Source organism: Pseudoalteromonas sp. SG41-5 (assembly GCF_014164495.1).
GTDB classification, from domain to species: Bacteria; Pseudomonadota; Gammaproteobacteria; order Enterobacterales; family Alteromonadaceae; genus Pseudoalteromonas; species Pseudoalteromonas rhizosphaerae.
Window position 1 is genome coordinate 1 of record NZ_JACJFH010000005.1, and the last position, 57,671, is coordinate 57,671.

The following is a 57,671-nucleotide window of genomic DNA, read 5'->3' on the forward strand; positions in this document are numbered from 1 at the left end:
AGTGCGCCTCCTGCTAATCCCATTTTATCAATTTCAAGCGCTTCGAATAAAGCAATTAAAATAGCGAGCCCTGACACAAAAACTAAACGTCTTTCTTCACTAAGCCCAGGTAAATCGAGCTCAGCGATGGTCTCATAGGCGATCGATTGCTTTTTAATTTTATTGAGTTTATCTAAACTCAGTGTTTCATCGAGTGATTGTGCCACCATAATTTCTTGGATAGCTTGTACAGTACCCGATGCACCTGATGCAATCTCCCAACCCGCCACTTTATAACTTGGCGCTATATCATCAATAACTACTCGTGCGGCTTTAATAGCAGCATTGAAATTAGCGTCATTGAGTTTACAGTCTTTAAAGTAACGTTCTAGGTAGGTAACACAGCCCATGTTTAGGCTTTTATAATGTAGTGCGTCGAATCCCTTACCTATAACTACCTCAGTACTGGCACCGCCAATATCTATTACTAGTTGGCGACCACTACATGAAGATGTATGCGCAACGCCTTTATAAATAGTGCGCGCTTCTAGCTCACCACTAATGACATTAATTTTATGCGCAAGGATTTGCTCGGCTTTGATTTTAAATTCATCAGCATTCGTTGCTAAGCGCAAAGTAGCGGTGGCAACAATAGTAATGTTGTTTTTAGGGATATCTTGAAGACGCTCTGCAAATAGTGCGAGACATTCCCAGCCTCGTTGCATTGCTTCTGTTCTCAGTTAATTATCATCATTTAGCCCTGCGTCTAATCTGACTTTCCGTTTAACTCTGCCTCTTGTATGTATGTTGCTAGCTATTGTCTCAGCGATTTACACTTGAATACATTTAGATCCTAAATCACTTCCTGCATATACATTTATTTGCGGTTTAAGTTGCCCCACCGTTCAAAAACCTCTAGTTACTACTACGACTATAACGACGGTCGCAATTACGACCGTGCTTTTTGGTAACTATTGTTTGGTCTACGTCCGCTGTTGTTACTACGACTACGTGGGCCTGTTGAATAATTACGCTTTCTTTGAATAGTAGGCTTAGTTAAATCATCAAGCAATGCACTTTTATCATAATGTGATAAAGGAATGCTGTGCTCTATGTATTCTTCAATTTCATGAAGATTATATGCGTACTGCTCACATGCAAAACTAATTGCCTTACCTGATGCCCCAGCGCGTGCTGTACGGCCAATACGATGAACATAATCTTCACAATCATCTGGTAAGTCGAAGTTAAATACATGAGTCACGTCAGGGATATGTAAGCCACGAGCAGCAACATCTGTTGCCACAAGGAAGTCTAAATCACCTTTAGAGAATTGCGCTAAAATTGATTGGCGTTTTTTCTGATTTACGTCACCAGTGAGCATTCCCACCCGGTGTCCATCAGACTTTAACCATGCATAAACCGTTTCACAGCTATGTTTAGTATTTGCAAACACAATGGCTTTCTCAGGCCATTCTTCTTCAATCAAAGTTAATAACAGCTTAACTTTATCTTCTTGAGAAGGATGAAATAACTCTTCAACAATGCGCTTGCCAGTTTTCACATCAGGTTCAATTTGTACATGCTCTGGGTTTGTCATGTGCTCAAACGCCAGTTCTTGTACGCGATACGATAACGTTGCTGAAAATAATAAATTAAGGCGTTGTGATGTATCCGGCATACGGCGGAACATATAGCGAATGTCTTTTATGAAACCCAAATCAAACATACGATCGGCTTCATCAAGTACCACTACTTCGATTTCATTGAGGGTGTAACACCCTTGTTTATATAAATCGATTAAGCGCCCTGTGGTGCCAATTAAAATATCAACGCCTTTTTCTAATTGTGCACGTTGTTTTTCGTAATCTTCGCCACCATATACTAAACCTAAGTTAAGATTACAGTGTGGCGCTAAAATTTTTGCATCTTTGTGGATCTGAATCGCAAGCTCCCGAGTAGGGGCCATGATCAGGGCTCTTGGATGTTTACTAGGTGCTTTGCTAGATTGTAATAACCGATGGCACGTGGCAGTTAAAAACGCCAACGTTTTGCCTGTACCTGTTTGTGCTTGACCCGCAATGTCGCGGCCATCACAAATAAAAGGTAGGCATTTAGCTTGTATGGGTGTGCAATATTCAAACCCACTTTCGGTTAACCCGGCAACCACTTCCGGTGCAATAGCAAAGTCTGAAAACTTTTTATCGGTCAAATGTGTCTTAGTCATAGCGTTTAAGCATAACGTTTAAACTTGCAATAAGAAACAAGAGTGTTTAAATACGCATTAAATAATTCGCCTAACTTATCGGAGAGCGCAATGAGCGAGAAAATTATTCAATTAACTGACGATGGCTTTGAAGCTGACGTTTTACAATCAGACAAGCCTGTATTAGTTGATTTTTGGGCAGAATGGTGTGGACCGTGTAAAATGATCGCGCCAATTCTTAATGAAGTGGCAGAAGAGTTTGATGGCCGTGTTGTAATCGGTAAATTAAACATCGACCAAAATGCGGGCACACCACCTAAATTTGGTATTCGTGGTATCCCTACGTTACTTCTTTTCAAAGAAGGCCAAGTTGCGGCAACTAAAGTGGGTGCACTTTCTAAAACTCAACTTGTTGAGTTTTTAGAAAACAACATCTAAAAATATGCCTAAAAAAAGGGCAACTGCCCTTTTTTTTAATTTTTTTTGTATAAAGACTGGACGCCTAGCGAATGACCTGCTAGTTTATAAAGCCAACTAATCCTTAGTTTACCAACAAACCTCTCTCACTAATCAATATCGATTATATGAGCATGATAACTGTAATAAAGAACCCACCAATATGCATTTACGCGAATTAAAAGACAAGTCGATCAAAGAACTTGTAGACTTAGCTGAGTCCATGGGGCTCGAAAACGTAGCCCGCTTAAGAAAGCAAGATATTATCTTTGCTATCCTTAAAGCCCACGCCAAAAGTGGAGAGAACATTTTTGGCGGTGGTGTATTAGAAATCTTACAGGATGGTTTTGGTTTCTTAAGATCATCAGAAGCCTCTTACCTTGCTGGTCCTGATGACATTTATATATCACCTAGCCAAATTCGTCGTTTTAGTATGCGTACTGGTGATTCTATAATGGGTCTCATACGTCCACCTAAAGACGGTGAACGTTACTTTGCATTACTAAAAGTAAACGAAGTAAATTTTGATAAACCTGAAAACTCTCGCACGAAAATTCTTTTTGAAAATCTTACCCCGCTACATGCAAACGAACGTTTACGTATGGAACGCGGTAATGGTAGCACCGAAGATATCACTGCTCGAGTACTTGATTTAGCCTCACCAATTGGCCGTGGTCAACGTGGTTTATTAGTAGCACCGCCTAAAGCGGGTAAAACAATGCTACTACAAAATATTGCGCAATCGATTACCCATAACCACCCAGATGCGACATTGATGGTACTACTTATCGATGAGCGTCCAGAAGAAGTTACTGAGATGCAACGCCTAGTAAAAGGTGAAGTTATTGCATCAACGTTTGATGAACCAGCAAGCCGTCACGTACAAGTTGCTGAAATGGTAATTGAAAAAGCAAAACGTTTAGTTGAGCACAAAAAAGATGTAATCATCTTACTGGATTCAATCACACGTTTAGCACGTGCTTATAACACGGTAATTCCTTCATCAGGTAAAGTACTTACTGGTGGTGTTGATGCTAACGCCCTGCATAAACCAAAGCGTTTCTTTGGTGCTGCGCGTAACGTTGAAGAAGGCGGTAGTTTAACTATTATCGCAACTGCGCTTATCGATACCGGCTCTAAGATGGATGAAGTTATCTACGAAGAGTTTAAAGGTACTGGTAATATGGAATTACACTTAAATCGTAAGATTGCTGAAAAACGTGTATTCCCTGCAATCGACTTTAACCGCTCAGGTACCCGTCGCGAAGAGCTACTGACTAAACCTGATGAACTACAAAAAATGTGGATTTTACGCAAAATAGTTCATGAAATGTCTGAAATTGATGCCATGGAGTTTTTAATTGATAAACTCTCTATGAGCAAAACGAATGATGAATTTTTTGATTCGATGAAGCGTCAATAATTCTCTTTACTAGATTCTAAAATGCCTGTTAATACAGGCATTTTTTTTGCCTACCCCTAAATCTCACTCCTATTATAAATTTGTTTTATTAATCTCTTTGCTCTGTTTCCTATAGACGAAAATCATCAGACTGCGCAGTATTGAGTAAATATTAAAACTGCGATTATTTAAATCCAGCACACAGTAATGCCACTCGATAAAACGCTCAACTCGCTTTATTGGTTAGTAGTAACTTATAGCCTTAAAGTAACGACCCATTAAGCGTATATATCGCTCTTTTAAGTCAGCTGTTGTGATAACTGCTTAATCAAATCATCTACTAATTCTTTTACGTCTGCATCACTGCTGGGGTTATGTTTTTGTGATAAGAGTGATTTATCTAAGCACATCGCTGTATTAGCTACATCAGTTAATGAAAATATCTGTGCGGCACCAAGGATACGATGGCTATCTTGCTGTAATGCAATATAGTCCTTTGCTGCAAGGTGCTGTGTAAGTGATGCTATTTCATCATCAAAACTGGCAATAAAACTCGTCACTAAATCGCTAATATCAGGATTAGCTAAAGGTAGCGGTAGCGTGCTGGTGCTATTTAAATGCGCTGCGAGTGCCTGATAAAACGCTTCTTTTTCTATTGGCTTACTTAAATAGCCAGTAAATCCCATCGCTAAGTAATTATCTATTTCATGACTCATTGCATTAGCTGTTAACGCAAAAATAGGTTTATTAAAACCACACTTATTTAACAGTTCAAATGCACTAAGGCCATCCATTACCGGCATTTGTATATCTAATAAAACAACATCTGGAAATTCACTGAGGCACTGTTCAACTGCTTGCTCACCATTACTTACTGAGATCACTTCAAGGCCAATCGACTTTAAAAAGCGCGTTATTAGTCTACGATTGTCGGGATGATCTTCTGCTAATAATACTCGCCCAACTAGACCTTTAGTTGCAGCTGGTTTTGAGTTGTCGGTAGCAAGAAGGGTTGGCGCATACTCTTTACATGGCACATTAAAAATAAACTCACTGCCATTACCATGCTCACTTTCAACACTAATATAACCCCCCATCATAATTGCTAATTGCTGGGAAAGACTCAAACCAAGTCCTGAACCACCGAACCTGCGAGTGATGGTATTATCGCCTTGTTGAAAACATTCAAAAATGTTTTTTATTTGCTCTGTATTCATACCAATCCCCGTATCAATCACTTTAAAGCATACGCCTTGTTCGGTGTGATTAATATCCAGAGTAACACTGCCATGCTCGGTAAATTTGATCGCATTAGTCAGTAGGTTTATTAGTATTTGCTTGACGCGGATCATATCTAACTTAGTCCAATAACTCGAGCCTAAGTGATTTTCTAATAGCAGCGTTAAGCCTTTGCTTTTAGCCTGCATACTTGACATAGCATAAACATCATTTACAAGCTCCACGAGGTCAAACTCGCTAACATGTAAATCTAAACGGTTTGCTTCTATCTTACTAATATCGAGCACATCATTAATCAAATCTTTTAAATGATCGCTATGTTTTTTAATAACTAACAATTCTGTTTGTAATTGCTGGGGCTGATATAAACCATGCAATAAGTCGTCTGTTTGCCCTAAAATAGCGGTAAGTGGTGTGCGTATTTCATGGCTGATATTAGCCAAAAACTGGCTCTTAACTTGATTCGCGGCACGTAGCTCTTGTGCCACATATTGTAATTCTTGAGTACGTTGCTCAACTTTTTGCTCTAATTGGGTTTTGGCCTTTTTTTCGATTGCACGGCGATATAATACAACTGCACAGATCAATACCAACATCAGCACAATAGACAGTAAAATAGTTAACTGTGAGCGTTTTTCAATCTTTAATTCTTGTAGGCTACGCTCTTGTTTAAGCTGTTTAATTTCTTGGTTTAACTGGTTCGACTGAAACTGAGACTGAAATACATTTAACGCTTTCATAACCTCTTCACTGGTTATGCTACGTTGATAATCGACAAACTGTTGGTGCAGATGAATAGCCCGCTTATAGTCACCGGCACCAGCACTTAACAACGCCTCGATACCTAAGCCGTCTTTAATGCGCAATTCATCTTTATATTCTTTGGCTAGTGATATTGATTGTTGTAAATTTTGCTCCGCAATATCAATATCCCCCATCACTAATTGCACTTTAGCTAAAACATGTAAAGAAGCTAACCGTAAGGATTGATTATCTATCTGCAGGGCGTATTTTTGAGCTGCTTGTGCGTGATACAAAGCTGCATCCAACTCATCTATTTTTAAATTTATGTTAGCTAAGTTGGTATGCTGTACGGATAATTGATAGGCGTCATTAACACTTTGATAATAGCGTAAAGCGAGCTGGTAATAGTGCAACGCTAATTGATTTTGACCCGACTCAGTATAAGCAACCCCCATGTTGCCATAGGCACGAGCAATCCCCTCTTCATCACCCAATTGCTGAAATACATCGAGCACTTCACGATAAATTTCAAGTGCCGAATCATAGCTAGATAAACGAATATAGATGCCCGCAATATTATGAAGAATATCAGCTTTGTCTTGCGCGCTACCATCTATTTCATAAAGTGCTTTTGCCTGCTGGTAATGATCTAAAGCAAGCTCCATGTTGTGCATATTAAAATATGCAAGGCCAATATTACTTAGCAAATTGGCTTGTTTTAATGGACTATTTAAACGTACCGCTAAGTTTAACGCACGGCTGTAATCAATAATGGCTTGTTGTAATAAACCTTGAAAATATTGCACCACGCCCTGCATTTTTATTGCTCGAAAATGTAACTCAGGCAGATTTTCAAATGTACTATGCTGCTCAAGCAACTGATAATAATGCAATGCTTGGGGATAATTACTCAACTCAAACGCATGCTCTGCTAGACTAGAATAAATAGCAACTTGTTGTTGATTTGATAATTGCGTAGACAATAATTGGGTAGCTAACAGCTGCTTTTCAGACCATTCATCCGTAACTTTAAATTGTTCAAAAAGTGCTACTTGTTGTTGAGCATTACCTGATTGAGAAAAAACGCCAAGCACACTAATCGAGCAAATAAATAATAGGCGCTTAAACTGACCCAGCATAATTTTTTCCTTGGAATTTTGTTAGCAGTAGAAGCTATGATAGTTTAGTCAAGATACACCAATAACTAGACTGTAAACAATGCTTAACCCACTGATTGATGAGATTTTCGAGTTAATTTTAACGAAGCACATTTGGAAGGTTCACACTTTAGCATTGGAATTATCTGAGCGTGGTGTAATTAATGACTTAGATACAGATCCATACCGTGATCTGTTTAAGCGTAACTTTTTAATTATGAATGCACTTTATCAACTGCAGCAACAACTGTTGCCAAATCAATATTTATTGGTAGCCAGTTTACATATAGAGCTCACAGATAATCCAGATAAGATAACCATTGCAGCGCATGACTCATTACAAGCGTACTATCTAGATTGGCAAAATTACGATGCCTCGATAACAGAAGTTAAATCACTGTTAGATAACTTTTGGCGTACTTTTCGTGCATCACCAACAATAAATACGCTTGATCAACAACAACGCCAGACATTATTAAAGCACTGGGAATTACCTGACGATTTTTCTATGCAGGCATTGCAAAAGCGCTGGCGGCAGTTGGCAACACAATATCATCCCGATAAACAACATGGTAATGCAGAGCAGTTTAAACAGTTAAAAAATGAATATGAGCAGCTTAGGGCAAGCTGCTCAAAAGCATCATAAGCAATAATTAACGAGTTAAACGACGGGCACGAATTTTACGGCCTTTAATATTACCTTCCGTTAATTTTCGTAGCGCGGGCTTTGAGCTATTACGTTCGACAGCCACAAAAGCCACATTATCAAGCACATTAATTTTACCGACTTGACGCCCTGCTACGCCATCTTTACCGGTTAATGCACCTAAAATATCACCTGCGCGTACCTTTTGCTTTTTACCTGAATCGATCATTAGTGTCACCATTTGTGGTTTGTATGGTGGCTTTTCAAGTAGGCTAAACGGCGGTAATTGTTCTGGTAAAAAATCACATTCATAATGGTCACCAATTTGTGCCACTTTGAATTGTTCCGCATCGCCATAAATAGAGCATGCAATGCCTTTTTTACCAGCACGACCAGTACGACCAATACGGTGTACATGGGTTTGTGGGTCATGGGCAAGGTGGTAGTTAATCACCATATCCATATCATCGATGTCTAAACCACGAGCGGCTACATCAGTGGCCACTAAAATCGAGGCGCTTTTATTAGCAAAGTGGATCAAGGTGCGCTCACGATCTCGCTGCTCTAAATCACCATGCAATGACACGGCACTGAAGCCTTCATCAGCTAAATCATCACACACCTGTTGAGTTTCGACCTTGGTATTACAAAACACCACACAGCTTTCTGGCTGAAACTTCAGCAGCAACAATTTTAATGTATTAAAACGTTGTTTGTTATTATCCATTTTATAAAAGTACTGTTTGATCGTACTTTTTTCTTGCTCTTCTTCAACCTTCACCATAACAGGGTTGCTTAATACACGTTTGGCAATCGCTTCTATCGCGCGCGGAAAAGTGGCGCTAAATAATAAAGTTTGACGCTGTTTTGGAATACGCTCAATAATCGCATCCAAAGTGTCTTGAAAGCCCATATCAAGCATTTGATCGGCTTCATCAAGTACCAGAGTGTCTACATCATCTAAACGTAGCGTACCTTTGCGAATATGATCATCTACACGCCCAGGTGTGCCAACAATAATATGTGCACCATGCTCTAGTGAACCAATTTGAGGACCAATCGACACGCCACCACATAGAGTTAATATTTTTATATTGTGAATACCACGCGCTAATTTACGCATTTCCACAGCTACTTGCTCAGCCAACTCACGGGTTGGACAAAGCACTAAAGACTGTATACGAAAACGCTTAACATTAAGCTTGGCCAACACACCTAAACTAAATGCGGCAGTTTTACCTGAGCCAGTTTTAGCTTGTGCAATGATGTCTTTACCTTCAAGCACTGGCGGCAGGCTTTGCGCCTGTACAGCGGTCATTTGGGTGTAACCTAAAGTCGATAAGTTATCGACCAAACCTGATGGTAAAGCGAGTGATGAAAAAGCTGTAGCGGTCAAAGTAATTTCCAGTGCAATAAGTAAACATGAAAAGCCGCTGCAGATGCCCGACTTAGTTATGCTGCATAATAGCAGAATATACAAATTGCTACCATTAAGCTGACCATATTCTCAATAAACATTCACCATAACATCACCACCGATAGGCATTTATCTCATCTACTTTTGTTGCTCAGTATTAAATGCTTTAATAACCCTCACTTGAAAATATAACCAGGTCAATAATGAAAAAAATCATCACCGGATTACTGCTAGCCGGCAGCTTTTTAGCCAATGCCGCCGAGCCTGAATTTACCGCAAAGCAACTTCAGCAAGTCACCGAACTAAGAACTAATGCCAGTAACAGCGAGTTAAGCTATCAATTGCTTGAATCGCTTACTACTGAAATAGGACCTCGCTTACCTGGTACAGAAAATGATAAAAAAGCCGTTGCGTGGGCCCAAGCTAAATTTAAAGAGCTTGGTTTTGATAAAGTATGGCTAGAAGAGGCAACCTTCCCTGAGTGGCGTCGTTTTAGTGAAAGTGGCAAAATTTTAACGCCAAGCGAGCAACCTTTGCACCTAACAGCATTAGGCCACAGCGTTAGCACACCAAAAGATGGCATTACCGCTGAAGTTGTATTATTTGAAACGCTTGATGAACTTATCGCAGCACCAGCAAACAGCTTAAAAGGTAAAATAGCTTATATAAATTACCATATGAACCGCCATATTGATGGCAATGGTTATGGTCCTGCTGTTCGTGCTCGCTCAACAGGTTCAGTTGAGGCTGCAAAAAAAGGCGCGATTGGTTATATGATGCGTTCTGTTAGCACCGCACATCACCGCTTTGCTCATACCGGTGGCAGTCACTATCAAGAAGGTGTTACGAAAATCCCTAATGTGACCATTGCTAATCCTGATGCAGATCAGCTAGCTCGCTTAGTTGCACTAGGTAAAAATGTTACCGTAAATATCAATGTGCAAACTGAAGATCGCGGCCAAGGTACTGGCTATAACGTGATTGGTCAGTTCAATGGCACACAAAACCCTGAACAATACGTACTGATTGGCGGTCATTTAGATTCTTGGGATTTAGGCACTGGCGCACTTGATGATGGTGCAGGCGTTGCGTTAACCATGGCTGCTGCCAAACATATTAGTGAAATAAAACGCCCTAAACGCAGCATTCGTGTAGTGTTATTTGCCGCCGAAGAGCTAGGATTATGGGGCGCTAAAGCTTATTTTAAAAAGCATGCAAATGAACTTGATAAAATTGTTGCCGCCGCTGAATCTGACTTTGGTGCTGATGTAGTGTATGGCTTTGAATCGAATGTATCTGCAGCCTCGTTGCCAGTAGTGCGTGCAATAGCCAAGCAACTTGCGCCGTTAAATGTTGAATACATAGGTAAAAATAGCGCTAATGGTGGGCCTGATTTAATTCCATTTAAAAATGCCACCAGCGCGCCAATTTTTGAGCTGCACCAAGACGGTACTGATTACTTTGACTACCATCACACTGCTGATGATACGCTTGATAAGATCGATCCGGCTAAACTTAAGCAAAATACCGCAGCATATGCTGTATTTGCGTTAATGGCAGCTGATGCTAAAACTACAATTAAAGCAAAGCCTGTAGCAAGCAAATAAGCTAACCAAACATACTTTCTTACAGTTTTCTGCTTTGCATCTAACCTTCCTTGTTTTAATTTAACGTAAAACAAGGAAGGGAAAAAAGGTCATATGCTACTATTCAATACCAGCGATTCATTGTCGTTTTTCAGCCAAATAAAAACCTGCCCACACTGTCATCATGATGACTATCGACTACAAAACCACAGCCGCTTTTTGCGTTTTTCAATTGTCCCTATGCTGCCATTAGCATGGCATTATCAATACCAGTGTAGCCATTGCCAGCACAATGTACAGCTTTCAATTATGCAACTGCCATGGTTAGAAAAGCTTTCTTTGATCAAATATTTTATAGGCTCGATATTACTTATCTGGTTATCTATTTACTTTTATACACAACATCTTGATGAGCTAAAAGCCAAACAAGCAATACTCAGCCAGCCACAAGCATTCGATACTTACTTGGTACATGCTGATAAGTTTTCTAACGAACCATTGCGCCCTGAAAACCTAAAAGTAGCCCAAGTACTCGAGTTTGATGACCAAAATATCACCTTTCAAATCAGCAATTATCGCTATAAACGCGACAGCGGCATTACTATGGCTATGCGTACCAGCTTATTGGTACAAAAAGATTATTTTTCATCAAAAACAATTACTTTACCGCGCAGCGAAGTACAGCGTTTATATGATGAAGGTGCTATTTATGATGTACTGCGCCCTTACGCATATAGCTTATATGGTGGTTTTGTGATGTTCCCACCACGCCCTAAACCGCTATATGAAGGGGTGAAGCTTAATAAAAATAATCAGCAAGGCATCATCTATTACAAAGATGGGTTATTTCCTGAAGCGTTCGAAAGCTTTTTACTCGCCAGCAAAGAAGGCTCACAATGGGGTCAGCTTAATACTGCGCAAATGTATCGTGATGGTGAAGGGGTAGAAAAAGATATCAGCCAAGCTATTTATTGGTATCAACAAGCTGCAGGGCAAAATAACCACAAAGCCAAATTACAACTCAAAGAGCTGTGCCTTGAGTATTCCTGTTAATATAGCCAAACTACCTACAACAAGTGGATATAAATATGGCAAGCTTTTAGCTTGCCATTTAACACGTAAATACGACTGTTACATTGTTAAGTGTTAGTCTAAAAAGGTCAGCACTTGTTGATAATAACGAGTGCGATGTTCTTGCTTATAAAAACCATGCCCTTCATCTTCAAGCAGTTCATATATATAAGGATGTTTAGCTTTTTTAAGAGCCGCAATCAGTGATTCGGCCTGTTCAATCGGTGCACGCTGATCTTCACCACCATGCACTATCAGCACTGGAGCCTTTAACTTATCAATATTATAGCTAGGTGAAAAAGCCTTTAGTTGCGCTTCATCTGTACCCAATACATTCTGTAAATAACGTTGGCCACTATCGCGCTCTGCAACATCCCCTTCTTTAAACATTAAGGGCAAATCATAAACGCCAACAACGCCAATCGCACACTTAAACATATCAGGTTCTAAAATCGCACTTTGTAACGCTGAGTATCCACCAAAGCTCGCGCCCATAATGCAGATATTGTTTTTATTAACTGTACCCTGCTCAACTAAATACTTCACACCATCTATAATATCAAATTGAATTTCAGCTCCCCATTTTCGATGCCCAGCATGCTCAAAGTTACGGCCAAAACCACCTGAACCTCTAAAATTAACTTTTAGTACGGCCATACCACGGCTTGCAAGCAACTGTGCATCAAGGTCGAATCCCCACCAATCGCGCGGGCCATGTGGACCACCATGTGGCATAACCACTAAAGGTAAGTTTTTTTCTATGGTATTATTCGGTACTGTTAAGTAGCCATAAATAGTTAAACCATCTCGACTGGTATAACTTACAGGCTTGGTCTGCGCCATTTGTTCTGCATCAATCCAACGACGGGATGCAAACAAAAATCGTAAGTTATTACTTTTGGCATCGAATAAATAATATTGTCCAGGGTTACGATCATTAGAGGCATAAATAATATTAGTGTCGCCATCTTCAGTACTGCTAACGAGTTGCACTTGTTCACCAGGTAAAGCGGAGATTAATGATTTTAAACGCATGCTTTTATCTGATTGCCCATCGACAAAAGCATAAGTTGGATAACCTAGTTCGGTTTCAATCGCAAATAGCTCTTTTGATGCTTCATCGACCCATATTTGCTTTGGTGAGACTTTCTCTTCTTTATGAATTAAATCAACTGCTCTGGTTTTTAGATTCAATTTATATAAGCCTTGAGCTTCACCACTTATTGATGCTGTGATATAGACAGCATCACCACTACTATCAAAAGCGTGCAACTCCACATCACTGTAAGTCAAATCACCTAAATCAAGTGCTTGCCAATCTCCACCTGACTTTTCACGGGTATGTATTGTAGACTTAATATAATCATCACTGGAAACAGCCACTCTGACATTTCCTTCATGGTCGGTCAAAAAGTTGGCCATACGTGACGGGGAGCGCGTAACTTTACAACGCTTCCCTGAAAAAATATCAACCTCATAAACAACAGTGTGCGGTTCACTACTTGATGTCCACGGGTAAGTCACTATAAGCATTTTATCTTCATCGTGGATTAAAGGCTCCAGCAAATAAGAGGTGCCATAAAGTGGTGTGGCTTTTTTGATATGAGAGCCAGTTTGCATTTCGCCAAGATAGCCAACTAAGTACTTAGCTTTTGAGCCATCAGCATTCACGCCATATAATTCACCATAATATTCAGGGTGATCTTGCCAGCCGTGTAAGTATTCTTTTGCAACTACAACCCGATCATCACTTACCCAATGATAAGCACCAACTTGGGCATTGCTCTCAAAATTAATAGCGTGGTGAATTGTAAATTTTTTAGCATCTAAAATAACCAGCATCTTTTTACCTTCAGGTTGCATAATTACTGCAAGGTAGCTTCCCTTAGGAGAGATTTTAACTTGGCTATATTCACTGCTGCGGCTGAAGTCATCGACTGCTGGAGCTGATTGATTTGCATCACTCATGAAGCTGACAACACACAAAGTAATAACAACAATCAACTGCATCATTTTGCTCATACAACATTCTTTTAAATTTATATTTTTATAATTGCTACAATTGTACCCAATAAGGTTTTAAATAGATATCCATCCAAATACGTAAGTAAAGAACGAAGAGTACTTATTTACTTTGTTAAGGTTACATTATAACATTACCGATATATTATAACAAAACACCGGACTGTTTATGATTTTACCTAACTTTAAAACTTGCTTAATTGCCTCTATGGTTGCTGTACTGTGTGCCTGTAACAGTGAAATTGATGATCTTGTAGATAAAAATGCTGAGCAGAAAGATGACCATGACCACACTGAAATCACTGCAAAAGGGCGATTAGCGATTAGCCATGCTGATATTGCTAACGTATCTGTTTTTAACGCTGACAACAACTCGTTGCTGGAGACCTTTAATACCAGCAACGTAATAAGTGGTCTATATGCCAGTCCTAATTTCCGTTATGCAGTATTGATCCAGCGAGCAGAAAATTATGTTGAGTTCATTGACGGTGGATTATTTACAGAAGATCATGGTGATCACCAACATAGTTATGAACAGCAACCCGAGCTGCATGATTTAATCTTTAACGATAGTAAACCAACCCACTTTGATGTCAGTGAACAGCAAGCTGCACTGTTTTTTGATGGCGATCTTGATGCAGGGATCCCTGCAAGCTTTGTGTTATTAAGTGATGAATCACTTGCTGCTGGGAAAACGTTAGCAGCACATAGCTTTAACAATGCCATGCATGGTACAGCGCAAATTCGCGGTGAATCGGTAATCACAACTTATCGCAGCGAAGATATAACTAGCGTGCTGCCAAATTATGTTGAACAACTGCATATTCATGGTGATCACTTTCATCAAGAACAGCGGTTTGCAGTGGATTGCCCTGCACTACATGGCAGTGCGCAAAATCACCAGCATATCGCTTTTGGCTGTAGCGATGGTGTATTAGTTATAACTGAAAAAGATAATGTGTTTAACGCAGCCAAAGTAGCTAATCTCAACAACTTTGCTGAAGGTACGCGTATTGGCACAATTAAAGCGAGTGAACACAGCGAACTATTTTTAGGTATTGCACAAAGTAAGCTTTTTTACACCATCGACCCAGCATCAGCTGAAATGACACAGCTTGCATGGCAACAAAATACTGAAAATACCGTATTAGCAAGTGCACTGGATAGGATTACCGGCGAGTTTTATGTACTTGAAAGTGATGGTTTCTTGTCAGTGCTACATGCTGAAGATGATTGGCAAGTCAGCGCACGCTTTAAAGTACTCGAAAACCCAGCTGGTAACTATGCACTCGCGGCCTCAGCGGCCGACGATACTTTATATATCAGTGATGCAAACAACCAAACAGTATTAAGTATCGACACCCATGAGCAAACGACTAAAACTATTCTTAACCTTGATTTTATCCCTAATCAAATTACCTGGTTAGGTATAGCTGCTGAATCAAAACATGAACACTAATTAATTCAAGCAAATAACTTTCATAGCATTCCCTTGCTAATTCATTGCCAGCAAATTTACTTTGCTGGCTTTTTTGCTTTCATGCTGACAATTCCATGATGAACTAACACAGCAATCGCACCGGCTAATACACCTAATAAACCATCGAACAGTAAAGGCGCAATAATCTCTCCCAGCGTACCTAAGTTTGCCAGTGCAAACTCAGCAACAGCGGTTTGCCAATGATGCAACACACTAATACCATGCACTAAAATTCCTCCACCCACTAAAAACATCGCTACCGTACCTGCAAATGCTAAAAACGCCATTAAACGTGGTGCTGCGGCTAATAAACCTTTACCTAATAATGCTTTAAAACGGTTTCCTGTTTGCTGTGCTTGGTTAAGCAAATACAAACCAGCATCATCGAGTTTTACAATCCCTGCCACTAACCCATAAACGCCTATGGTCATGATCACCGCAATAACACTTAAGACTAGCGCTTGATTTAGTAAACTTGCACCCGCCACGGTGCCTAGAGTGATAACTATTATTTCTGCCGATAAAATAAAGTCGGTTCGAATAGCCCCTTTTACTTTTTGTTTTTCGTACTCAACTAAATCTAAATTTTCGACAGCATCTACATCATCATTTTTCGTAGCTGGTAATAACTTTTCAACTAACTTTTCTGCACCTTCAAAACACAAAAATAATCCACCAACCATCAATAAAGGTGTAATAAGCCAAGGCAGCCAGACACTTATTAATAACGCTGCAGGAACTAAAATAGCTTTATTTAAAAATGAGCCTTTCGCTACCGCCCACACGACCGGTAGCTCACGATCGGCAGTGACTCCTGTCACTTGTTGCGCGTTTAAAGCTAAATCATCCCCTAAAACACCCGCAGTTTTCTTCGTGGCGACTTTACTCATAGTGGCAATATCATCTAATAAAGTGGTGATATCGTCCAATAATGTCAATAGGTTAGTACCTGCCATCTCATTTCCTTTGCAGTTAAAAAATTTATAATTATCAACATAGCCTAAACGAGTATTTTCACCAAAGGTTAATTTTCGTTTGCTATGCTAGTTGCTCAACACATTTAGCCAAGGTACTTGTTAATGTATAAAACCCTATTAATTGCACTCGGTGTTATTAGCCTCAGTGCATGCACAGAACAATTAAATAGTCAGTCTTTCTCCTGCGATAGCCAGCTAAGCGCCGTTATTACCAGTAATGATGAAGAAAGTGCCACGCTAAATTACAATCAAGTAGATCATTCGCTGACCAAACAAATCAGTGCCTCGGGCGTAAAATATACCAATGAAGATGTGCTGTTTTGGACCAAAGGGAATGAAGCTATGTTGATAATTGATGGCAACAAATATCACTGTAATTTAGAGTAATACAATCGCTCGCCAAACTTATAATTTATAAAAATACTGCTACACTCATAAATAATTAAGTATTTACGGGTTTACTATGCGCGCTATTGCTATTAAAACGAAACTAATTTTTGCCTTTGCCACAATTGGTTTTTTAATGCTCGCCAGCAGTAGTTTTTTTTACTGGTCATTAGGACAAATTAATCACGCCACTTCGGATATAGAAACTTTAGCTGTACCGGTACAACAGCAAAGTCATGCCTTGCGGTTATCGCTGTTATCAATCACCAAATTTAATGCCGTTGCATACAGCCAAACAAGTAAAGCCAGTTTGCAACAGCAGCAACAGAGAACTCATGAAGAACAAGCTTTATTTAAAACCAAGCTAGAAGAATTAAGCTCTCAGCTACACGACCAACCGCAAATGCTGCAATTACTATCGAAAATAACACAACGCTATCAGCAATTTAGTACCACTAGCGCAACAATGTTTAACACCAAACAACAAGGCCTAACAGCAGCAACTCAGGTTACCTCATTAGCAAATGATTACGCTAATAATCTTGCTGACTTAAGTAGTGGCTTACTTGATTTAGAACTAATCGAAGTAACACCGGAGCAAAAATCGTTATTAGCCGCTATTGTTGGTACCGCGACCCGCATTGACGACTTACTATTCACCTTAGGCAATAATGTTAAGAGCATCAACCACATTAGTTCCCTACAAACACTCACAGAACACCAACAAGATACCGCTTTTTTATTAGACAATATCCAATCTAATTTTACATACCTACAACAGCAAGCGAGTGAGTTAAAAAATCAAACAAATTTCAGCAACCTAAAAGACCTTCTCAGCTTAATTAATCAACAGTTGGCAACACTGTACCAACAACAAAGTACTCTTTTGACCAGCAAAGTTGCGACCGAGCAAGCCTTTGCTGCATTCCAGCAACAGTTTCAACTTACCGAGCAGCTCATTATTGAGTTAAATCATTTAGCCGATAAACGCTTTGATACCTTGCAGGCGGATGCTCAGTCGGTGATCACTACAGGTTCGCGACTCGCGATTATTATAAGTTTAGTGCTTATTTCGTTTGCAGCCTTGATCTGCTTTTTAACCACCAAAGCAATGTTAAAACCACTCAATGCTGTAAATAAAGCACTATCACGTATCGCTTCTGGGGATTTATCGAAACGTACAAAGCCCCATAATGATGATGAATTTGGTGTACTTTTAAACAATATCAATCAATTAAGCGATGATCTAAGTACATTACTAAGTGCGATAAGTGATAACGCCCACACCTTAGATCAATCAGCAATTCAAACCAGTGCACAAGGCCAACATATGACCGAAGCAGCACAGCAGCAATTAGATCGTATTGCAGAGGCCGACTCGGTGGCGCATAGCATGCATAGTAATTCCCAAGCGGTCTGTGAACGAGCTGATAACACCTCTAATGAAGTTGCTAACGCTTCGCAGTTTGCCAATGATGTAAATCAGATTGCTGATCGTAACAGCCAGCGTATTGCAGCGTTACTGACTCGGCTTGATCAAGCTGTACAAAGTACTAATGAGCTAACCCAACACACACAATTAATTGGCGCAATCGTGGATACAATTAGCAGTATTGCTGAACAAACTAATTTACTTGCGCTAAACGCTGCTATTGAAGCTGCCCGTGCAGGAGAAAATGGCCGAGGCTTTGCTGTTGTGGCAGATGAAGTTCGCTCTTTAGCTGCACGAACGCAAAACTCGACTAGCGAAATACATACAATGATCCAAACACTGCAACATCAGGCCAATACTGCTCATCATGAAATTAACGATGGGCAACAACAAGCAAAAGAATGTGTAGCAAATAGTAGTGAATTAAACCAAGCGGTGGATAAAATAAAAAGTACTTTAGTGACAATTAACCAAATGAGTATGCAAATTGCTAGTTCATCACATCACCAGCTTGATAACAGCAATGAGATAAAACAGATTATGGCGCAAGTAACGGTGCAAGCACAAACGAATGCCGAACATGCAAAGTCACTCGCCAATCAAAGTGAAGACGTTAACCAACTCGCTCACTCATTAACCAGCGCAGTAGAAAGATTTAAGTTCTAACTCTGAATATAAAACCCATCTGCAGCTATTGTGATAATGATAAATACACGCCACAGAAATAACGTTGCAGTGGCGTGTAGCAACTTATTTATTATTTTGCTCCGCGATAAACTCCCTAATGTATTTATCAAATAGTGCCGCAGGCAGTGGTTTGCTGTATAAAAAACCTTGAATATAATCACAATTTAGAGCGTTTAAAAAAGCCAGCTGTGCAAAGGTTTCAACTCCTTCGGCAACAACTTTGAGCTGTAGGTTACTAGCCATTGAAATTATTGCACTAACCATCGCACAATCTTCAAGATCATCCGGTAAGTCTTTTATAAACTCCCGATCTATTTTTAACTTACTCAGCGGAAAACGCTTTAAATAACTCAACGATGAGTAACCGGTGCCAAAGTCATCAATTGCTAAACCCACGCCGGTTCCGCGTAATGCTTGCAACTGCTGCAAAATATTTGAGCTATTATCAGCAAGTAGCGTTTCTGTAATTTCAAGGGTTAAACACTGAGCTGATAACTGCGTTTCCTGTAGAACACTTTTAACTAACGCTTCAATATCTTGGCGAATAAATTGCACGCTAGACATATTTACCGTAACAAAAAACTGATCACCGAAACAACCACACCACTTAGCAGCTTCGCGGCATGCTTCTCTGAGTACCCACTCACCAATGGGAATGATTAATCCTAACTCTTCACATACAGGAATGAATTGTGCCGGCGAAACATCGCCAAGCTCCGCACTATGCCATCGCAATAATGCTTCACAGCCGACCGTTTTTTTATCGTGGCTAATAATTGGCTGAAAATAAACGGTAAACTCGTTATTACTAAGCGCTTTATGAAGAGCATTTTCGAGCCTACTGCGAGCAGTCGCTTGTTCATGCAAGCCACTGGTAAAGAACTCAAAGCAGTTTCGCCCTTGCGCTTTAGCTTTGTACATAGCGCTATCAGCATTACGTAGTAATATTTTTCGATCGCTGCCATCGTCGGGGAAAATAGTGATCCCCATACTGCCGGATACAAATACATCTTGCTCACCAATTTTAAATGAAGAACTAAGCGCCAGCAGAGCTTTTGTAGCTAGTCGCTCAATATCTGCTAACTTATTGATCCCTGGCAGTAATAGCGCAAACTCATCGCCACCTAAACGGGCAACTACGTCAGAGCTGCGCATACATGCTTTAAGCCTTTTGGCAGCCTCAAGTAATAGTAAATCACCACTATTATGCCCTAAGGTATCGTTAACGCTTTTAAACCGATCTAAATCAATAAAACAAATTGCCAAACGCTTATTATCAGCTGTCGCACGGATCATTTCTTGATCTAGCTTGCTATTATAATGATAGCGATTTGCCAAACCCGTTAAGGTATCAAAATTAGTTTGTAGCCACATTTCCTGTTCATTTTCTTTGCGTAAAGAAATGTCGTTAAATAAGGCAACATAAACTTCAATGTCTTTTTCCTCGTCAAATACTACCGAAATATTGACCCAGCTCGGGTAAATACTACCATCTTTGCGGCGGTTCCATATTTCACCTTCCCAGTGCCCAGCCTCATTTAAACGTCGATATAACACTTTAAAAAACGATGGTTTATGATGGCCCGAATTTAATATTGCAGGTGATTTACCAAGCACATCTTGTTCTTGATAACCGGTGATCTGTGTGAAGGCTTTATTTACAGCTTGAATTTCATTATCACGATTAGAAACTAAAATACCTTCATTAGTTGTTGAAAATACCGTGCTCGCGAGTCGTTGTTGTTGACGTGCTTTTAATTTTAAAGTGATATCACGAATTAAATGTATTTCACCAATTTTGCTATTTTTTTCGTCGATAACTGCGGTTACTCGTGCCTCTCCCCAAAATACCTCTTTAGCTCCGTGAAATTGACACTCACTATCAACCCCAACTACTCCTTTCGAACACTCAGTAAATGAGTAAATATTTTTATCCTTCAGTGGCTCGCCTGCCGTCAACTTTTGCACAGCCGCAGTATTAGCTGTAATGACCCTATGTTCGACATCCGTGTAAACGAGCAGATCATCAATACTATTGAAAATCGCTTTTAGCGTCGCACTGTCTTTTTGCGCCGATTTTTTAGCTCGGCGTAATCGCAAAGCTAACATGGTTAAAGTCGCTAACAGTATTAGTAGTACAGAAATAGATATTAGCGCTAACAGCAATTGATCGGTGCGTTTTTGTTCTATTTCATTAGTTTGAATGGCAACCAATTGTTCAAGATTTTCTTGATAATGCCAAAGCGCTTTTTCAAGGTTACGTTGAGATGAAATATCATGTATGACAGAAAATAAAAAATCTTTATTTTCAATTGTAAATGGGGCTGAATAAACGCTAACGGTACGTGTTTCACCGCTCGCTAATCGGTGTTTGAAAACAAAATAGTTTTGCCCTTTACTCAGAGCAGCTTGGCGTTCCTGTGCAACTTGTTGCTCAGTAAATATATTAATTTGCTGGATACGCATTGTTTGCAATTGCGCAATACTGTAACCATAAAATGCTGCCGCTGCTTTATTAGCAAATTTAATTTCACCCGTTTGCGGTTCTACCACTAACATCACGGCACTGTGCTCATTAAAAAGCGGCACATTGAGCGCGGAATTTAATGATTGCTTAGCACTTACTTGATCTACAAAGGTAATTACACAGCAAAGAAGAACAGCCTTGATAAATGTTTTTACGATAAGCCCACCCATTAATCAAAAACTCATTTCAAACATTTGTCCTAAACTATAGCTTACTCACCTTATAATGTAACAAAAATGATCGCTTAAATGCGCTCTAAAAACACCTCATTAATTCGCTTAACGTCTTTATTTAAGTATAATGCCAACAGTCTTTTAAGCTTTAAAGCGGCCCACAATGAAATACAAAGATCTACGTGATTTTATCGATTTATTAGAAAAAAAAGGTGAACTGAAGCGTATTCACCAAGAAGTTGATCCTTATCTTGAAATGACCGAAATTGCCGACCGCACACTACGTGCTAAGGGACCCGCTTTATTGTTTGAAAACCCTAAAGGTTATGATATCCCCGTACTAGCTAACTTATTTGGTACACCAGAGCGTGTTGCCATGGGAATGGGTAAAGAACACGTTAGCGAACTACGGGAAGTCGGTAAGTTGCTGGCATTTTTAAAAGAGCCAGAGCCACCAAAAGGCATTAGAGAAGCATTTAGCCAAATTCCAGTGTTTAAGCAAGTATTAAATATGCCTGCCAAAGAAGTTAAAAAAGCGCCTTGTCAGCAAGTTATTCTAGAAGGCGATGATGTTGATTTAACTAAGCTGCCAATTCAACACTGCTGGCCTGGTGATGTGGCTCCATTAATCACTTGGGGTTTAACCGTCACCAAAGGACCTTTCAAAAAACGCCAAAACTTAGGTATTTACCGCCAACAATTACTCGGTAAAAATAAAATCATTATGCGCTGGTTATCACACCGTGGCGGTGCTCTCGATTTTCAAGAATGGTGTAAAGAAAACCCAGGCCAACCTTATCCGGTATCGGTAGCATTGGGTGCTGATCCTGCGACAATCCTAGGTGCCGTCACGCCAGTGCCAGATACCTTGAGTGAATACGCCTTTGCCGGCTTGCTACGTGGTAGCAAAACAGAAGTAGTTAAGTCGATCTCCAATGATTTACAAGTTCCTGCCAGTGCTGAAATAGTTCTTGAAGGCTATATAATGCCGGGCGAAATGGCACCTGAAGGCCCTTATGGCGATCACACGGGTTATTACAATGAGGTTGATAACTTCCCTGTTATGACCGTGACCCACATGACACATCGTAAAGATCCTATTTATCACAGCACTTTTACTGGTCGTCCACCAGATGAGCCGGCAATTTTAGGGGTCGCACTCAATGAAGTCTTCGTACCTATTTTACAAAAGCAATTTCCTGAGATAGTCGATTTTTATCTACCGCCAGAAGGCTGTTCATATCGTATGGCGATAGTGACAATGAAAAAACAATATCCAGGTCATGCCAAGCGCGTGATGATGGGGGTATGGTCGTTCTTGCGTCAGTTTATGTACACAAAGTTTGTCATTGTCTGTGATGATGACGTTAACGCACGTGATTGGAATGACGTGATCTGGGCGATTACTACACGTATGGATCCCGCCCGCGACACTACTCTAATTGAAAACACTCCGATTGATTATTTAGACTTTGCATCACCGGTTTCAGGTCTTGGTTCAAAAATGGGTATGGATGCCACTAATAAATGGCCCGGCGAAACCACTCGTGAGTGGGGCGAACCCATTGTGATGGATCAAGCGACTAAAGATCGCGTCGATGAAATCTGGCAAAGCTTAGATATTCTTTAACAGCTCTTTTAGAGGCTATAAACTCACTATGCGGATATGTTATTATTGTTCAAATAAAGTGCGTATCCGCTAATTTAAGGTAAAACATGCAAACATTACACGCTGAAGTTGTCGCTATCAGCCCACTCACTGAATTTGTTCACAAAGTAATTTTAAAACCTGTTGAAAGCGTCACCTTTGAAGCTGGCCAATATTTGCAAGTAGTGCTTGGCGAAAAAGACAAGCGCGCGTTTTCAATTGCCAGCCGCCCTTCACAGTCTGATGAGCTAGAACTCCATATTGGCGCATCTGCAGTTGATTCATATGCAATGCAAACTTTAGAGCATCTTCGCCAAGCCCATGCTGAGAAAACTCAGGTGTTGATTGAAGCCGGCTTAGGCATTTCACAGTTGCGTCTCCAATGCGAACGCCCAATTATTTTACTCGCTGGCGGCACTGGGTTTTCATACGCAAAATCTATAGCTGATCATTTAAGTGAAATCGGTTGTGAGCGTCCGGTATTGTTCTATTGGGGTGTGCGTGAAGAGTCAGCCTTGTATGCGCATACTGAAATGCAAACATGGGCCGATAGCCGTGAAAACTTTACCTTTATACCAGTAGTTGAAAACCCAACAGCTAGCTGGACAGGCCACACAGGCTACGTACATAAAGCGGTGATGAACGATATCGTATCGCTTGCCCCATATGATATTTACATGGCAGGGCGTTTTGACATGATAGGTATTGTCCGCGATGATTTCCTAGCACATGGTGCAATTCGCGAAAACATGTACGCCGATGCATTTGCATTTATAAAATAGTATAACCAGAGTAACCAGAGTAACCAGAGTAACCAGCTTAATTTTTATCCGTAAGCTGGTTACTGACACTCCCTGACAGCCCGCTATGATTTACTTAGCTCTTCTTAAACAAGGAGAACTATGATGACCACAAATTTAATCGAAGTTGTAAATTTCAAACTAAAGACTGATACAAATTTAGCGCAGTTCCATATCGCTAATAATGATTTTCAGCGTTATATTGATAACCAATCAGGCGTACTTTACCGCTCCCTTGCTAAACAAGCCGATACCCAGCAATATAGTAGTATCATTTATTTTGCTACGGTTGCTGATGCCCAAAAACTGCGTGATACATTTTTTGATAATGCTATTTGCCAACAGTACACTTCTCTCATTGCAAAAGAATCGATAAAGCTGGAGCGTTTTGAAGTGCTTAGCCAAACAGCTTGCCAACAAAGCTAACACTGTATTTTTGAAAACAAGGATAACCAATGCACAAATCAGAGCGGCTATTTCAATTAGTAAACATACTTAAGAGTCGCCGCTTTGCGATCACTGCAAACGAACTTGCCAATAAATTACAGGTATCTCAGCGAACAATTTATCGCGATATTCAGCACTTACAGAGCTCGGGCGTGCCCGTTGAAGGTGAGGCAGGCACTGGCTATTTAATTACCGATTACGACCTACCACCGATGATGTTTACTCTTGAGGAGCTACAAGCACTGTTGTTAGGTAGTAAAATGGTCAGCGCTTGGACTGATCCACAGTTAGCGGCGAATGCCCAAGCTGCAATGACTAAAATTAATGCTGTGTTGCCTAACAAGTTAAAGCAACGCGTTGCAGAGCTGCCGTATTTAGTCTCTGCATTTCATCACGATAAAAGCCACCAAACGACCACTTTGATACTTCGTAAAGCCATCACTAATAAAACCTGCATTGAATTTCATTATCTAGATGTTAATCAACGACCAACTCAGCGTATTGTCGACCCTTTAGGACTGGTATATTGGGGCGCAAAGTGGACTCTTATCGCTTATTGTCAGTTGCGCAGTGACTACCGAGAGTTTCGCTTAGATCGTATTCAAAGCATTATTCCACTCGCCAAGGCATTTGATACTAATTCACAAAAAAGCTTAGCGCATTATATGGAGTTAGTGAAAGCCAAATACCAAACTCACTCTGATGGTCTGGCTCATAATTAAATTTAGCTGTGATTGTTGTTACCTATCAGCGCAATCAACATAAACAATTTCACAAACGGCCAATCCTTAACCATACTTTGAATAACTCATTAATTGGGAGAGACCCAAATGTTAAACACCAAAGTAAAAGATTTTATGCAGCGCAAGTTACCGCATATAACCCCTGAAACCGAGATGACCACAGCAATTGCAGAACTACAAAAATTCAAACTACTGGGAGCGCCAGTGTTTGATGATAATAAATGTTTAGTGGGCTTTATTTCTGAGCAAGAACTGCTAAAACCGTTAATGCAAAATAGTTATTTTTGTGACGGTGTGGTTAAGGTTTCACAACTGATGCAAACCGAGGTTGTAACCGTCAACGGCGACACCAACATAATGGAACTTGCAGAGCAAATGAAAACCGGTAAGCCGAAAAACTACCCTGTTGTAGAAGGCACTACGGTCATAGGCATGATAGGCCGTAGTGATATTCTTAAAGCCATGTTTGATAACTACCTAAGCTGCCAACGTGAGCATTAGGCGCATAATTTAATGGCTTGTGCATCGTAACTATCGAGCAGCGACTGCTTGCTTTAGTTGCTGTTTTTCAGCATCACTCAAGTATGCAATATCAAGTGCATTGGCTTGGGCTTTTTCCATATCAGCCTGAGTAAGGCCTGCAGCAGGTCCTGCAACCATGTATTCATGTTCAATTTCGATGCCTTCCACTGCGGGATCATCGGTATTAATACACGCTAAAATACCATGATCTAAGAAGCGCTTCAGTGGATGCACATCTAAACTGGCTACTGTGCTGGTTTGCACGTTACTAGTTAGGCACGATTCAATACCTATGCGTTTATCACGTAGGTAGTCCATTAGCTTGGCATCTTCAATAGCTTTGACACCATGGCCAATACGCTCAGCACCTAGCTCATTGATTGCTTGCCAAATACTGGCAGCTCCCAGAGCTTCACCGGCGTGAATCGTTGCGCTAAGGTAAGCATCACGTACTTGCTTAAAGTGATCGACAAATAACTCGCCCGGAAAGCCAATTTCATCACCAGCTAAGTCCACTGCAACTAAATCATTTTTAAACGCGAGTAAGGCATCTAACTCTTGCTGGCAAACTTTAGTGCCATAAGTACGTGATAATATACCAATCAGGTTAGCTTTAACCGTGCTACTTTGAGTCGCACTTTTAATACCATCAACTACAGCTTCAACCACACCTTGTGGATGTAAGCCTTGGCTTTGTGCCATGTAGTAAGGGCTAAAACGCAGCTCTACATAATCAAGACCTTGTGCTTGCGCATCTTCAATATTTTCGATAGCAATACGCCGACACGCATCGTAATCACCCAATACCGTGACGCCCCAGTCAAGCTTTTGTAAAAAGGCCATTAAGTTAGGCTCAGGATCGATAACTTGCACATGCGGTATTAAGTCTGCAACATTATCAGCAGGCAGCTTAATATTGAACTGACGACCTAAATCAAGAATAGTTTGCGCGCGGACATTACCATCTAAATGGCGATGGATATCTAGCAAAGGGAGTTTTTTATTGATCATAATTAGCACTCAGTTCAGTTAATTTGCGCGGATCATACGCACTTAAATCGGTAATTCAAGTTTAGATCATTTTGTTTGTATTATTGAGGTCATTTGTCAGCCCCGATCGATAAAAGTACTAAAAATTAATCAGTACTCTGTTGTAGGTAATGCCATATGGTTTTAAATAGCTTTTCGGCATCGATTGGTTTTGTTAAATAGCCATCCATACCAGCTGCGAGAGCTTTTTTAACATCATCATCATGAGCATTTGCTGACAGAGCAATAATAGGAAGCTGATGTATAAATAGCTCATCACGAATCACTTTAGTGGCTTGCAAACCATCCATATTAGGCATTTGAATATCCATAAGCACTAAATCATAACGGGTTTCAGAGACCTTCTCAATGGCTTCAAAACCGTCACTGGCAACATCAGCAATACACCCTTTGGTTTTTAATATAGCGGTAGCAACATGTTGGTTTAGCGGATTATCTTCCACCAATAGGATCTTAAATTCAGCAAGCGATAAAGTACTCGTGTCAATCTCAGCAAAGAGAGGCTCTAATTGCTCGGCTTTAGTGAGAGGCGAGATACGTGGTAAGGTAAAAGTGAAAGTTGAACCTTGTCCTTCCTCACTTACTAAACTAATATTTCCTCCCATCAATTCAACCAACTTTTTGCAAATACTTAACCCCAAACCTGTACCGCCGAACTGTCGCGAGGTAGAGCTATCGGCTTGTGCAAATGGTTGAAAAAGTTGCTGTTGAGCTACTTGGCTAATACCAATACCAGTATCACTGACACTAAAGTAAGTGACGTCTTGCTGCTGCCATACTTTGAGTGTGATTGTGCCTGTAGCGGTAAACTTAATCGCATTATTTAATAAATTTAGCAAGACCTGCTTTAAACGTATTGGGTCGCTATCTAGCTGTAGATCTGCGCTGTTATCTAGTTCTAATATTAATTTCAGCGACTTAATGTCAACGTCGAATTGCACCAAATTAACTAATTCATCAATAAGCTGATTTAACTCGATAGGCTCTTGTATTAAATCGAGTTTGCCAGCTTCCATTTTAGAGAAATCGAGTACATCATTTAATACTCGCAGCAACACACTCAGCGCACCATCAGCTTGTTCAATATAATGGCGGGCTTGTTGCCAATCTTGCTGCTGCAACGCTAAATAATGCAGACCTTTAATGCCATTGATCGGAGTACGTACTTCGTGACTCATATTCGCTAAAAACTGGCTTTTGATTTGACTTGCTTCATCTGCTTTTTGTTTTTCTTGACGCAACACTCGTGTTTGTTGAGCAACTTGCTCGCGCACCTGAATATTGGTGCCGGTCACTGAGATTAAAAAAGTGATCAGTAACCAAACAAATAACATCCCTAATATTTGTGCAAACCAGTACATTATCCATGACGTTTGTGTTGTTGGTTCAAATAACTGAACTTGCCAAATTCGCTGCCCGATAACTAACTGGTATTCACTCAGCAGTTCGCTATCAGTGCGAGATGCGCGGTAGATTAGTTGTCGCTGCTGCGCATCAGTCACATCGTAGAAGTGCATACTTATTTGACTGCGATGATTAAACTGCAAAGTATCAGCCAAGCGCGCTAAGTTAATAACGCCAACCACAAAGCCCCTAAAATCACCTTGCATATCTAAGTCACCAAAAACCGGAAAGAAAAATAATACCCCAGTATCATCATTGTTGCTTTGTACAAGCTTCATCGGCTCGCTAATAATCAACTCATTCAATGCTTTTGACATCATCATCACATCACGGATTTGCGCATTTGAGGCTAAATCAAAACCTACTACCCCTTCATTACCCAACATCGGATGTACATACTGTACAGGGTAATAACTGTCCCGTTTCGTCACACTCTGCCATTGTTGCTGGGGTGATTGCTCTTTTATATAAAATTCATTAAAGCCTTCTAGACGAATTTGTTGTTGGTATTGAGCAACCGTTGATAAAGGTACATTTGGCACCCATTCTAGGGCAAGTACTTCATTGCTGTAATTAAGTTGAGTTGTAGTAAAACGCTTAAATTCAGCGTAACTGACTTCATCACTACTGGCAAAAAAAGTAGAAAGCAGAGCTAAATGCGCCGATACCTCATCTAATTTATGATTTATTTCCAACCGCACTTCAGCTACTTTTGCTTCTTGCTTTTGAATATCTTTGTCTTTTTTCACACTTGCCGCAGCATAAAAGCTAATACTTATAACGACATAAATAAGGATTGAAGGTAAAATTACTTGTAAGCGATGGCGCATCTGCTCGTAATTAAAAGCCGCCAATATTAACGGTGTAAAAATTAACACCCCAATACTGTCGCCAATCCACCACGCCACAAAGTTATCAAAAGCGGTATGTACCGGTATTATATTATTGGACACCAATAAGCTAGTGCCTATCGCTGCAGCAATCACACAGCAAGCAGGCCCTGCAATGATCAAGCTTTGTACACTGTGTTTTAAAGAGGATAAGTCTAGCGGAGCTTTAATTATTTTAACGATGCAATAGCAGCCTACCCAGGCCTGCAAAACGGCTGCAAAAGATACAGCTAAAGCTTGTAAGAAAACCTGCCAATGCAGAATATCAGCAACACGATCGAGATGAATCATATTGGTGAGTAAAGCACCGAGCAAAACCCCAACTAAGGCGCGTCGCCCGCACAATAAAAACCCTGCAAGGGCAATGCCTGATGGTGGCCACGAAGCCACAGCATAACCATCAATAGCGAGCAGCGAATTACTGAAAAACCCAGTAATAAAATAAGCAAAAGTTAAACCAAACGTCAGAGTAAATATATTTTGCAATGCTCTGGCGCTCCTATTCAGGCCTCAACTAACTGTAATTACAAATAAAGGTCGAGTGCTTTTTGGGGTTGTGCGCTTTTACTATAACTAAGCTGTGCTTGTACTAAATATTCTTTGCTGTTCTCTGTGTTTAACGCTTTATCGAACACCCGAGCAGCAAGCTCATACTCACCATGAGCATTAGCTAAGCATGCAAGTGCCAGTAACAATGCTTGATTATCCGGCTCTTTTTTTAAAGTATCTTGTAAACTCGCCTGTAACTTTAATGCGTCTCCAGGGGCGGACACTTTTAATATATGTGCAAGCTCAATATGCTGCTCTGGTTTTTTCAGCATTTTAAGTAAACTTAATTCAATCTCATTTAAACGCCCAGCTTTTGCCATCGCAGCTAAGTAACAGCTATGCGCTTTTACTTTTACGTTTTTAGATAGTTGCTGATACTTATCGGTTAATTGCGATTCTGGCTGTGCCATAAAGTAGGTGGTTAATAATATCGACCATTGGCTATCTGTTAACGCTTTTTTACTTAGTAAACGCGGCATAAACTGCTCAAGCGCAGTCCATTTTTGCTGTTGCACAAGTACTTCGGCATACAATTTCAGCTCCAGCGCGGTGGCTTTTTTAGCTTCCGCTAACGCTTTTAATTCACTGCTTACTGTGCTGCAATCACCACTGGCTAACCAGAGTTTAGCCGCTTTTAGTTGGTTTTCTGGTGAAATTTGGTCAAGTAATCCAATCGCTTTGCTTGTGTCATTATTTTGTAAAGCCGCTTTAGCTAATAACGCATAGCGCACATCTTGCCAATTATCAGCCACGCTATTGTTCCCCAATGCCAGTTCTAGCTGTTCGCTATCACCACTGATCAGACTCCATACAGCTTGTTCAATCGCCGCTTGTTTACGCTCCTCACTACGGGCAAAAAAACGATGGCGAGTATTGCTGTATAAAGACAAAATATAACTAATAAGCTTATAAGTTAAATACAAACCCAGCGCGATAACCAAAATGGTCGCGCAAAAAGCAACGATAGACCCTTCAATAGTAGTTTTATTAAACGAAATTAATACATAACCCACTTCACCTATTAACATAGGCGATAAAGCAAGTAATACAGCAACTGCTAAAATAACCAATATTAAGCGGATCATTTTGCCCACTCCTTGATCTGCTCAGTACTTTGCAAAGTGATAGCTGGACTAAAGTTTAACTGCTCTTTGCTCAACTCCTGCAGCGCTTTAAGCGTACTTTTAGTTAGTGCTTCATCATGTTGGAAATAATCTTTTACTAATACTTCGGCTTGACTCAGAGCAGTAAAATAAATACTGGCTTGTTTAGTCAAAAGCGCATCTTGAGCTTGCGATAAATATAAACTTAATCGCTGTTGGATCAAATGACGCTCGTACTCTGTCAATAAAGGTTCAATAGCGATATCTTCACGTTGGCGAATTTTAATAAAGTTATCTTTAAATTGCTGCCACGAATTAGCTAAATTTTGCTGCCAATCACTAACGTTTTCGCTCAATACATGTTGCTCTTTTTGATCTACTTCTTGTGGTAATGCCACCGCATTGAAAACGAGCTTATCTACTTGCCCAAGTACACCGTGCAGCTTTAAATAAATTGCTTCTATTGCAACCGGCTCAACAGTGCTAAGCGCTTGCAAATCTTGATAAATTGCTTGGCGAATAGCGCCAGTTCCTGGATGCTCTGCTAATAACGTATCTAATCGAGTTAATACTGCCGCCGCTCCATTATAATCATGCTCAGCCCACAGTTTAAACTCAGCCATACGCTGCAAACTAGTCACCTCTTGTGGATTAAGACTATATGTTTGTTGCTCTGCACGCTGCAAGGCGGCTGCTAATTGTTTTGCCGTGTTATCTGCATTTTCAGCTAAGCTAGCAGCAACTTTTTGCTCACTATTAAACAGCGCTTGTTGCAAGGTTTGCTGCGCAACTTTCACTGCTTGCAGCTCTTTACCGAGTAATTGGTTGTCAGCTGATAACTGATTAACTAACAGATTTGCTTGCTGTTGTGTATGAAGTTTTTGGTAAAACTGAAAACCAACACCAGAGGCCACAATCAACGAGATAAGTAATGCTAAGCTGCCAGTTTTACTTATTTTTTGTTTGTTTTTTTGGTTCGTTTCTTGTTTCATAGCAAAGTCTTTTTTTGTTGCCGAAGCAGAGTCTGCAACCTTAGCATTCGCCTTGGTTGAACTGCTTGGCGTTGCTTTAGGGTCAGCAAGCTGTGATGTTGGCTTTGTATCTTCACTCATAATGTTACCTTCGCTAATACAAGTAAACATAGCGCTATCGCTTGCACCTGCAGCAATGTGTATATTTGCCGAGTCAATCTGTTGCGCCGCAAGGTATTCACTAATGCGAGCACTGGCAACATAAAACTGGCACTGTCTGATCCACTCTAATTGTTTTGCGCCCAATTCACGAAAAATCGCATCAACTGCCGCATTACTTGTTATGACTATACCTTTAACATCAAGGCTTTGCCAGTGGTCTAGCCAGTCAGTTGCATTACCTTCTACAGGGCCTCGTTGATAAACCACTAAATTATTTAAAAATGCCCCACGTTGCTTTAAGTTTTTTGCAATCGTTGCTCGGCCATCTTTACCTTTAACCAACACTATATTTAGACCATCAACTTGCTGTAATGATTTTAAAGCCAGTAATCCTTCAGAATCATGCAGTTTAGGCACGGCTGCTCGTACGCCGAATGCCTGCCAAATGGCCTCTGCCGTTTGTTCACCTACGGCATAAAATTGCGCTTTAGTATTGATATCGGGTTTAAGTGCCAACAATGCTTTGACAGCATCTTGGGAGATAAAAATAATTTTATCTGCATTCAGTAAAGGGGTCAGTTGAGTATTATCTGGGGTTAAGTAATCAATTTTCAAAACCGGAAATAAAGTCGCCTGATAACCCCCTTGCGACAGTTGCTCTGCAAGGTCGGCGCCTTTTCCATGTGGGCGAGTTATCAGGATCTGTGACATTTATGCGTCTCTATATACTTCAGCTAAAATTTTATCTGCGCCTAAAGCAAGTAACTGTTCAGCCAGTTGCACACCAAGCTGTTCAGCATCAATTGCTTTACCACTGATCTCAGCGCGTAAAATTTCGCTGCCATCAATTGCGCCCACTAAACCACGTAAATGTACTTGCTCGCCATCAACTAAAGCATAAGCGCCAATTGGTACTTGGCAACCACCTTCTAAACGGCGATTCATTGCACGTTCGGCATTAACACGAATACGTGTCTCGTTATGCTCAAGTGGTGCAAGTAACGCTTGGGTAACCTCGTCATCAATACGGCATTCAATACCTACAGCGCCCTGACCATTCGCTGGTAACGATTCTTCTGGTTCAATAAATGCTTTAATACGGTCATGCATCTGTAAACGAATTAAGCCAGCAGCAGCTAAAATAATCGCATCATATTGGCCATCATCAAGCTTAGCTAGGCGAGTATTGACGTTACCGCGTAAATCACGAATTTCTAAATCAGGACGCAGTTCACGAATTTGACACTGACGACGCAAACTCGATGTACCAACAATAGCACCTTGTGGTAGCTGTGCAATGTTGGCAAAGGTATTTGACACAAATGCATCGCGTGGATCTTCACGTTCACAAATTGTATGCAGTGCTAACCCTTCAGGAAAATCAACAGGTACATCTTTCATTGAATGCACAGCGATATCTGCACGGCCATCTAACATGGCCTGCTCAAGCTCTTTAACAAATAGTCCTTTGCCACCGATTTTTGCAAGTGGTGTATCAAGAATAATATCTCCTTGCGTCGACATTGGTACTAGCTCAACAGTAATGCCGGCATGGAAATGCTCTAGCTGTGCCTTTACAAATTCAGCCTGCCACAGTGCTAATGCACTTTTACGCGTAGCGATACGAATAAGTTGAGGTTTTTTTGTCACGTTTTCAGTCATAAAAGGAGTCCAATTAATTTTCTTTGCTGAGCCTAAAGGTGAATAAACACTTACTCAGCTAAAATGCGAAATTCTTTTTGTGCCAATAAATGGCCCTGTTCGTCAACAACATCAACACGCCAGTTGCCAACTTGTTCAGGTAAAATAGTTTTATTAGAGTAAGTGCGATACCGAGGAGACGTTACACCAAGCTCAATACTATCTAGCACTTCATTTTCATAGCGCCAAACATGCTTGACCGTCTGCCCTTGCATATTTTTAAGCTCACTAAAAAATGCCATTGTTTCAGTAAATTCATTTAAACGCACATCCGCTTTAAAAACATTAACGGGTTCACGATCAACCACTTCACGGGTCAATACTGCGCGGCTTACTTTGTCGGTATCAATTTTTGCACCAAGAGCAACGCTGGCAATATGTGCGGATGTAGCAAAACTATCTGGTTGCTCCGCACTAACGTCACTCTCTACTGGCTCATTATTGGTATTTGTAGCAACAATAGTATTAGCTGCAAGTGCTTGGCTTTGTTCGGGCTGATTACTATCAACAATTTGCTGCTCTGGGCTATCAGTTATCATCGCCATTTCTAGCGATTCACTTTTATCATCCACTACACTAGCATCATTACCATCATCAGCATTAATATCAGTGAGCGTCGACGCTTCGCTGATTACCTCAAACTCTGTATTGTCTGCTACCGTTGTTGAAGATGCTAAAGGCGCGTCTTCTTCGCTTGTCTGTGCAACAGACTCGGCGGGGCTATCAAGGGGTTGTTGTTGATCATTTTGCTCAGCATTAACGGAGCTCAACAGGCTATAAGTAAAAATAACTAACGCAAATATCATCAGTAGCGTAACGGTAACAATGCGCTGCCAATGCCATTGATAGGTTACCTCAGGCGCGATAGGTGCAGCCTCTCGACTCATACTTGCAGTGATCACTATTTTTTGTTTCATTTTAGCCTCGGCTACTCAACACTATTTAACTTAAGCGCGCGATCAACCAGTGGCGAATAGCCATTAGTTCTTCCCCGCAGAGCTGATGGCCCATTGGGTAATCTTGCCAACTTACATCCATGTTATGCGTTGTAAGTATGTCAAACGCATGACGACCTGCATCATAAGGTACTACTTGATCTTGGCTACCATGAGCCATAAATACCGACAAATCTGTATGTTTAGCTTCAGCCGTTAACTTATCTGGCACGCACATATAAGTCGAAAGCGCCATTACACCTGCCAGTTTCTGAGTTAAACGCGGTGCTAAATGTAGCGCAATAACGCCACCTTGAGAAAAACCAGCCAATATTATTTTATCTGCAGGAATACCTTTACCAAGCTCTTGCTCAATCAACTGCTCAACCTTCGCCGCTGATTCGCGTACCCCAGTTTCATCAGCACGCTTGTCTAGATCCATAGATTTAATATCATACCAAGAACGCATTGCCATACCACCATTTATGGTGACCGGTTGTACCGGAGCATGCGGGAACACAAACCGCACACCTAATTCATCAGGCAATGCAAGTTGCGATGCGACAGGTAAAAATCCATCGCCTGAATCGCCTAAACCATGTAACCAAATAATCGTTGCTTGATGCTGGCCTTTTGCCGCGTATTCTACAAACTCTAAACTCATAGTGCTGATTGCCATTCTACCGTTTGGCCAGCTTGACGCGTTGTTGCTTCATTCATAAACTGCCAAAATTCTGCGCCCGAGCGATTATCAATCCACTTATCGCCACGCAATTCAAAATGGTGACCATTAAACTTAGTCGCAACCCATACTTGATGCAAAGGAGCTTGCTTATTAATCACAATTTTACTGCGATCAGCAAAAATAATCTCCAAAATACCTTGTGCAGATTCATAGTCTAAGTCAGCTTCACAGTCATCCACTTGTTCTTCAATGGTAAACATAAGAGCTTCGGCTAATTGGTGGTATTCATGATCAGTCATTATTATTTCCTTTTACGGGCATTTAGCCAGATATTCGGTACGAATTGCATGCAGCTAGTGTAACAGGAATAAATTCATCCGCGAATAGCTGCATTTTTTAGATATTCTGTTAATCTGCGATTATAAAGCCAGCAACACGATTAATCTAATGAAAGAGATGCATCTTAAACAATTAAAACGACTTTCCCCACTTGGTGTACTACTCATCACTTTAGCTGGCTGCGGACAAAGCGGGCCACTGTATTTGCCAGAAGATAAAGCCGAGCCAAATAAACCACAACAAGTAACAACTCCAGTTACGCAAACACAGTCATCAACAACTGAATCGAAACAGGACCAATAATGGACTTTTTTGACTATAAAAATAATCAGCTGCATGCTGAAGACATCGCTGTCAAGGAGCTCGCCGCACAATACGGTACGCCTTGTTATATATATTCTCGCAAAACCTTTGAGCGTCATTACCTTGCCTTTGCACAGGCCGCGACCAATCATAAAAACTTAGTTTGCTATGCTGTAAAAGCCAATTCAAACATTGCTGTTTTAAATGTGCTGGCACGTTTGGGCTCAGGTTTTGATATTGTTTCTAAAGGTGAGCTTGCCCGCGTCATTGCGGCCGGAGGCGACGCTAGTAAAGTGGTTTTTTCAGGGGTTGCCAAAACAGCTGACGAAATTGCCTACGCACTCAAGCTCGGGATTAAATGTTTTAATGTTGAGTCTGTCTCAGAGCTAGATCGTATTTCACACGTTGCCAGCGAACTTAATTTAGTCGCGCCAATTTCAATTCGTGTAAACCCTGATATCGATGCGAAAACCCATCCGTATATTTCAACGGGTTTAAAAGAAAATAAATTCGGTATCGATATTCTTACTGCAACAAGTGTTTATCAGTATGCTGCGTCATTGCCTGGCCTAAAAATCACCGGGGTTGATTGTCACATTGGCTCACAGCTGACTGAAATCAAACCATTTCTCGAAGCACTAGACAAAGTACTGGCTCTAATTGACGATTTAAAAGCCAACGGTATTGAACTCAGCCACTTAGATATTGGCGGCGGTTTAGGCGTACCATACAATGGCGAAGCGCCACCGCATCCAAGTGAATATGTGGCACATATCACCGATCGTTTAACTGATTATCAACACTTAGAGCTTATTTTTGAACCGGGCCGTGCGATTGCTGCCAATGCGGGTATTTTGGTTACAAAAGTTGAGTTTATAAAACAAAACCAAGATAAGTTTTTTGCAATCGTTGATGCCGGTATGAACGATATGTTGCGCCCTGCTTTATATCAAGCATGGCAAAAAATTGTGCCGGTAACGCCTCGTAATGACGACACACCCACATACAACTTTGATATTGTCGGTCCGGTGTGTGAAACCGGTGACTTTTTAGGTAAAGATCGCCTGTTAGCCTTACAACAAGGTGATTTACTTGCCCAGCGCAGCGCTGGTGCCTACGGCTTTACCATGAGCTCAAATTATAACTCACGGCCACGTGTGGCAGAGATCATGGTCGATGGCGAGCAGAGTCATTTGATCCGCGCGCGTGAAACTCTGGAAAGTCTATGGCAAGGCGAGAAAATTTTACCATAAACTTTTTGTAACGAGGCTGCTCTGTGGCATGATTAGCGCAGAGCAACCCGAATTAGAGCGCTATGTTAGTTAATTTTTCCAAAATGCACGGCCTAGGCAACGATTTTGTTGTAATTGATAACATTACACAAAACGTTTTCTTGTCACGAGACCAAATAAAAAAACTGGCAGATCGCCATTTCGGCATCGGCTTTGACCAACTATTAATGGTTGAAGCGCCTTATTCTCCCGATCTTGATTTCCATTATCGTATTTTTAATGCTGACGGTAACGAAGTAGAACAATGCGGCAATGGTGCTCGGTGTTTTGCCCGTTTTGTACGGATGAAAGGCCTTACTAATAAACATAAAGTCACCGTATCTACCAAATCAGGTAATTTAACCTTATACATAGAAAAAGATGGCCAAGTCACCGTCAACATGGGTCACCCTAATTTCGAACCGAGCAAAATTCCACTCAAAGCGACTAAGCGTGAACTGACTTATATTATTCGAGCAGAAGAACACACCGTATTTAGTGGTGCAGTATCAATGGGTAACCCACATTGTGTACTTGAAGTTGATGATATAGAGACAGCTGACGTCAGCACTTTAGGCCCGCTACTTGAAAATCATGAACGTTTTCCACAGCGCGTTAACGTGGGGTTTATGCAAGTGATTAATTCTGAGCATATTAAATTGCGAGTTTGGGAACGTGGCGTTAACGAAACGCTCGCCTGCGGTACAGGCGCATGTGCAGCAATGGTAATTGGCCAAATTCAAAGTAAATTATCCACTACAGTACAGGTCGATTTACCGGGCGGTAGTTTGCAAATTCGCTGGCAAGGTGAAGGCCATCCAGTGCGAATGACCGGCCCTGCAGAGCATGTATTTGATGGGCAGGTCGCTTTATGAGTAACTCAAACGACCAAGTAACTAGTGAGCAAGTGAGTGAGTTTTTACAACAAAACCCATTGTTTTTAGCTCAAAATCCAGCACTATTAGCCCAACTTGAGCTGCAGCAAGTACAAGGCGCAACCTCATTGGTGCACATCCAACAGCGTCAATTGCGTGAACACAACACCATGTTGAAAAGCAAAATTGACAGCTTAATTAAGCACGCAAAAGAAAATGAGCTAATTTATAGCTTGTTCAGCGAGTGTCATCGCCAGCTTTGGACTAACTACGACTTTAAAACTTTAGCAATAAACTTACGCAATATTATTTGTACTAATCCGGCGATTAATGAATGCCACTTGCTTAAGTATGATAAAAAGTTTGCGCAACTAATTGAACACCGCTTAGAGCATAATGGCGTTTATCTGGGTCGCGTAAATCAGCAAGAGCGAGATTTACTGTTCAGCCCTGCTACACAATCAACTGCGCTCTATTTAATTGGTAACAGTCAGCACCCTATCGCTATTTTGGCCTTTGGCAGTGATGATGCAAACCACTTCGAACCGGCAAAAGATAGTTTATTTGTACTTGAGTTTGTTCGCTCACTGCAACTTAGACTGTTGGAATTGGAACTAGAGCAGGCATGAGCGAGCAGCAGCCGCCAAATGTTGAGCAATTATGTGACAAACTAAGCGATAAGTGGCGCACGCCAATCCTATTATTTAGTGATTATCTGCGCTTCGAAAGACAATACTCACCACACACTATCAGCCAGTACACCAGCCAACTTAACTTCGCTGCATTGTATTTCAGCAAACTGTGTAATGATTGGTCAAGCGTACAGGGTGAGCATATACGCCGTTACAGCATGCAGCTTAGAAGCAAGCAACTAAGTGGCCGTACGATTAGTTTAAAGCTCAGCTGCATTCGCAGTTTGTATAAGTTTTTAAAGACCAAAGATAACTGTCAACAAAACCATTATCATAATCCGGCAGAAGCAATCAAAGGCCCCAAGTTTGCCAAACCCCTGCCTAAAAACCTTGATGTAGACCAAATGGCACGGTTACTTGATATTCACGATGATGATCCTCTTGCAGTTCGCGATCAGGCGATGATGGAGCTGATGTATTCGTCTGGCTTACGAATTAGTGAGTTAGTTGGTGCCAATATACAAGATATAAATCGCAGTGCGGGGGAAATATTAGTCCGCGGTAAGGGCAACAAAGAACGCCTGTTACCAGTGGGAGGCAAGGCGCTAGAATCATTAAATAAATGGCTTAAACTACGCCCTCAATTTGCTCATCCAGAAGAAATTGCAGTATTTGTCAGTAGCAAAAAGTGCCGTATTTCAGCACGTCACGTTCGGCTTCGCATGCAAGAGTGGGGAATAAAACAAGGTATTAGCAGCCAAGTACACCCACATAAATTACGCCATTCATTTGCATCACATATTTTAGAATCATCGGGTGACTTGCGAGCAGTACAAGAGTTATTGGGTCACAGCAGTTTATCGGCCACCCAAGTGTATACCCATTTAGATTTTCAGCATTTAGCTAAAGTGTATGACAACACGCACCCTCGCGCTAAAAAACGTTCAAATACCGACTAGCCAGGAGCTTATATGATCCGCTTTAATCGTGCCATTTCACCTTTTACCGTATTGAGTTTTGACTTAGACGACACCTTATACAATAACCATCCGATAATTACAGCAGCCGTTCAAGCACAGATAAATTATCTAAATGCATTGCCAAACTGGCAAGCACAAGGTAAAGACTATTGGCAACAATGCCGTGAGCAGGCGCTACTTGATAACCCCGAGTTAGTCGACAATGTTACGCAGTGGCGCAAAAGCACTCTGCGTACAGCACTGGCAAAGCTTGGTTATCAAAACGCAGAGCTCGAACACCATGCTAATAATGCTTATCAAGCATTTGCTGATGCCCGCAGCCAAATTGTAGTGGATGATAAAGTGCTCGATTTACTTTCACAACTGAGTAAACGCTATCGCTTAATTGCTATTACCAATGGTAATGTAGAAATTGAACGTTTTAACTTAAATGGTGTATTTGAACTGGTTTTACAAGCAGGTATTCACGGTAAAGCTAAACCTCATACCACGATGTTTGAACAGGCCGCCGCCGCGCTTGGCGTCCCAACCCAGCACATTTTGCACATTGGTGATAGTTTAGACACCGATGTACAAGGTGCGCATAATGCGGGTTGTCAGTCACTTTGGTTAAATGACCAACCAGCTAAATATGCCTACAAAGGCTTAGCCGATATTGAAATAACTGATATTCAAGCGCTTAAACACTTTTTAAGCCAGCCATAATATTCTAGGAGCGAGCAATGAAAGGGACTGCTGTTACTAAATTTATCACGCTGCTGCTACTGCTATCAGTGGCACTTAATGGCTATTTATTGTGGCCACAACAGCAAGCAACAGCCCCACAAGCAGCCGTTAAATTGTCGCCATCAGTTATCGTTGAAAACAATCAGCAATCACTCTATCAGCAAGCTCTACAGCAATTTAATCAGCGACAGTTTACGGCTGCCTTAGCCAGCTACCAAGCATTAACTACAAGCCAGCCATTACAAGCTGAACAACTTTACTTTTTATGGTTAGATAAACTCGATAACTGGTTAAAAAATAATGAGCTCACAGTTGCTGAGACTTTTTTGCAATTATTTTTAAATAGCTATCCATACGATATAAATATGTTACAGCTTGATGCCGAACGTTTAGTGAAAAACCAGCAGCTACACCAAGCTATTGTTGCGTTATTATCATTGCAATCACTTGCCAATGAAAGCCAGCAAGCAGCCATTAATATGCGTTTAATACAATTGACCATGGCACAAATAAAAACGCTTACAGAGCAGCACGCGTGGCAAAAAACCATTAATCAAACCTTAGTGTGGCTTGATTATGATAACGAAAATCCTAATTACTTATTCGCACTCGCTAATGCGTATTACCATCTCGGTGACCTGCTAAGCGCGCAAGCAACATTAGATCGCTTTCCTTTGGAGCATCCATTACAAGCGAAAGTTGCTGAATTACAAACACGCATAGCACAAGCGCAAAGCGGTATTGATCTGGTGCCATTACGTCCATACGGCGCACACTATTTATTAGATATGCAAATCAACGATGCGCTCAACACCCAACTAATGATAGATACCGGGGCAAGCTTTACCGTATTACCAAATAACGTATTTCAAGCATTACGGCCAATACCCGACTATATTGATAGCTTAAGCATCAATACCGCCAACGGCCAAGTAATCGCAAAACGTTACCAACTTGATTCAATTTTAATTGGCCAGCAATATATTGAAAACTTTGAAGTGTTAGTAATTGATAACCATAGTGGGTATGGATTACTCGGCATGAATTTTTTACAGTTGTTTAAATTTAATATTAATCAACAAACTAATCAGCTAGAGTTAGCTAAATAAGGATGACTATGACACTCAACGATTTTTTAAGCCGTCTGGCTAATGAGCCACACACTATTGCATTTGCCGATACGATGGCAGTGATTGAAGCAAACTATACTTTTACAGCCTGCGCATTCAATAACCACGGCTTAAAAAGTGCCGTTGGTGAAAATAATGGCTCATGTAAAATTTTTGCTTTTGCTAAACTAAACCAACTAAGTAAACAAAATACTCTAGATTGCTTTGGCGCGTTTTATCGTGATGATGTACTTGGCAATCCTAATGAGCACGATCACATGAACATTCGCACATTTATGTTAGCACCAGAAGTAACCCCCTTCTTGGGCATTACTTTTGATGGCGAACCATTAACAGCTAACTAAGTGATTTTTCCATAAAGTAGCGGGTGCCAGAGCGAGGATAATTATCGAGTTGATATTTAACTTCATAACCACGATGTTCATAAAATGGTTTAGCTTGAAAATCTAAAGTATCAAGCTGAACTTGCAGCGCACCTAACTGCTTACCCTTTAATTCGATCGCGCTAAGTAACTTACTAGCTAGGCCTTGACCGCGTGCTTTTTCATCACACCAAAGCCAATTTATTTGTAACCAGTTACCAAATAATTGAGCAGCTACAGCCGCCACCACTTGCTGATTTTCATCAACAAATTTACACCCCAATGGCAGTCTTTGTGCATCAAAGTAAGCTTGATTATAAGCAACTATTTGCTCACGCAATAACTGTTCTAATACCTGTGAATCATCATTTTCAAACTGATACATGGTCGCTTTTTACCAAGTTAAAAGGTCAGTTTAAATGACTAGCAAGTTAATATAAATGATTTTTACCGTAAGGCACCTCAAGCATATTACTGCCCACTTTTTCACTCTGGCCACACATTTCATCGTATGCACTGGTATGACGCAATACCATTTGCGCATAACTAAGGTGGTCGAGTCGTTTTTGAATATGCAATGGACTTAAGCCACGAATAAACTCCCCTTGCTCATCCGTTACATAATACTCAACATTGTTGATCATCACCGACACTTGGTATAAAGCCATTTCCAATGAGTGAACAATAACTTTTTGCAAAGGCTGATGGTTTTTAAGTTCTGATAATTTTATCGCCATGGTGAAACCCTTTTTACAGTGGATTAAGTTATCTGTACGTTGCTTTGATATACTTTGATCAATTTAAACCGAAGCGACTTAATTTATGAGCGAGAAAACTCGTCTAGCTAAATACCTTGCCCATGCTGGCGTTTGTTCTCGTAAACAAGCCTCGCGGCTGATTGATGAAGGTGTGGTGAGCGTAAATAACCGCCCAGCCAATCATATTGATCACGTTGATGATAACGACGATATACGCGTCAATAACACGCGTGTACAAGGTAAAGCAACGCGCGTTTATTATGCCTATCACAAACCGGTAGGAATTGATTGTAAACTCAATCAACATGACCCTAGCAGCTTAATTCACCATCTACCAACAGACACCCGCGTATACCCCATTGGCAGGCTAGATAAAGATTCTCGTGGTCTGTTAATACTGACTAATGATGGTGAGTTTTGTAATCAGCTGATCCATCCTGACTTCCACCAGCCAAAACGTTATTTAGTCACTGTTGATAAACCGCTTAATGATGGCTTTAGCCAAAAAATGGCAAATGGTGTGCCTGTTGATAAACATATCACACTGCCATGCACCGTGGAGAAAGTAGCCGACTGCCAATTTAGTATTATTTTAAAGCAAGGGCTGAATCGCCAAATCCGAAAAATGGCCCATTACTGTGGCTATAAAGTGATTGACCTTTACCGAGAACAAATTGCCGAGCTTAATTTGGCCACCCTAAGCCTGCCAGAAAATACCTATCGTAAAATAAATAAATCTGACATTTTAAAAAACTAATTATTTTTATATAAAATAGTTGCAAAGTTTGATTACAGGTGTAATCTTAAGTTAAAGATTACACCTGTAGGCAATATATATATGATTGAATTATCAAAAGCAGAATTTGAAGTGCTCGATGCACTTTGGCTGAACTACCCTGCTACAGCAAGCCAAATTATCGAGCGTTTAAGCGATGATAAACAATGGCACGAAAAAACCATTAAAACCTTACTCGGTCGATTAGTAAAAAAAGGCGCACTCAGCTTTGAAAAAGATGGCCGCCAGTATATTTACACTCCTTGCATGGAACGCGCTGAATACACGCTAAAAGAAAGTCAAAATTTTATTGAGCGTTTTTTTAGTGGCCGTATCGCGCCGTTAGTCAGCGGTTTTGCTAAATCTGAGCAACTTTCTCAACAAGACATCAACGAACTTAAAAAGGTGATTGATGACTGGGAAAAACAGCAAAAGTAAGGGCTTAATATGTTAGAAAACACCTTTAACTGGCTTCTTGAGCAGCAACTATTAATCAGCTTACTGATACTCAGTTTGCTGGTTTTAGAACGCTATTCACTAAAATGGCTCAATGCTAACTTTGTCTATAAGTTATGGCTAATGTTACCAATCACATTACTGCTAGCAAATATGCCAGAGCATTTTAAGCCGCTGCCAAACAACGTCATTAGCACTATGCTGATCAGCCCCAAGCAAGGTTTTTCAACAACGATTAGTATTAGTTGGGTACTAGTTTATAGCGCTATATTTAGCATACTGGCGTTAACTGCCATCGTGGTACACCTGCGGTTTATCAACCAATTACGATTAACCAATCTTGATGATAAAGTGCTGATTGACGCACATCCCGACATGCAACTATTACAAAGTAGCGCCGTTAGTACACCAATGGTTATAGGGCTATTCAGTAATCAGCTAGTCCTACCAACCGCCTATACACAACACATTGATAGCACTGCGTTAACGCTGATCATTGAACATGAAAAAGTACATATAAAACGCGCCGATAATTTATTTAATGCGCTGGCATTAATGGCCACATTGCTGATTTGGTTTAATCCACTGGCTTGGCTTGGCTACATGAGCTTTAGACGCTTGCAAGAGCTGTCGTGCGACGAAAAAGTACTGACCAATAAAACTACTCAACAACGCATTTTATACAGTAAAGCTCTGATCAACTGTGCAGCAAATAGCCGTGCAGGGTTAATAGCTTACTCACACTATGGAGATAAAAACACGATGTTACAACGTCTCAATCAAATCAAACACATCGGCAATAGCTCAATGATTGCCAAAGGCGCTTTACTTATTTTTGCAGCGGGTATGATCAGCAGCTTTGCTATCGCAAAACAACCTGAAGCAATAAGTAAGGTGCAAGCTATTTCACCCATCATGCGTATTGAGCCTATTTACCCGATACAGGCAGCTGAACAAGGTATCAGCGGTTCAGTAGTATTAAAATACGATATTAGCCCAGCCGGAAAGACACAAAATGTGTCGGTTGTGAATGCCAAACCTGAAAGAGTATTCGATAAAGAGGCAAAAAAAGCGCTAATGCAATGGCAATATAAGCCTTCAAATTCAGGCTTTAAAGATGTATTGGTACAGTTAGACTTTGCAATTGACAGTAATTACAAATCAGAACAACTGATTGAAAAGGTGACTGTTGCGGCTAAGTAAATTTTAACAACCAAAGACCCTAAAGCAAGCGCCTTATTGAAGCCGCTTGCTTTAGCGTTTTAAAAAACAAAGCTTATACCAATCGACTTAAATATTTAACCATTCTAGCGAGCTAAATAAATGGTCAGTAACTTAACACGATTGGTATTACAAGCACACAACAATCATAGCGACTGCAGCAGCTAAACCAACCAGCCATGATAAAGAACGCAGTACGTCTAAATTTAGATAGTAAAAAGCACAATATAGAACGCGGGCAATAATATGAGTAATGGCTAATAGCTCAGTAACTTGGTGAACATTATTAGTGCCCAGCACGGTGGCTAACGCTACAGCAAACACGGCCAATGATTCAAAACAATTTTGATGTGCTGCCAGCGCCCTTGCGCCAAATCCGGTGAGCTTAGACTGTTGCTCTCTTGGCTGCTTATTATCGTAGCCATCGAGCTTGTTCATTGCAAATGCCACGGGGGCCTTGGCAAAGTAAGGCATCAGTACAGCAAGTAGTGCGCAAATAAGTAATATCGTCATCGTTACTCCTAATCATAGTTTTCATTAACTTAGCACAGCTAAACTGATCGCGTAATTGACTTGAGTAATAAAAAAGCCGCAATGACTTATATGAAATAAATACAAGGCATTGCGACTAACAATAACATCGCGATAACTATAGCCCAAAAAGTTGGATTTGCAGCTGTGGCATATTGTCGCAGCAAAGATATTTTCATTTTATGGAATCTTAGTTCGCTTTAGAGCTCTGGCACTGGTAACTTATCCGCCTCTGTGAATTGCTGTTTTTTCATTATGACTTGGATCTTTTTAACTATTTTAGCCGCTTTTATGCAGTCGTGGCGCAACGCTTTACAAAGTAAACTAAGTGCGCATGTGAGTGTTGCAGGCGTCACCTTAGCGCGCTTTATACTTGCAAGCCCACTTGCTTTGGCATACCTCATTTCATTATATCTCTATCAAGATGCTCCCTTACCCACCTTCAACCTCGCTTTTATTAGCTACATTGTCGGCGCGAGCATAGTGCAAATTATTGCAACAGGATTAATGGTGACGTTATTTAAAATGAATAACTTTGCTGTTGGTGCTGGTCTTGCAAAAAGTGAAGCTCTTGTTGCGGCTATACTAGGAGTATTATTTTTTGGCGCAACGCTATCTTTATTAGGCTGGCTTGGCGTGTTTATTGGCTCAATTGCAGTATTACTATTAAGTGGAATTGCTAACATTAAGCACTTTAGCTTAAAAACAGCCTTACTAGGCTTGGCCTGTGGGACAGCATTTGCACTCTCCTCATCATGGATACGCGAAGCAAGCCTAAACTCAGGCCTGTCGTTTCCTTATTCCGCAGCATGGGTTTTACTGCTTATTATCAGCCTGCAAACTATCATGCTATGTGGTTATATTACAGTAAGGGAACGCTCAACATTTCGAGCTATGTGGAACCATAAAAAAACCACCAGTGCGGTGAGTTTTTTTAGCTGCATAGGCTCGATTGGTTGGTTTAGTGCGATGAGTTTACAGCATGTTGCCTATGTCAAAACCTTAGGGCAAGTAGAAGTATTTTTTACAATCTTGATCTCAGTTTTATGGCTCAAGCAGCCTTTAAAACGTCAAGATACCGCAGGGCTGGTGTTAATTGCTATAGCCGCAGTATTAGTCATGTTACCTTCGATATAAACAACAAAGGCGGCTCACTGCAACATGGCCGCCTTTCGATTTTTTAATTCACTGAATTAATGGCTGATTTTCAATGTGATAACGCCGCTAATAATCATTAATACACCGGCAATACGGCCGAATGTTGCTGCATCATTATAAAATAGTATCCCTACTAAAAATGTTCCTGCCGCGCCAATACCTGTCCACACAGCGTAGGAAGTCCCCATCGAAATATCACGCTGTGCCAGCCATAACATAAAACCACTGGCGACCATAAACGCCACTGCAATGCCAATACCTAACCAGCGATGTTCACCCTCTTGCGACATTTTTAATCCTACAGGCCAGCCAATTTCCAGCAAGCCTGCAATAATTAAATAAATCCACGCCATTAATTTTCTCTCTTTTTCAATATTACATCGTACAGATCTTCACGACGATCTTTTAAGTTACGCACCGTGCCTTCACTGTGCAGAACTTTTAATTTATCCATATCTAAATCACTAAATAACAGCATTTCAGTATTGGGGGTTGCTTCATTAAGCGTAGCATCATGAGGGAACGAAAAATCAGACGGTGTTAATACCGCTGATTGTGAATACTGCACATCAAGACTTTCAACTTCTGGTAAGTTACCTACCGAGCCGGCAATAACCACGTAGCATTCGTTTTCAATGGCCCGCGCCTGCGCGCAGTGGCGTACTCGTAAATAACTATTTTTGGTGTCGGTCCAAAATGGCACAAACAGAATATCGAGACCTTGTTTTGCTAAAATACGTGACAATTCAGGAAATTCAACATCGTAACAAATTTGAATACCCACGCGTCCAGCATCAGTATCAAATACCGCAATTTTGTCACCACCTTGAATCACCCAGTCATTTTGTTCATGAGGCGTGATATGAATTTTACGTTGTTCGTCAATTTTACCACTGCGATGGCATAAATAACTGACATTATAGATTTTATCGCCTTCAGCAAGCGGCATTGAGCCGGTGATAATATTCGCATTATACTCAATCGCCATACGCGACATCGCATCACGAAAAGTCTCCGTGTATTCGGCTAAATAACGAATAGCCTCAGTCTGATTTCTTTGCTCTGTAAGCCCCATTAGTGGCGCATTAAAAAACTCCGGAAAAAGAATAAAATCACTTTTGTAATCAGACACTGTGTCTACAAAATATTCGACCTGCGTGAGCATTTCTTCAACCGACTCAACACTGCGCATTTGCCATTGCACTGCGCCTACTCGCACTATCGACTTCGTTGATTCAAGTACCGTGTCGGTCGGTTCAAACATAATGTTATTCCACTCAAGTAGCGTGGCATAACCCACCGAATTTTGATCTTCCGGTAAATACTTTTTAAGTAAGCGTTTAACCTGGAAATCATTCGACAATTGAAAACTTAAAATTGGATCATACAGCTCTTTATGATCGACTTTGGCAATATATTCTGTTGGACTCATGTCACTGCTATGATTGTAATAACGCGGAATACGTCCGCCCGCCAAAATAGCCCGCAGATTATACTGACGACATAATTCTTTACGCGCATCATAAAGCCTGCGCCCTAAACGCATACCACGATGAGTAGGCGAAATAACCACATCTAACCCATACAGCGCATCACCATCGGGGTCACTAAATACCCGGTCATGGCCGTCAACAATATCTTCATAGGTGTGCGGATTAGAAAAGCGCGTGTAATCAACTTGCACACTCAACGCAATCCCTACCAGCACGCCATCATCCACCATGCCCAACTGCCCTTCAGGGAACTGGTCAATCAGTCTAAATATAGTATGGCTTGGCCATGCACCACCTAAATCTGGATAAGCCTGATCCATCAAAGTTTTTACTTGTGGATACTGCTCTTTAGTTAAATTACAAATCTCAAGATGGGTTTTTTCTGCCGACATACACAACTCCTTTAGGCGTAGGACATTAAATTTGATAGTTCAATACGCGCATAATACGTGATCAGCTCTGAACGCTTGCTTAGTGCAGCATACCTAGCGCTGGTTTATTTTTAAGATAGCACCAACAACAGTGTTGAAGTAAGTATAAGTAGGTATAAATTTTTAGTTTTACACCTCTTTGCTCAGCTAACATTAACGCTGGTTTAGCGGTTTTCGACCTAAAGCTTAGGTTAATTGCACTTTATAAGAGTAAAAGTAATGGCCGAAATCAAGCGGCCACTACCTCAAAACAAGGTGGCTTTACTCATTTAAAGCTCATTTGCAGGTAATATTGTGATCTCATGCATTAGTGTTTGCGGTAATAGCGGCGTTGGTTTTGCAGCTACGTAGTCATCAAATCCTGCGCGATAAAATGGCGATAGTGGATGACCTGACTGGCCACCGGGAATGGCCATTATGGCGTTTTCTAAATGCCCAGGTTGAGCAATAAATCGCTGTGACGCACCAAAACTACGCCCCTGCACTGCTGGCATATAACTGTCGCCAAATCCTGGCGCTGTCGGCATATTTAATAATTTACTTAGTTGTGGTATTTGCTGTGCGAATGGATGCTCAATAACCAATTCATTAACTGTCCCCCACTGCCAACCTTTTAAGTTACTGCCAAACTCTTTACTTAAATTACTGACAACTTGACTAAATGAATCAGTTAATTGTGCATCCCAATCAGCAAATTGTGGATTTAACCAGCTATCTGGTTGCTGTTCAATAAGCTGCCATATTGCCGGCTCTAAATCACGTTTAACATACTTTAATGAACCGCCCTGAGCCTGTAAATTTGCTTGCATAGCCGTAAATACACTATTGATAACTTCATCACGATAACGCCTAACCAGCGTGTAGCCTATTGACGTTGCACAGGCGCAACCTTGCCAGTTCTCTAACTCTTTTATGTACTGCTGATTAGCCGAACTATTTCTATTAAGCTGTTGCAGCAATAAGCTATGCCACGGTTGTAAAAAGCGCGCCTGATTATCATGCTGCAACTGGTTAAAATTAGCTTCATTAAAATGTTGCTTTTCATACAATCTATCACGAATTTGACTAGATCGTGCTCCCAAGGCATAACCACCATTACCAAAACGCTGGTCATCCAAAGCCGATACAACGCGAGAGTTCCCAGTCCATAAACGGCCATCAACAGGATTTTTAACTTCCGGCCTTTGCTGTTCATTATGCTGCCAAAGTGCTGAATAGTCATTTTCCTGAACAGCTAGTTCACTGGGCTTAATACGCCCTGGAATGGCTCCCATATTTTTCCAACCCGCATTGCCTTGGCTATCTACCACCATTAAGTTTTGTACTGGAATACCTACTTCACTGGCAATCAGCAGCGCGTCATCGACTGTGGTTGCTTGTTCTAATTTCAATAAATCCATATCGACTGCATAAGGTTGATGGCCAACCCAGCTAAGCGCATAAGGCTTGCCATTTATTTCTCGCACTGGACCATACTCACTCAATGTCAGCTTATATTCTTCAATTGACCCATCGGGTAGTGCTATTTGCTCAACTTCTTGCCATGTTTTACTGTTATCAGTTAATGCTACCCAATCGGCAGTATCGAGGTAACCATTAGTAAATCCCCAGGCAATATTGTTATTAGTTCCCACCACAATTGCTGGTGCGCCAGGCAAGGAAACCCCTGTCACTTGGCTCACTTTTCCTGACATTGCATAGTTAAGTTGCGCACGATACCAAATAACCGGCACCGCCATCGACAAGTGCATATCATCCGACAGCATCCCAGCACCTGTGGTAGTTAACTGCCCAGTCACCGCCCAGTTATTACTACCACGTTCTTGATTTGCATCAATCCTGAGTAAAGCTTGTAAGGTTTGCTTAGGAAATTCAGGAATAGTTAAATTATAAGGTGCGAGTGTGCTGCCATCTAAAGCCGCTTGATATTGACTGGGTTGAGTTAAAAAACTGACCATTTCTGGGCCATAAATATCGGCAATTTGAATTAACGCTTGGTCACGTTCGAAGGTCGCCGTTTGTAAATCTAAGTACATACTGTAAATCACTAACAGACTGTCTTCACTGCGCCAAGGCTTTTGCTCAGCGCCTGTTAGTAAATATTCAAAACTGCTAAAACCTACCTGTGCTAAGCCTTCGTTAACGCCAGCGGCATAACTTGTTAATAATGCTTGATCTGCTTGAGGCAATTGCTCAACAATCGCAGCGCTGCGTTTTCGTAACTGGTGGAAGCGCATTTTTTTATCCAAACCTAATGCTGCTTTGCCAAACAGTTCACTCAATTCACCTGCAGCATTACGGCGCAACAAATCCATTTGAAAAAATCGGTCTTGACCATGTGCGAAACCTAAACCATACGCAGCATCAAGGCGGTTCTCAGCTGAAATAACTGCTTGACCCAGTTGGTCTCGGGAGATTTTTACCGCTTGGCTGACTTGGTTACTACGCCCATTACCATCAAGCGCCGGTAAGCTAACTGACAGTACACCATAAATAACTGCTGTTGCAGCTAATCCTAAAATTACGATTGCTAACACCAACCACTTGATAATTTTAAACATGAACCAGTCCTTTTACTCTTGATTAGCTCTATCATAACCATAGTTTTATGAAAAAAGTGCGGTAATTTAAATAAAAAAACAAATAGCTCAATTGATCGGACTATTTTTATTTCCGTGATAAATTGACTATAGTTGAACAGCCAAATATAAAAGCACAAGTCGCTAATGCCATTGTTAAAAACAGATGATCACAAACAAGTCTACAAATTTAAACTGATATTTTGGTGCTCGCTCGTTTTTATTTTATTAATCAGTTTAGTGCTTGATCAGATCAGTTATAAACGTGCCCAAGAATCTCATCGACTATTAATTTTATCTGAAGTAAGTAGCTACCGAACTCAACTTGAATCAACATTAGTATCGAATATTCAATTAGTGCGTGGTTTAGCTGTTGCAGTTGCTGCAGAGCCTAATTTAGATCAACAACGTTTTGCCCAAATTGCCGCACCATTATTCGACACCTCATCTGAATTACGCAATATCGGTGGTGCACCTAATATGGTGATCCGCATGACTTACCCATTGGCAGGCAATGAAAAAGCCATAGGGCTAAACTTTTTAGAGAACAAAGCACAACGTGCAGATGCAATTCGTGCGCGTGATAACAATGAAATAGTTATGGCAGGCCCACTTACATTAGTGCAAGGTGGTGAGGCATTAATTGCCCGAGTCCCTGTTTACCTTCCCCCTGACAACCATTTTTGGGGACTGCTCTCGGTGGTACTCGACATAGACAAAATATATGAAAGAGCGGGTATTTTCGAACTAGAAGAAGACTATGATGTCGCCATTCAAGGGCGCAATGGCTTGGGTCTAAAAGGAGAGTTTTTCCGTGGTAAAGCGGATATTTTAGAGCGTAACCCTCTGGAATTTACTTTAACCTTTCAAGGTGGCGAGTGGGAAATTTTTGTTACTCCTAAAGTTGGTTGGGCACCTCCGAACTCTGCGATTTGGCCGCTGAGATTAGCAATATTTACTATTTGCGGGTTACTAATTTTAGCTTTCTTATTATTCTTAAAAATGCTCAATCGCCAGCTAAGAAATGAAAAAATGCTAGTGACAATGAGTAGTCTTGCAAAAATTGGCGCTTGGTCATTTAACCTTGAAACACAACAAGTATATTGGTCAGATATGACCAAAAACATTTTCAAATATCCGCTAGACGAACAACCTGATTGGCCAACGAACTTTTCTTACTTTAAAGAAGGCGAAAGCCGTGACACGATAAAAAAGCTCGTTGAGCGAGCGATTAAATATGGTGAAAGTTACGAAGTTGAGCTCGAAGTTATCGATTCTAAAGGTAATGCTTTATGGGTGTTAGTGCATGGTGAGGCCGAAATCCGTAATGGCCGTTGTATTAAGATTTTTGGCTCTTTACAAGATATAAACGTCCGTAAATGCATTGAATTAGAAAGCAGTAAAACTGCTTTGCACAATGAGGTACTCGCCTCACTTACCGTTAATAACGCAGTGCTAACTGGTAATTTAAAACAAGCAAAAGATATCATTACACAATCAATTTGCGATGCATTTAATGTTGAACGTGCCAGTATATGGCTGTTCAATGATGCAAGAGATCAACTGCAATCATTTGCCCATCATGGTAAACACACCCCAAATAACACTGCGTTACCAGCATGGCAGCAAACTGAGTTAAATGATTTTTTTACAGCGATTGATAATCAAGCTGTGATCCGCGCCTCAAATGCACTGAGCAATAAATTTACAGCCCCGCTTACAGCGCACTATTTAGCTCCTTTCGATATAAAATCAATGCTTTGTGTATCTATTCCTACTGGAAGCGGGGCGATTGGTATTGTTTGTGCTGAGCATTGTCAGTATCCGCGGGCATGGTCGCGTAACGAAGAAAGCTTTTTAATTGCCGTTGCCGCTTTAATTGGCAGTTTATATTCTAGCGAGCAACGTATAGAAACCGAGCAACAATTAGTCACAGCAAAAGAAGCAGCGGAACAAGCTGTAACCGCTAAAGGTGAGTTTTTAGCGAGCATGAGCCACGAAATTCGCACCCCCATGAACGGTGTGCTCGGGATGCTTAATATTGTGCAACAAACTAAGTTAGATCCTCAGCAAACGCACCATATTGAATTAGCACAATCATCAGCACAATCGCTGCTTAATATAATTAACGATATTCTGGATTTCTCAAAAATTGAAGCTGGTAAATTAGATATCGAAGAGATTGCCTTTAATTTACCGAAATTACTCGGTGAAGTGGTCGAGTCATTTGCCCTTAAAGTAGAGCAACATAATACTAAACTGATTTTAGATGCCACTAAAATTAATGTAAATAAGATTGTTAGTGACCCAAATAGGCTTCGCCAAATTATTAATAATTTACTCGGTAATGCCGTTAAATTTACTCATAATGGTGAAATTATCGTGAGCGCAAACTTAAAAAATACCACTAACGGGACTTTTTTAGATTGCTCAATTATTGATACCGGTATTGGTATTAAAGCCGACAAACAAGCTTCATTATTTGATTCTTTCACTCAGGCCGATACCTCAACTACTCGCCAATATGGCGGCACAGGCTTGGGCCTGGCGATTGTTAAGCAGCTTTGTAATTTGATGGATGGAGAAATCAATGTCACGAGTGTTTATGGCCAAGGCAGTACCTTTACTTTTTCCATTAAAGTACAGCCGCTACTGGGTAAAGAACAAGACTTACCGAGTCATTTAATTAAAAACAAACATATTTTAATTGTCGATACTTGCCCGTTAAATAGCTCAATTGCGCAAAAACAGCTAAACGTGTGGGGAGCGCGTGCGCATATCCTCAAAAACTACCTAGCCTTGAGTTATTATCTCAATTCGAGCGATGAATTGATTGATGCTGTGCTGCTTGATTATAGCTTTTTTCAGCAAGCCGACGCTGCTGCAATTAATGCATTGAAAATTTACCTAAGTGAGCATCACGTAAAACTGATCCTTATGGCGCCAATGAGTTTCTCACAAGAAGCACATGCAAACTTGCCAATCGAAGCCGATTGCATGATTTTTAAACCACTAACGCCTTCGGACTTGTTTGATTCTTTGGCGAATGAAAAATTTATCGAGCAACAACAAAATAACAATGCACTACCAGCAAGTATTGCAATCAACAATACACACTTTGTAAATCAAGACAAAATCCTGCTGGTAGAAGACAATAAAGTAAATCAAGTCGTTGCCTGTGCATTACTAAAACAAGCAGGCATTAATTTTGATATCGCTGAAAATGGTCTGGAAGCTATTGAAAAACTAAAAAGCAAAACCACAGAACCATACAAGCTATTGTTAATGGACTGCCAGATGCCAGAAATGGATGGTTACCAAGCAACTAAGGCAATCCGTAATGGGGATGCGGGTGAATACTACAAAAACGTAACTATTATTGCGTTAACCGCAAATGCTATGCAAGGCGATAGAGATAAATGCCTCAGTGCAGGAATGACTGATTACCTAACCAAACCACTCGATTTTGATGCGCTTAATCCGAAACTGCAACAATGGCTTGGCAAACAATAAAGGTGTAAGCTAAGGCATAACAAAAAGAAGGATTTATTATGCAACTCACTGCTATTGAACAACGTGTGATCGGCTGCCTACTTGAAAAACAAAGCACCACACCAGAGCATTACCCGCTGTCACTAAATGCATTGACCAATGCGTGCAATCAAAAATCGAACCGAGAGCCAGTGCTCACGCTCAGCGAAACTGAAGTACAAGAGGCGCTAGACTCGTTAGTTTCCCAGCGGTTAGTTACATTAGACGAAGGGTTATCTGGACGCGTAACTAAGTTCGCACATCGCTTTTGCAATACTGAATTTGGTAATTTACAGTTAACGGAGCAACAGCGCGCTATTATTTGTTTAATGCTGCTACGTGGCCCACAAACCCCTGGTGAATTAAGAACCCGCAGTAATCGGCTCGCTGAGTTTAATAATGTTGCTGAAGTTGAGTCGGCATTAAATGCCTTGATGACTGCCGAACATGTGACTAAACACCCACGAGAACCCGGCAAACGTGAAAGCCGTTACAGCCATTTATTTGCTGATCCACAAAGTGCTGTTGCAGTAGAACCACCTGAATTGCCAGCACTCAAAGCTGACGAGTTGAATGAGTTACTTGCTGAAATTGATGAGCTAAAAGCTGAATTACAAAAAATTAAGCTACATTTAGGGCTTTAAATTAAACCCTTTGAATTAGATAATAATTCCAATTACATTAAATAGAGATCATGCTTTTAAGCTAATTGGTATAACCATGACAACCAGTAATATTATTAGGAGAGCTCAGCATGCGCGCTGAAATAGTGGCAGAAATGAAAGTCCAGCCAAATATAGACGTCAACAACGAGATCACACGCCGCGTAAACTTTATAAAAAACCGTTTAGTGGCAGCACATTCACGCTCTTTAGTGCTGGGGATTAGTGGCGGTGTAGATTCATCTACCTGTGGTCGCTTATGCCAACTCGCCGTTAACGAATTAAATGCGCAGCAACAAACCGACAAGTATCAATTTATTGCGGTTCGCTTACCGTATGGTGTGCAAGCTGATGAAGCTGAAGCGCAATTGGCTGTTGATTTTATTCAACCAAATAAACGTCTAACAGTGAATATAAAACCCGCAGCAGACGGCATGCATGAGCAAGCATTAGCGGCAGTAGTAGGTTGCGGTGATGCACTGCCGGAACAAGCACAAATTGATTTTATTAAAGGTAATGTGAAAGCCCGCCAACGCATGGTCGCGCAATATGAAATTGCCGGACTGTGCCAAGGCCTCGTTGTTGGTACTGATCATAGCGCCGAGAACATTACTGGCTTTTATACTAAATTTGGTGATGGCGCATGCGACTTAGCGCCATTATTTGGCTTATCAAAACGCCAAGTACGCGCATTAGCCAAGCAGTTAGGTGCACCCGATTTACTCGTTAATAAAGCGCCAACCGCCGACCTAGAGTGTGATCGCCCAGGCCTTACTGATGAAGAAGCCCTTGGTTTAAGCTATGAACAAATTGATGACTTTTTAGAAGGCAAAGAAGTCAGTGACGAGGTAAGTGAAAAACTCATCGCAATTTATCTACGCACTCAACATAAACGCCAAGCTATTCCAACCATTTACGACGATCTTTAGGCTGTCATAAGCTCATAAACCGTAAATGACACTTCTAGGGCAATTAACAATAAGAAAAATGTGATTAATTGCCCGCTTTTCACTTTAGCACAAACATAAGCCCCTAACGGTGCTCCAACTACGACCACTGGAATAGCCGCTAATAAATACGACTGTATTTCGCTGCTTAAGCTATTGAAGAACCATACGTTAGCAATGCTTGCCACCACAGACGTTATTGCCATGATAATCACCGAGGTTGCAGTCGCTTTTTGAATATTAGCGTTGCAGGCGATAATCAATAACGCAAAAATAGCAATGTCAGCTCCCGAACCAACTAAGCCAGATGCAACTCCTCCAATAACAGCAACTAATGCAACTTTAAATGTACTAACGTGTATATCGGTTTGACTACATACATGTTGCACCCTGCAGTAAATACGCCATAAAAGAGTTAATGCGAAGCATATTAAAAGTACGCTAAATACTCCTTTAACCACCAGTCTTGGTAATTGATCGGCAATAAAAGTAAGGCTTAGTAATACGCCAACTAACGCAGCAGGAGCTGCGATTAATACCACTTGGCGATAATATGGAATACCGGTAAAAATAATGGTTAATGCGGCCGCACTCATACCAAAACTTTGAATCGCTAACGAGAATACTTTTGCCGTTACAGGATCTATTGCCAGTAACTTAGTCATCACAGGAAATGCTACTGCGCCACCACCAAGTGCAGTGCCACCAGCAACAAAAGACCCAAAAGCCATAGTCACAGCAATGCTAAACTCTGCGATAACACTTTGTAGCGCGGCATTTGCGCCTTGCCAAGCAATTAATGAACAATACACGCCAGCAATAAATAACCAGGGGATCATACGCAGTTTATGGATGGGTTTAGGTGATGATTGCATAGTTACGGATCATAAATCGAAGTTTTATTATTATGCCTGACAATCATCGCAGAGCAAATGATCGCAACTGTTCGTTACGGCGTACAAACAGATTGTTATATGAGTGCAATATCTTTGCAGTAAAGATGAAATAGTTCTGTAATTTAGTTTATAGTTGTTAGTAAACACATGGTAATCCAGCTCATCGCATTAAAAAACCTAAGGATTTGTATTTAGTTATGACATCGCCCATTTTAATAACAGGTGCCGGCCAACGTATTGGTTTAGCACTGGCAAAACATTTTATAGCCCAAGGGCAAGCTATTATCGTTACTTACCGAACTCGCCATCCCGCTATTGATGAATTATCTGACCATGGTGCTGTATGTGTTTACGCAGACTTTAGCACTGACAACGGCATTAATGAGTTTGTCAGTCAATTAAAGCTGCACACAAATA

The 57,671-nt window shown here is 40.8% G+C and carries 50 protein-coding genes and 1 pseudogene (1 of these 51 running past the window's edge); 29 read left to right on the forward strand and 22 right to left on the reverse strand.

What is annotated here, in order from left to right; genetic code table 11:
• Both H5232_RS02290 and rhlB read right to left on the reverse strand, forming a co-directional pair.
• A pseudogene (locus tag H5232_RS02290) lies at nucleotides 1-809 on the reverse strand (guanosine-5'-triphosphate,3'-diphosphate pyrophosphatase); the annotation flags it as partial.
• A gap of 119 nt (nucleotides 810-928) precedes the next feature.
• A complete protein-coding gene (rhlB, locus tag H5232_RS02295) occupies nucleotides 929-2,206 on the reverse strand; it encodes an ATP-dependent RNA helicase RhlB (protein WP_182830519.1) in 1,278 nt (425 codons plus the stop codon).
• Between the two features lie 90 nt (nucleotides 2,207-2,296).
• Here rhlB and trxA point away from each other — a divergent pair, with 90 nt between their 5' ends.
• Both trxA and rho read left to right on the forward strand, forming a co-directional pair.
• The gene (gene trxA, locus H5232_RS02300; RefSeq protein WP_145239901.1) at nucleotides 2,297-2,623 is read left to right on the forward strand and encodes a thioredoxin TrxA; all 327 of its coding nucleotides are present in this window, start codon (nucleotides 2,297-2,299) and stop codon (nucleotides 2,621-2,623) included.
• A 181-nt stretch (nucleotides 2,624-2,804) separates the two neighbouring features.
• Nucleotides 2,805-4,064 (forward strand): transcription termination factor Rho, encoded by a 1,260-nt coding sequence (gene rho, locus H5232_RS02305; RefSeq protein WP_064666866.1) that lies wholly within the window; start codon nucleotides 2,805-2,807, stop codon nucleotides 4,062-4,064.
• Between the two features lie 278 nt (nucleotides 4,065-4,342).
• Here rho and H5232_RS02310 read toward each other — a convergent pair whose 3' ends face one another.
• Entirely contained in the window at nucleotides 4,343-7,165 is a 2,823-nt protein-coding gene (locus H5232_RS02310) for a tetratricopeptide repeat protein (RefSeq protein ID WP_182830520.1), read from the reverse strand.
• Between the two features lie 79 nt (nucleotides 7,166-7,244).
• Here H5232_RS02310 and H5232_RS02315 point away from each other — a divergent pair, with 79 nt between their 5' ends.
• Nucleotides 7,245-7,829, forward strand: coding sequence for a DNA-J related domain-containing protein (locus H5232_RS02315; protein ID WP_182717462.1), 585 nt, complete (start codon nucleotides 7,245-7,247; stop codon nucleotides 7,827-7,829).
• Between the two features lie 7 nt (nucleotides 7,830-7,836).
• Here the strand turns inward: H5232_RS02315 and dbpA are convergent, their stop codons facing one another.
• On the reverse strand, nucleotides 7,837-9,225 hold the full coding sequence (dbpA, locus tag H5232_RS02320) for an ATP-dependent RNA helicase DbpA (RefSeq protein ID WP_145239907.1): 1,389 nt from the start codon (nucleotides 9,223-9,225) through the stop codon (nucleotides 7,837-7,839).
• Nucleotides 9,226-9,449: 224 nt separating this feature from the next.
• Here dbpA and H5232_RS02325 point away from each other — a divergent pair, with 224 nt between their 5' ends.
• Entirely contained in the window at nucleotides 9,450-10,853 is a 1,404-nt protein-coding gene (locus tag H5232_RS02325) for a M20/M25/M40 family metallo-hydrolase (RefSeq protein ID WP_182717463.1), read from the forward strand.
• Nucleotides 10,854-10,946: 93 nt separating this feature from the next.
• A complete protein-coding gene (locus H5232_RS02330; protein ID WP_182717464.1) occupies nucleotides 10,947-11,885 on the forward strand; it encodes a tetratricopeptide repeat protein in 939 nt (312 codons plus the stop codon).
• A gap of 93 nt (nucleotides 11,886-11,978) precedes the next feature.
• On the opposite strand, the gene H5232_RS02335 is transcribed toward H5232_RS02330, so the two are convergent.
• A complete protein-coding gene (locus tag H5232_RS02335) occupies nucleotides 11,979-13,925 on the reverse strand; it encodes a S9 family peptidase (protein WP_259400099.1) in 1,947 nt (648 codons plus the stop codon).
• 169 nt (nucleotides 13,926-14,094) lie between these two features.
• Between H5232_RS02335 and H5232_RS02340 the strand changes: the two genes are divergently transcribed.
• A complete protein-coding gene (locus H5232_RS02340; protein WP_182830521.1) occupies nucleotides 14,095-15,384 on the forward strand; it encodes a hypothetical protein in 1,290 nt (429 codons plus the stop codon).
• Nucleotides 15,385-15,440: 56 nt separating this feature from the next.
• On the opposite strand, the gene H5232_RS02345 is transcribed toward H5232_RS02340, so the two are convergent.
• On the reverse strand, nucleotides 15,441-16,361 hold the full coding sequence (locus H5232_RS02345) for a DUF808 domain-containing protein (RefSeq protein WP_149982169.1): 921 nt from the start codon (nucleotides 16,359-16,361) through the stop codon (nucleotides 15,441-15,443).
• A 123-nt stretch (nucleotides 16,362-16,484) separates the two neighbouring features.
• Here H5232_RS02345 and H5232_RS02350 point away from each other — a divergent pair, with 123 nt between their 5' ends.
• Together H5232_RS02350 and H5232_RS02355 are read left to right on the forward strand one after the other, a co-directional pair.
• Complete coding sequence (locus H5232_RS02350; protein ID WP_182717466.1) at nucleotides 16,485-16,769, forward strand: MliC family protein; 285 nt, start codon at nucleotides 16,485-16,487, stop codon at nucleotides 16,767-16,769.
• A 76-nt stretch (nucleotides 16,770-16,845) separates the two neighbouring features.
• Nucleotides 16,846-18,867, forward strand: coding sequence for a methyl-accepting chemotaxis protein (locus tag H5232_RS02355; protein WP_182783410.1), 2,022 nt, complete (start codon nucleotides 16,846-16,848; stop codon nucleotides 18,865-18,867).
• 84 nt (nucleotides 18,868-18,951) lie between these two features.
• On the opposite strand, the gene H5232_RS02360 is transcribed toward H5232_RS02355, so the two are convergent.
• Nucleotides 18,952-21,585, reverse strand: a complete 2,634-nt coding sequence (locus H5232_RS02360) for an EAL domain-containing protein (protein ID WP_182783411.1) — start codon at nucleotides 21,583-21,585, stop codon at nucleotides 18,952-18,954.
• A 166-nt stretch (nucleotides 21,586-21,751) separates the two neighbouring features.
• Between H5232_RS02360 and ubiD the strand changes: the two genes are divergently transcribed.
• The 5 genes from ubiD to H5232_RS02385 all read left to right on the forward strand — a co-directional run bounded on the left by ubiD (nucleotide 21,752) and on the right by H5232_RS02385 (nucleotide 25,727).
• A complete protein-coding gene (ubiD, locus tag H5232_RS02365; protein WP_145239922.1) occupies nucleotides 21,752-23,218 on the forward strand; it encodes a 4-hydroxy-3-polyprenylbenzoate decarboxylase in 1,467 nt (488 codons plus the stop codon).
• 86 nt (nucleotides 23,219-23,304) lie between these two features.
• Nucleotides 23,305-24,018 (forward strand): NAD(P)H-flavin reductase, encoded by a 714-nt coding sequence (gene fre / locus H5232_RS02370; RefSeq protein WP_182739433.1) that lies wholly within the window; start codon nucleotides 23,305-23,307, stop codon nucleotides 24,016-24,018.
• A 120-nt stretch (nucleotides 24,019-24,138) separates the two neighbouring features.
• Nucleotides 24,139-24,462, forward strand: coding sequence for a hypothetical protein (locus H5232_RS02375; RefSeq protein ID WP_259398747.1), 324 nt, complete (start codon nucleotides 24,139-24,141; stop codon nucleotides 24,460-24,462).
• A 29-nt stretch (nucleotides 24,463-24,491) separates the two neighbouring features.
• Nucleotides 24,492-25,205: a YafY family protein gene (locus H5232_RS02380; RefSeq protein ID WP_145239926.1), complete on the forward strand. Its 714-nt coding sequence runs from the start codon at nucleotides 24,492-24,494 to the stop codon at nucleotides 25,203-25,205.
• A gap of 108 nt (nucleotides 25,206-25,313) precedes the next feature.
• Complete coding sequence (locus H5232_RS02385) at nucleotides 25,314-25,727, forward strand: CBS domain-containing protein (protein WP_149982176.1); 414 nt, start codon at nucleotides 25,314-25,316, stop codon at nucleotides 25,725-25,727.
• A gap of 30 nt (nucleotides 25,728-25,757) precedes the next feature.
• Here the strand turns inward: H5232_RS02385 and add are convergent, their stop codons facing one another.
• From add to cyaY, 8 genes are all read right to left on the reverse strand, one after another.
• Complete coding sequence (gene add, locus H5232_RS02390) at nucleotides 25,758-26,759, reverse strand: adenosine deaminase (protein ID WP_182767392.1); 1,002 nt, start codon at nucleotides 26,757-26,759, stop codon at nucleotides 25,758-25,760.
• A gap of 125 nt (nucleotides 26,760-26,884) precedes the next feature.
• Nucleotides 26,885-29,578 carry a CHASE domain-containing protein gene (locus tag H5232_RS02395; RefSeq protein ID WP_182739434.1) on the reverse strand — a complete coding sequence of 898 codons (2,694 nt, stop codon included), beginning with the start codon at nucleotides 29,576-29,578 and terminating at the stop codon, nucleotides 26,885-26,887.
• A 38-nt stretch (nucleotides 29,579-29,616) separates the two neighbouring features.
• A complete protein-coding gene (locus tag H5232_RS02400) occupies nucleotides 29,617-30,726 on the reverse strand; it encodes a heme biosynthesis HemY N-terminal domain-containing protein (RefSeq protein ID WP_182783412.1) in 1,110 nt (369 codons plus the stop codon).
• Nucleotides 30,723-32,588, reverse strand: coding sequence for a uroporphyrinogen-III C-methyltransferase (locus H5232_RS02405; RefSeq protein WP_182783413.1), 1,866 nt, complete (start codon nucleotides 32,586-32,588; stop codon nucleotides 30,723-30,725). Before H5232_RS02405 ends, H5232_RS02400 begins: the two co-directional genes overlap by 4 nt.
• On the reverse strand, nucleotides 32,589-33,527 hold the full coding sequence (hemC, locus tag H5232_RS02410) for a hydroxymethylbilane synthase (protein WP_149982317.1): 939 nt from the start codon (nucleotides 33,525-33,527) through the stop codon (nucleotides 32,589-32,591).
• Nucleotides 33,528-33,589: 62 nt separating this feature from the next.
• Nucleotides 33,590-34,495, reverse strand: coding sequence for a DUF2914 domain-containing protein (locus H5232_RS02415; RefSeq protein WP_182767394.1), 906 nt, complete (start codon nucleotides 34,493-34,495; stop codon nucleotides 33,590-33,592).
• Nucleotides 34,496-34,520: 25 nt separating this feature from the next.
• Nucleotides 34,521-35,177, reverse strand: a complete 657-nt coding sequence (locus tag H5232_RS02420; RefSeq protein ID WP_149982182.1) for an alpha/beta hydrolase — start codon at nucleotides 35,175-35,177, stop codon at nucleotides 34,521-34,523.
• A complete protein-coding gene (gene cyaY / locus H5232_RS02425) occupies nucleotides 35,174-35,497 on the reverse strand; it encodes an iron donor protein CyaY (protein ID WP_145239944.1) in 324 nt (107 codons plus the stop codon). Before cyaY ends, H5232_RS02420 begins: the two co-directional genes overlap by 4 nt.
• Nucleotides 35,498-35,645: 148 nt before the next feature.
• On the opposite strand from cyaY, the gene H5232_RS02430 reads away from it, so the two are divergent.
• The 8 genes from H5232_RS02430 to H5232_RS02465 all read left to right on the forward strand — a co-directional run bounded on the left by H5232_RS02430 (nucleotide 35,646) and on the right by H5232_RS02465 (nucleotide 41,798).
• Complete coding sequence (locus tag H5232_RS02430; protein ID WP_149982183.1) at nucleotides 35,646-35,840, forward strand: LPS translocon maturation chaperone LptM; 195 nt, start codon at nucleotides 35,646-35,648, stop codon at nucleotides 35,838-35,840.
• Nucleotides 35,840-37,093: a diaminopimelate decarboxylase gene (lysA, locus tag H5232_RS02435; protein WP_149982184.1), complete on the forward strand. Its 1,254-nt coding sequence runs from the start codon at nucleotides 35,840-35,842 to the stop codon at nucleotides 37,091-37,093. Before H5232_RS02430 ends, lysA begins: the two co-directional genes overlap by 1 nt.
• Nucleotides 37,094-37,155: 62 nt before the next feature.
• On the forward strand, nucleotides 37,156-37,986 hold the full coding sequence (gene dapF / locus H5232_RS02440) for a diaminopimelate epimerase (protein ID WP_145239950.1): 831 nt from the start codon (nucleotides 37,156-37,158) through the stop codon (nucleotides 37,984-37,986).
• Entirely contained in the window at nucleotides 37,983-38,615 is a 633-nt protein-coding gene (locus H5232_RS02445; protein WP_182717475.1) for a DUF484 family protein, read from the forward strand. The genes dapF and H5232_RS02445 overlap by 4 nt, the downstream gene beginning before the upstream one ends.
• Complete coding sequence (locus tag H5232_RS02450; protein ID WP_182783415.1) at nucleotides 38,612-39,577, forward strand: tyrosine recombinase XerC; 966 nt, start codon at nucleotides 38,612-38,614, stop codon at nucleotides 39,575-39,577. The genes H5232_RS02445 and H5232_RS02450 overlap by 4 nt, the downstream gene beginning before the upstream one ends.
• A gap of 12 nt (nucleotides 39,578-39,589) precedes the next feature.
• Complete coding sequence (locus tag H5232_RS02455; protein WP_149982187.1) at nucleotides 39,590-40,303, forward strand: HAD-IA family hydrolase; 714 nt, start codon at nucleotides 39,590-39,592, stop codon at nucleotides 40,301-40,303.
• Between the two features lie 17 nt (nucleotides 40,304-40,320).
• Complete coding sequence (locus tag H5232_RS02460) at nucleotides 40,321-41,433, forward strand: retroviral-like aspartic protease family protein (RefSeq protein ID WP_145239958.1); 1,113 nt, start codon at nucleotides 40,321-40,323, stop codon at nucleotides 41,431-41,433.
• Between the two features lie 8 nt (nucleotides 41,434-41,441).
• Nucleotides 41,442-41,798 (forward strand): HopJ type III effector protein, encoded by a 357-nt coding sequence (locus H5232_RS02465; RefSeq protein WP_145239960.1) that lies wholly within the window; start codon nucleotides 41,442-41,444, stop codon nucleotides 41,796-41,798.
• On the opposite strand, the gene H5232_RS02470 is transcribed toward H5232_RS02465, so the two are convergent.
• Both H5232_RS02470 and H5232_RS02475 read right to left on the reverse strand, forming a co-directional pair.
• Nucleotides 41,791-42,201: an N-acetyltransferase gene (locus H5232_RS02470; RefSeq protein ID WP_182717477.1), complete on the reverse strand. Its 411-nt coding sequence runs from the start codon at nucleotides 42,199-42,201 to the stop codon at nucleotides 41,791-41,793. The two genes, H5232_RS02465 and H5232_RS02470, sit on opposite strands and share 8 nt — an antisense overlap.
• 46 nt (nucleotides 42,202-42,247) lie before the next feature.
• On the reverse strand, nucleotides 42,248-42,553 hold the full coding sequence (locus H5232_RS02475; RefSeq protein ID WP_145239964.1) for a DUF6482 family protein: 306 nt from the start codon (nucleotides 42,551-42,553) through the stop codon (nucleotides 42,248-42,250).
• Nucleotides 42,554-42,638: 85 nt separating this feature from the next.
• On the opposite strand from H5232_RS02475, the gene H5232_RS02480 reads away from it, so the two are divergent.
• The 3 genes from H5232_RS02480 to H5232_RS02490 all read left to right on the forward strand — a co-directional run bounded on the left by H5232_RS02480 (nucleotide 42,639) and on the right by H5232_RS02490 (nucleotide 45,008).
• Complete coding sequence (locus H5232_RS02480) at nucleotides 42,639-43,331, forward strand: pseudouridine synthase (RefSeq protein ID WP_145239966.1); 693 nt, start codon at nucleotides 42,639-42,641, stop codon at nucleotides 43,329-43,331.
• 81 nt (nucleotides 43,332-43,412) lie between these two features.
• On the forward strand, nucleotides 43,413-43,787 hold the full coding sequence (locus tag H5232_RS02485) for a BlaI/MecI/CopY family transcriptional regulator (RefSeq protein WP_145239968.1): 375 nt from the start codon (nucleotides 43,413-43,415) through the stop codon (nucleotides 43,785-43,787).
• A 9-nt stretch (nucleotides 43,788-43,796) separates the two neighbouring features.
• Nucleotides 43,797-45,008: a TonB family protein gene (locus H5232_RS02490; RefSeq protein ID WP_182830522.1), complete on the forward strand. Its 1,212-nt coding sequence runs from the start codon at nucleotides 43,797-43,799 to the stop codon at nucleotides 45,006-45,008.
• Between the two features lie 147 nt (nucleotides 45,009-45,155).
• Here H5232_RS02490 and H5232_RS02495 read toward each other — a convergent pair whose 3' ends face one another.
• Nucleotides 45,156-45,539: an MAPEG family protein gene (locus H5232_RS02495; RefSeq protein WP_145239972.1), complete on the reverse strand. Its 384-nt coding sequence runs from the start codon at nucleotides 45,537-45,539 to the stop codon at nucleotides 45,156-45,158.
• A 273-nt stretch (nucleotides 45,540-45,812) separates the two neighbouring features.
• Between H5232_RS02495 and H5232_RS02500 the strand changes: the two genes are divergently transcribed.
• Nucleotides 45,813-46,694 carry a DMT family transporter gene (locus tag H5232_RS02500; protein WP_145239974.1) on the forward strand — a complete coding sequence of 294 codons (882 nt, stop codon included), beginning with the start codon at nucleotides 45,813-45,815 and terminating at the stop codon, nucleotides 46,692-46,694.
• Between the two features lie 56 nt (nucleotides 46,695-46,750).
• On the opposite strand, the gene H5232_RS02505 is transcribed toward H5232_RS02500, so the two are convergent.
• The 3 genes from H5232_RS02505 to H5232_RS02515 all read right to left on the reverse strand — a co-directional run bounded on the left by H5232_RS02505 (nucleotide 46,751) and on the right by H5232_RS02515 (nucleotide 51,200).
• Nucleotides 46,751-47,068: a multidrug efflux SMR transporter gene (locus tag H5232_RS02505; protein ID WP_149982191.1), complete on the reverse strand. Its 318-nt coding sequence runs from the start codon at nucleotides 47,066-47,068 to the stop codon at nucleotides 46,751-46,753.
• Nucleotides 47,068-48,600, reverse strand: coding sequence for a bifunctional GNAT family N-acetyltransferase/carbon-nitrogen hydrolase family protein (locus H5232_RS02510; protein ID WP_145239976.1), 1,533 nt, complete (start codon nucleotides 48,598-48,600; stop codon nucleotides 47,068-47,070). Before H5232_RS02510 ends, H5232_RS02505 begins: the two co-directional genes overlap by 1 nt.
• 308 nt (nucleotides 48,601-48,908) lie before the next feature.
• Entirely contained in the window at nucleotides 48,909-51,200 is a 2,292-nt protein-coding gene (locus H5232_RS02515; protein WP_182783421.1) for a penicillin acylase family protein, read from the reverse strand.
• Between the two features lie 165 nt (nucleotides 51,201-51,365).
• On the opposite strand from H5232_RS02515, the gene H5232_RS02520 reads away from it, so the two are divergent.
• From H5232_RS02520 to nadE, 3 genes are all read left to right on the forward strand, one after another.
• The gene (locus tag H5232_RS02520) at nucleotides 51,366-54,731 is read left to right on the forward strand and encodes an ATP-binding protein (RefSeq protein ID WP_182783423.1); all 3,366 of its coding nucleotides are present in this window, start codon (nucleotides 51,366-51,368) and stop codon (nucleotides 54,729-54,731) included.
• 38 nt (nucleotides 54,732-54,769) lie between these two features.
• Nucleotides 54,770-55,393, forward strand: a complete 624-nt coding sequence (locus H5232_RS02525; RefSeq protein ID WP_145239982.1) for a YceH family protein — start codon at nucleotides 54,770-54,772, stop codon at nucleotides 55,391-55,393.
• 110 nt (nucleotides 55,394-55,503) lie between these two features.
• Entirely contained in the window at nucleotides 55,504-56,340 is an 837-nt protein-coding gene (gene nadE, locus H5232_RS02530; RefSeq protein WP_149982194.1) for an ammonia-dependent NAD(+) synthetase, read from the forward strand.
• On the opposite strand, the gene H5232_RS02535 is transcribed toward nadE, so the two are convergent.
• A complete protein-coding gene (locus H5232_RS02535; RefSeq protein WP_182783425.1) occupies nucleotides 56,337-57,233 on the reverse strand; it encodes a sulfite exporter TauE/SafE family protein in 897 nt (298 codons plus the stop codon). The two genes, nadE and H5232_RS02535, sit on opposite strands and share 4 nt — an antisense overlap.
• Before the next feature lie 218 nt (nucleotides 57,234-57,451).
• Between H5232_RS02535 and folM the strand changes: the two genes are divergently transcribed.
• Nucleotides 57,452-57,671 carry the 5' end (the start) of a dihydromonapterin reductase gene (folM, locus tag H5232_RS02540; protein WP_182735035.1) on the forward strand. It continues 500 nt past the right edge of the window, so 220 of the gene's 720 nt are visible here — the first part of the coding sequence; it begins with the start codon at nucleotides 57,452-57,454; the stop codon falls past the right edge of the window.

Coding starts and splice junctions, on each gene's coding strand:
- H5232_RS02355 (WP_182783410.1), top strand. CDS start 16,846: ATGCGCGCTATTGCTATTAAAACGAAACTAATTTTTGCCTTTGCCACA.
- H5232_RS02515 (WP_182783421.1), bottom strand. CDS start 51,200: ATGTTTAAAATTATCAAGTGGTTGGTGTTAGCAATCGTAATTTTAGGA.
- H5232_RS02325 (WP_182717463.1), top strand. CDS start 9,450: ATGAAAAAAATCATCACCGGATTACTGCTAGCCGGCAGCTTTTTAGCC.
- H5232_RS02445 (WP_182717475.1), top strand. CDS start 37,983: ATGAGTAACTCAAACGACCAAGTAACTAGTGAGCAAGTGAGTGAGTTT.
- H5232_RS02375 (WP_259398747.1), top strand. CDS start 24,139: ATGATGACCACAAATTTAATCGAAGTTGTAAATTTCAAACTAAAGACT.
- lysA (WP_149982184.1), top strand. CDS start 35,840: ATGGACTTTTTTGACTATAAAAATAATCAGCTGCATGCTGAAGACATC.
- H5232_RS02505 (WP_149982191.1), bottom strand. CDS start 47,068: ATGGCGTGGATTTATTTAATTATTGCAGGCTTGCTGGAAATTGGCTGG.
- H5232_RS02475 (WP_145239964.1), bottom strand. CDS start 42,553: ATGGCGATAAAATTATCAGAACTTAAAAACCATCAGCCTTTGCAAAAA.
- H5232_RS02400 (WP_182783412.1), bottom strand. CDS start 30,726: ATGATCCGCTTAATATTGGTTATTTTAGCAGTTGCTGTATTACTTGCT.
- trxA (WP_145239901.1), top strand. CDS start 2,297: ATGAGCGAGAAAATTATTCAATTAACTGACGATGGCTTTGAAGCTGAC.
- cyaY (WP_145239944.1), bottom strand. CDS start 35,497: ATGACTGATCATGAATACCACCAATTAGCCGAAGCTCTTATGTTTACC.
- H5232_RS02495 (WP_145239972.1), bottom strand. CDS start 45,539: ATGACGATATTACTTATTTGCGCACTACTTGCTGTACTGATGCCTTAC.
- H5232_RS02520 (WP_182783423.1), top strand. CDS start 51,366: ATGCCATTGTTAAAAACAGATGATCACAAACAAGTCTACAAATTTAAA.
- H5232_RS02510 (WP_145239976.1), bottom strand. CDS start 48,600: ATGTCGGCAGAAAAAACCCATCTTGAGATTTGTAATTTAACTAAAGAG.
- H5232_RS02340 (WP_182830521.1), top strand. CDS start 14,095: ATGATTTTACCTAACTTTAAAACTTGCTTAATTGCCTCTATGGTTGCT.
- rhlB (WP_182830519.1), bottom strand. CDS start 2,206: ATGACTAAGACACATTTGACCGATAAAAAGTTTTCAGACTTTGCTATT.
- rho (WP_064666866.1), top strand. CDS start 2,805: ATGCATTTACGCGAATTAAAAGACAAGTCGATCAAAGAACTTGTAGAC.
- H5232_RS02535 (WP_182783425.1), bottom strand. CDS start 57,233: ATGCAATCATCACCTAAACCCATCCATAAACTGCGTATGATCCCCTGG.
- H5232_RS02420 (WP_149982182.1), bottom strand. CDS start 35,177: ATGAGTTTAGAGTTTGTAGAATACGCGGCAAAAGGCCAGCATCAAGCA.
- H5232_RS02350 (WP_182717466.1), top strand. CDS start 16,485: ATGTATAAAACCCTATTAATTGCACTCGGTGTTATTAGCCTCAGTGCA.
- H5232_RS02380 (WP_145239926.1), top strand. CDS start 24,492: ATGCACAAATCAGAGCGGCTATTTCAATTAGTAAACATACTTAAGAGT.
- H5232_RS02525 (WP_145239982.1), top strand. CDS start 54,770: ATGCAACTCACTGCTATTGAACAACGTGTGATCGGCTGCCTACTTGAA.
- H5232_RS02335 (WP_259400099.1), bottom strand. CDS start 13,925: ATGAGCAAAATGATGCAGTTGATTGTTGTTATTACTTTGTGTGTTGTC.
- H5232_RS02465 (WP_145239960.1), top strand. CDS start 41,442: ATGACACTCAACGATTTTTTAAGCCGTCTGGCTAATGAGCCACACACT.
- H5232_RS02500 (WP_145239974.1), top strand. CDS start 45,813: ATGACTTGGATCTTTTTAACTATTTTAGCCGCTTTTATGCAGTCGTGG.
- H5232_RS02450 (WP_182783415.1), top strand. CDS start 38,612: ATGAGCGAGCAGCAGCCGCCAAATGTTGAGCAATTATGTGACAAACTA.
- H5232_RS02315 (WP_182717462.1), top strand. CDS start 7,245: ATGCTTAACCCACTGATTGATGAGATTTTCGAGTTAATTTTAACGAAG.
- H5232_RS02470 (WP_182717477.1), bottom strand. CDS start 42,201: ATGTATCAGTTTGAAAATGATGATTCACAGGTATTAGAACAGTTATTG.
- add (WP_182767392.1), bottom strand. CDS start 26,759: ATGATCAATAAAAAACTCCCTTTGCTAGATATCCATCGCCATTTAGAT.
- H5232_RS02415 (WP_182767394.1), bottom strand. CDS start 34,495: ATGAAACAAAAAATAGTGATCACTGCAAGTATGAGTCGAGAGGCTGCA.
- H5232_RS02405 (WP_182783413.1), bottom strand. CDS start 32,588: ATGTCACAGATCCTGATAACTCGCCCACATGGAAAAGGCGCCGACCTT.
- H5232_RS02480 (WP_145239966.1), top strand. CDS start 42,639: ATGAGCGAGAAAACTCGTCTAGCTAAATACCTTGCCCATGCTGGCGTT.
- H5232_RS02490 (WP_182830522.1), top strand. CDS start 43,797: ATGTTAGAAAACACCTTTAACTGGCTTCTTGAGCAGCAACTATTAATC.
- H5232_RS02485 (WP_145239968.1), top strand. CDS start 43,413: ATGATTGAATTATCAAAAGCAGAATTTGAAGTGCTCGATGCACTTTGG.
- H5232_RS02360 (WP_182783411.1), bottom strand. CDS start 21,585: ATGGGTGGGCTTATCGTAAAAACATTTATCAAGGCTGTTCTTCTTTGC.
- ubiD (WP_145239922.1), top strand. CDS start 21,752: ATGAAATACAAAGATCTACGTGATTTTATCGATTTATTAGAAAAAAAA.
- H5232_RS02385 (WP_149982176.1), top strand. CDS start 25,314: ATGTTAAACACCAAAGTAAAAGATTTTATGCAGCGCAAGTTACCGCAT.
- H5232_RS02330 (WP_182717464.1), top strand. CDS start 10,947: ATGCTACTATTCAATACCAGCGATTCATTGTCGTTTTTCAGCCAAATA.
- H5232_RS02345 (WP_149982169.1), bottom strand. CDS start 16,361: ATGGCAGGTACTAACCTATTGACATTATTGGACGATATCACCACTTTA.
- H5232_RS02455 (WP_149982187.1), top strand. CDS start 39,590: ATGATCCGCTTTAATCGTGCCATTTCACCTTTTACCGTATTGAGTTTT.
- H5232_RS02460 (WP_145239958.1), top strand. CDS start 40,321: ATGAAAGGGACTGCTGTTACTAAATTTATCACGCTGCTGCTACTGCTA.
- dapF (WP_145239950.1), top strand. CDS start 37,156: ATGTTAGTTAATTTTTCCAAAATGCACGGCCTAGGCAACGATTTTGTT.
- nadE (WP_149982194.1), top strand. CDS start 55,504: ATGCGCGCTGAAATAGTGGCAGAAATGAAAGTCCAGCCAAATATAGAC.
- H5232_RS02310 (WP_182830520.1), bottom strand. CDS start 7,165: ATGCTGGGTCAGTTTAAGCGCCTATTATTTATTTGCTCGATTAGTGTG.
- H5232_RS02430 (WP_149982183.1), top strand. CDS start 35,646: ATGAAAGAGATGCATCTTAAACAATTAAAACGACTTTCCCCACTTGGT.
- fre (WP_182739433.1), top strand. CDS start 23,305: ATGCAAACATTACACGCTGAAGTTGTCGCTATCAGCCCACTCACTGAA.